32 protein-coding genes and 2 pseudogenes (1 of these 34 cut by a window edge) are annotated in these 44,554 nt (G+C 46.0%); 25 read left to right on the top strand and 9 right to left on the bottom strand.

The features are described from left to right. Window positions 1-174 (top strand): annotated as a pseudogene (locus tag G395_RS33235) (IS256 family transposase); the annotation flags it as partial. A gap of 223 nt (window positions 175-397) precedes the next feature. Here the strand turns inward: G395_RS33235 and G395_RS32735 are convergent. After that, window positions 398-931, bottom strand: coding sequence for a HigA family addiction module antitoxin (locus G395_RS32735; RefSeq protein WP_229204159.1), 534 nt, complete (start codon window positions 929-931; stop codon window positions 398-400). A 37-nt stretch (window positions 932-968) separates the two neighbouring features. Between G395_RS32735 and G395_RS0113260 the strand changes: the two genes are divergently transcribed. Genes G395_RS0113260 through G395_RS0113225 form a run of 8 tightly spaced genes read left to right on the top strand, consistent with a single transcriptional unit; the run spans window position 969 to window position 9,436 of the window. After that, a complete protein-coding gene (locus tag G395_RS0113260; protein ID WP_026630485.1) occupies window positions 969-1,430 on the top strand; it encodes a glycan-binding surface protein in 462 nt (153 codons plus the stop codon). A 17-nt stretch (window positions 1,431-1,447) separates the two neighbouring features. Then, window positions 1,448-2,014 (top strand): hypothetical protein, encoded by a 567-nt coding sequence (locus tag G395_RS0113255; RefSeq protein ID WP_026630484.1) that lies wholly within the window; start codon window positions 1,448-1,450, stop codon window positions 2,012-2,014. Window positions 2,015-2,029: 15 nt separating this feature from the next. Then, complete coding sequence (locus G395_RS0113250; RefSeq protein WP_026630483.1) at window positions 2,030-2,299, top strand: hypothetical protein; 270 nt, start codon at window positions 2,030-2,032, stop codon at window positions 2,297-2,299. A gap of 30 nt (window positions 2,300-2,329) precedes the next feature. Beyond that, window positions 2,330-3,640, top strand: a complete 1,311-nt coding sequence (locus tag G395_RS0113245) for a serine hydrolase domain-containing protein (protein ID WP_026630482.1) — start codon at window positions 2,330-2,332, stop codon at window positions 3,638-3,640. Between the two features lie 53 nt (window positions 3,641-3,693). Further along, window positions 3,694-6,435: a PQQ-dependent sugar dehydrogenase gene (locus G395_RS29375; protein ID WP_051350147.1), complete on the top strand. Its 2,742-nt coding sequence runs from the start codon at window positions 3,694-3,696 to the stop codon at window positions 6,433-6,435. Between the two features lie 27 nt (window positions 6,436-6,462). Next, on the top strand, window positions 6,463-8,661 hold the full coding sequence (locus G395_RS29370) for an alpha-galactosidase (protein ID WP_035361195.1): 2,199 nt from the start codon (window positions 6,463-6,465) through the stop codon (window positions 8,659-8,661). Window positions 8,662-8,703: 42 nt separating this feature from the next. Then, on the top strand, window positions 8,704-9,045 hold the full coding sequence (locus G395_RS0113230) for a hypothetical protein (protein ID WP_026630481.1): 342 nt from the start codon (window positions 8,704-8,706) through the stop codon (window positions 9,043-9,045). A gap of 34 nt (window positions 9,046-9,079) precedes the next feature. After that, window positions 9,080-9,436: an alpha/beta hydrolase family protein gene (locus G395_RS0113225; RefSeq protein WP_026630480.1), complete on the top strand. Its 357-nt coding sequence runs from the start codon at window positions 9,080-9,082 to the stop codon at window positions 9,434-9,436. 70 nt (window positions 9,437-9,506) lie between these two features. On the opposite strand, the gene G395_RS0113220 is transcribed toward G395_RS0113225, so the two are convergent. From G395_RS0113220 to G395_RS0113180, 7 genes are all read right to left on the bottom strand, one after another. Further along, complete coding sequence (locus G395_RS0113220; protein WP_026630479.1) at window positions 9,507-10,073, bottom strand: cupin domain-containing protein; 567 nt, start codon at window positions 10,071-10,073, stop codon at window positions 9,507-9,509. Between the two features lie 283 nt (window positions 10,074-10,356). After that, entirely contained in the window at window positions 10,357-10,617 is a 261-nt protein-coding gene (locus tag G395_RS0113215) for a type II toxin-antitoxin system Phd/YefM family antitoxin (protein ID WP_026630478.1), read from the bottom strand. 730 nt (window positions 10,618-11,347) lie between these two features. Further along, window positions 11,348-12,367, bottom strand: coding sequence for a PDDEXK nuclease domain-containing protein (locus G395_RS29365; protein ID WP_229204165.1), 1,020 nt, complete (start codon window positions 12,365-12,367; stop codon window positions 11,348-11,350). A 20-nt stretch (window positions 12,368-12,387) separates the two neighbouring features. Beyond that, on the bottom strand, window positions 12,388-12,819 hold the full coding sequence (locus tag G395_RS0113195; protein ID WP_026630476.1) for a helix-turn-helix domain-containing protein: 432 nt from the start codon (window positions 12,817-12,819) through the stop codon (window positions 12,388-12,390). Between the two features lie 1,572 nt (window positions 12,820-14,391). Then, on the bottom strand, window positions 14,392-15,429 hold the full coding sequence (locus G395_RS33255; RefSeq protein WP_051350145.1) for a hypothetical protein: 1,038 nt from the start codon (window positions 15,427-15,429) through the stop codon (window positions 14,392-14,394). A gap of 36 nt (window positions 15,430-15,465) precedes the next feature. Next, entirely contained in the window at window positions 15,466-16,971 is a 1,506-nt protein-coding gene (locus tag G395_RS0113185; protein ID WP_026630475.1) for a RagB/SusD family nutrient uptake outer membrane protein, read from the bottom strand. A gap of 20 nt (window positions 16,972-16,991) precedes the next feature. Then, window positions 16,992-20,078, bottom strand: a complete 3,087-nt coding sequence (locus G395_RS0113180) for a SusC/RagA family TonB-linked outer membrane protein (protein ID WP_229204158.1) — start codon at window positions 20,076-20,078, stop codon at window positions 16,992-16,994. A gap of 220 nt (window positions 20,079-20,298) precedes the next feature. Here G395_RS0113180 and G395_RS0113175 point away from each other — a divergent pair, with 220 nt between their 5' ends. From G395_RS0113175 to G395_RS0113115, 12 genes and pseudogenes are all read left to right on the top strand, one after another. Then, window positions 20,299-24,327, top strand: coding sequence for a hybrid sensor histidine kinase/response regulator transcription factor (locus tag G395_RS0113175; protein WP_026630473.1), 4,029 nt, complete (start codon window positions 20,299-20,301; stop codon window positions 24,325-24,327). Window positions 24,328-24,840: 513 nt separating this feature from the next. Then, window positions 24,841-25,146: an ArsR/SmtB family transcription factor gene (locus tag G395_RS0113165; protein WP_026630471.1), complete on the top strand. Its 306-nt coding sequence runs from the start codon at window positions 24,841-24,843 to the stop codon at window positions 25,144-25,146. A gap of 49 nt (window positions 25,147-25,195) precedes the next feature. Continuing rightward, window positions 25,196-26,164 (top strand): zinc-dependent alcohol dehydrogenase family protein, encoded by a 969-nt coding sequence (locus tag G395_RS0113160; RefSeq protein WP_026630470.1) that lies wholly within the window; start codon window positions 25,196-25,198, stop codon window positions 26,162-26,164. 290 nt (window positions 26,165-26,454) lie between these two features. Continuing rightward, window positions 26,455-26,853, top strand: a complete 399-nt coding sequence (locus G395_RS29355) for a CorA family divalent cation transporter (RefSeq protein ID WP_051350144.1) — start codon at window positions 26,455-26,457, stop codon at window positions 26,851-26,853. A 215-nt stretch (window positions 26,854-27,068) separates the two neighbouring features. Next, entirely contained in the window at window positions 27,069-27,338 is a 270-nt protein-coding gene (locus G395_RS0113150) for an ArsR/SmtB family transcription factor (protein ID WP_026630469.1), read from the top strand. A 285-nt stretch (window positions 27,339-27,623) separates the two neighbouring features. After that, a complete protein-coding gene (locus G395_RS29350; RefSeq protein ID WP_229204157.1) occupies window positions 27,624-28,748 on the top strand; it encodes an efflux RND transporter periplasmic adaptor subunit in 1,125 nt (374 codons plus the stop codon). Between the two features lie 26 nt (window positions 28,749-28,774). Continuing rightward, complete coding sequence (locus G395_RS0113140; protein ID WP_026630468.1) at window positions 28,775-31,969, top strand: efflux RND transporter permease subunit; 3,195 nt, start codon at window positions 28,775-28,777, stop codon at window positions 31,967-31,969. A gap of 3 nt (window positions 31,970-31,972) precedes the next feature. Continuing rightward, a complete protein-coding gene (locus G395_RS0113135; RefSeq protein ID WP_035361192.1) occupies window positions 31,973-33,403 on the top strand; it encodes a TolC family protein in 1,431 nt (476 codons plus the stop codon). A gap of 19 nt (window positions 33,404-33,422) precedes the next feature. Further along, window positions 33,423-34,475 carry an LLM class flavin-dependent oxidoreductase gene (locus tag G395_RS0113130; RefSeq protein ID WP_310588878.1) on the top strand — a complete coding sequence of 351 codons (1,053 nt, stop codon included), beginning with the start codon at window positions 33,423-33,425 and terminating at the stop codon, window positions 34,473-34,475. A gap of 43 nt (window positions 34,476-34,518) precedes the next feature. After that, a complete protein-coding gene (locus G395_RS0113125) occupies window positions 34,519-35,643 on the top strand; it encodes an NtaA/DmoA family FMN-dependent monooxygenase (protein WP_026630465.1) in 1,125 nt (374 codons plus the stop codon). A gap of 95 nt (window positions 35,644-35,738) precedes the next feature. Beyond that, window positions 35,739-36,494: pseudogene (locus tag G395_RS0113120) on the top strand (NADPH-dependent F420 reductase); the annotation flags it as partial. A gap of 187 nt (window positions 36,495-36,681) precedes the next feature. Further along, window positions 36,682-37,590, top strand: coding sequence for an NmrA family NAD(P)-binding protein (locus tag G395_RS0113115; RefSeq protein ID WP_026630463.1), 909 nt, complete (start codon window positions 36,682-36,684; stop codon window positions 37,588-37,590). 838 nt (window positions 37,591-38,428) lie between these two features. Here G395_RS0113115 and G395_RS0113110 read toward each other — a convergent pair. Beyond that, window positions 38,429-38,671, bottom strand: a complete 243-nt coding sequence (locus tag G395_RS0113110; protein WP_026630462.1) for a type IIL restriction-modification enzyme MmeI — start codon at window positions 38,669-38,671, stop codon at window positions 38,429-38,431. Window positions 38,672-39,007: 336 nt separating this feature from the next. Here G395_RS0113110 and G395_RS0113100 point away from each other — a divergent pair, with 336 nt between their 5' ends. The 4 genes from G395_RS0113100 to G395_RS0113080 form a co-directional block, all read left to right on the top strand. Further along, on the top strand, window positions 39,008-42,298 hold the full coding sequence (locus G395_RS0113100) for a histidine kinase dimerization/phosphoacceptor domain -containing protein (RefSeq protein WP_157486690.1): 3,291 nt from the start codon (window positions 39,008-39,010) through the stop codon (window positions 42,296-42,298). A 4-nt stretch (window positions 42,299-42,302) separates the two neighbouring features. Further along, the gene (locus tag G395_RS0113095; RefSeq protein ID WP_026630459.1) at window positions 42,303-43,043 is read left to right on the top strand and encodes a LytR/AlgR family response regulator transcription factor; all 741 of its coding nucleotides are present in this window, start codon (window positions 42,303-42,305) and stop codon (window positions 43,041-43,043) included. A 345-nt stretch (window positions 43,044-43,388) separates the two neighbouring features. Further along, a complete protein-coding gene (locus tag G395_RS0113085; RefSeq protein ID WP_026630457.1) occupies window positions 43,389-44,054 on the top strand; it encodes a peroxiredoxin in 666 nt (221 codons plus the stop codon). A gap of 5 nt (window positions 44,055-44,059) precedes the next feature. After that, window positions 44,060-44,554, top strand: the 5' portion of a protein-coding gene (locus G395_RS0113080; protein ID WP_026630456.1) for an NAD(P)/FAD-dependent oxidoreductase. It continues 648 nt past the right edge of the window; 495 of the gene's 1,143 nt are visible here — the first part of the coding sequence; the start codon lies at window positions 44,060-44,062; the stop codon falls past the right edge of the window.

Raw genomic sequence — 44,554 nt, 5'->3', positions numbered from 1 at the left:
AAAATAAGAAAGTACACCAAGAACAAACTGTCCTTTCCGACTGATGAAGCAGTAATGAAATCGGTATATTTGGCCCTAAGGGAGGCTTCAAAAAAATGGACCATGCCGATCCGAAACTGGGGCATGATCCTGAATCAATTTTTAACTATTTTTGAAAATAGGGTCAGGCTATAAGCTTTGCCCAGCCCCGATTGAAAAGTTTACACAGTTAATGAGATAGTCCCATTTATAGCTATCAAATATAAGTTCATATCGGTTGACATTGAACTGGCAATTAGCTGCCTTTACTTCCCCCGAGCAACTGCTACAACCGCCCCATCATCTCATCCTTCTCTTTCAAAATCTACTCATTTTATACTTAAAGAAATCAAGCAATAGCAAAATTCTCTCTGAGGTATCATCGCTTGCTATTTTTACGCAGGCTGCAACGCTTCGGATCCCATATCGCACGAATTTTAGATGCATCCACGCGCTTTCTAGCCTGTGCAAGATCATACTTTTTCTGTACGGATAACCAAAACTCGGCATCCGTGTTAGGAAATGCCGCGCCTAAACGGATTGCCATTTCAGGCGACACCGCAGATTTCCCATTGATAATCGCAGACAGCGTTTTACGAGTTGTCCCCAAAACTGCGGCAACCTGCTCAACTGTAAGTTTTTGCCATGTTTCCTCATAAATCCCGTCAAGGGTTTCTCGAATAAGTTCGCCCGCATGAGCTGGATCAAATAAAGCCATAATAGTACCTCCTTTTTTGTGATAATCTACATAGTCAACATCTGCGGCGTTCTCTCCGATAAAACGAAAGATAATACGCCAGTTTCCTGATACTCTGACCGAATAAAACCCTTTCAAATCCCCTTTCAGGGCATGCAAATGATACCCTACTTCGTTCATTTTCTCTCGTGCATTGGCCGTATCTAAACGGGTCAAATCAGTTTTATTCTAGGGATATGCTTTTGCTGTAACTTTGAACGGTCGCCCTTGGTCGCATAAAGCTCCAAGCCTTTATGTCGGTAACTGCGGCTGGCAATGGAAGGAAGTTGCGGGAGGACCACCCGACGCGATGGGGCCGATCAGCAAAAATATTCCGGACGAAGCGATCCTGAGACCGGCGGACTATAACCTGAAATTTGAGGTTAATACATTAAAACCCTACAATAATAACCTGTTGAAAATCAATGTGGGACTAGCAAAAGACTTTATAACCGACGCCTACCAGTGGGCACCGCCTTACGATACAAAGGGCGAATGGAGAACGGTTACGATTCCTTTTAACGAAATAGCAGCCAGCTATGAAAGTCTGGGCGTAAAAATGGCCGTCAATCCCAACGGTTACTACACCCGCCTGCTTTTCCATGGCGGGGGAGACCTGGATGCTGATATATCCATGGACAATTTCAGGGTAGTGCCAAAAATTCTCAAAAAGTAACATTCAAAGACATTCAGATGAAAAAAATATATAATCTGCGGATTTTGACCGTAGCAGGTTTTCTGATGCTTGCCGGGCTGATACTAGCCTGCAAAGAAGACGAAGTGGCCAAAAGCAGCGAAGTGCAATTGCTCAGTTTCGGGCCTTCGGGCGTCAGCCTGGGGGATACGATCAGTTTTATTGGTAAGAATCTGGATAAAGTAACTTCCATTGAATTGACAGGCGCGAGCGTTCCGGCGTCTGCATTTGTAAAACAAACACCCGATCGCATTGTGCTGACCGTCCCGAACGAAACTTCGGAAGGGCTTGTAACCCTGAAAACGACAGCCGGGGACATTGTTTCCAAAACCATACTAAGCCTGGAAGTGCCGGTGGAGATTACCAAAATCCCAGCGCAGGCCAAACCCGGTGGTAACATCACGATTTCGGGAAAATACCTGAATTGGGTGAAGGGAGTCACATTTGCGCAAGATACCACGGTCATTGAATTATCCATGACGGAGCTGGTCGTGACAGTTCCTTTCGGCGCGCAAACCGGCCCGGTCATTTTTTCAGCCGGAGGCACCGAACCACTTTCCATTTAATCCAAAACGGAGCTGGTGATCACACTGCCAGCATTAAAAAGCTTCACGCCCGCAATCGCCGAACGTGAAAAAAACCTTACCCTAATCGGCACCAATCTGGATTTGACAATGGGCGTACTGTTTACCGGTTTGACTGAACCTGTGACAGCGTTTGTTAGCAAAGCACCTGGTCAGTTGGTTGTGAAAATTCCGAAAGCAGCAGCGAAGGGGAAAATTAGTTTGATCGCCTATTCGGGCGTGCCGGTGGAATCGGCGGATACACTTAAGTTCGTTGGTGAGAAGTAAGCTTTGCTATTCCTAACCCTTTAAATTATTATGAAAAAAATCTATTTAAGCATTGCGCTTTTAGCTGCATTCACCAGCACAATTGCCCAGCAAAAATCCCCCGCGCCGCAAGAATTAAATTACAAAGCTGATCTCAAAGCGACCGGCACGAGCGAAGACAAAACAAAACGCATTGACTCGCTGCTGCAAAGTTTTATTGATCAGAAAAAGGCGAGTAGCATTGTAGGTTTTGTTGCCAAAGGTGGAAATGTCGTGTACAACAAAGCATTTGGCTACAAAGACGTGGAAAACAAGGTGCCGGCTGCTGTGGATGATTACTATATCCTGTTTTCTCAAACGAAAGCAGTGACAACCGTAGCTTTCATGACCCTGGTGGAAAAAGGGTTAGTTTCGGTCGATGACCCGGTTTCTAAATATTTCCCCGAGATTTCAGACAAAGTGGCGACAGCCATCAAAGAGGATGGAACATTTGAGACAAGGCCAGTCAAGACGCCGATGATATTTGCACATCTGATGTCGCACTCGTCCGGAATCAGCGCAGGACTGGTCGGAAAGGCTCGTCGCGCCGAAATGGAGAAAAAAAATGCGGCTGCGTCCTCAGGAGCCACGCCGCCGGCAGGCCCGGGACAGCGGACAGGTGGGGCTGGAACGGCGAAATATCTTAAAGATGAGATGATCGCGCTGGCAAAATACCCACTGGGTTTCGATCCCGGCAGCGAGTGGAGTTACCATATCAGCACAAATATGCTGGCTTACATGGTCGAGCTCATATCGGGCAAAACTCTGCGTGAATATGTCAAATCAACGGTTCTGGATCCTTTGCGGATGACCGAAACAGACTGGTATTATGAACCTTCGAAAATGAACCGGTTCGTAAAGGCTTACAGCGACATTGATGGCAAACTGGTGCCGGAATCCAATAAGTATAGCGAGACCACGATCAGCCCTGTGCAAACTTATGCGGAGGGCGCTATCGGATTAAACGGACCTATCGGCGACTATGCTAAGTTTTGCCAGATGCTACTTAATAAAGGCGAGTACAATGGCAAGCGCATTCTCAAACCCGAGACCATTGAGCTGATGACTAAAGTGAACCGCCTGCCTGAGGTCAATTCCGGTGGAAAAGGCTTTCAGTTCGGGCTTGGATTCGAGCTCTATAATGCAGAAAAGAAACCGGTTCCGGAAGTTTCCAACACCGCATTTGCCTGGGGTGGGTTATACGGCACAGATTACATTATCGATCCGGAAAACAATATGATCGTGCTGTTTTATCTGAATATGCCCAAGCACGAGCCGATGTATAAGCCATTTCTTAGTAAAGCCTATCAGCTCTTCAAGTAATATTGATAGCTATTCAGACTTATAGAATTGAAATTTATTTAAGCATTTTCCTAATGTCAAAATCAGACAATTTCAGCAATAGATATGCAGTGCTAAAACCTTCACTGCTCCTTTCCGCATTGTTAAGCTTGCTTTTGACTCCTGAAAGTTTATTTGCACAAACGACTAAAAAACCGGAAGCTAACCGTTTCACCAAAGTGGTTCTTGCGCAAAGGCTTGAAGAGCCCATGCAGTTTCAGATCCTGAAAGACGGCCGGGTCCTTTATGCAGAGCGGAAAGGTAAGTTGAAGGTGTATGATCCAAAGTCGCAAGCTATGGAAACGGTGGCAGAGTTTGCCGTGAGTACAAAATATGTAAATAAAGCAGGCGAAGTAACCGAAGGAGAAGATGGCATGCAAGGCGTGATCCTGGATCCGGATTATGAGAAAAACCACTGGATTTACATTTACTATTCGCTGGCTGGTGACGAGGCGAAAAACGTGCTCGTCCGTTATGAGTGGCATGGCAAGGAGTTGCTGGAAAGCTCGCGAAAAGTGGTTTTGGAAGTCCCGGTCCAGCGTGAAGAATGCTGCCATGTGGGCGGAGGAATGCTTTTCGACAAAGACAAAAACCTGTATCTGACTACGGGTGACAATACATTTTCCCGCGCTTCCGACGGTTTTGCTCCGCTTGATGAAAGACCAGGAGAATCACCCCGCGATTCCCAGAAGTCATCTCCGAACACCAACGATTTAAGGGGAAAAATTCTGCGTATCCATCCTGAACCGGATGGCTCGTATACAATCCCAAAAGGCAACCTTTTTCCTCCGGGAACGCCACAGACCAAACCTGAAATTTACACGATGGGCAACAGAAACCCGTGGCGGCCGACGATCGATTCAAAAACAGGATGGCTGTACTGGGGAGAAGTAGGCCCGGACGGTTCGCGCGATGATATCGAAAAACGCGGACCGCAGTCCTATGATGAATTCAACCGCGCCAAAGGACCCGGATTCTACGGCTGGCCGTATTTTGTTGCCAATAATAAGGCTTATGTGAAATATGACTTCGCCACCAAAGTTTCCGGAGCGCCTTTTGATCCTGCCCATCCCGTCAATAATTCTCCCAACAGCACCGGTTTAAAAGAGCTTCCGGCTGCACAGCCTGCATTTATCTGGTATTCAAAAGCACAAAGCCAGGAATTCCCGCTCATGGAAAGCGGCGGTAACAGCGCAGTGGGCGGGCCGGTGTTTAGAAAAGATGATTTCAAAGGTGCGTCACGATTATTTCCAGAATACTGCGAAGGAAAATGGTTTATCACCGACTGGGTTAGGGGCTGGATCAATGTAGTGGAAATGGATGAGAACGGCGAATACAAATCCATGGAGCGTTTTCTTCCAGACCTGAAACTGAAAGGGCCGATCGATATGAAATTCGGGCCTGACGGTGATCTGTATGTGCTGGAATATGGAAATGGCTATTTCAAAGATAACCCCGAGGCAGAACTGATCCGGATCGAGTACAACAGCGGCAACAGAAAACCATTAGTAGAAGCATCAGCCAGCAAAACGGCAGGCGCGCTTCCCATGCAAGTCACGCTGTCATCGGAAGGCACCAAAGATTTTGACGAAGATGATGCGCTGCAATATGAATGGGTTGTCAGCAAAAACAAAGCCGTTTTCAAAACGCTGAAAGAGGCGAATCCTTCGATTACTTTTACCACACCGGGCACTTATCAGGCGACCTTGACCGTAACGGATAAAGCAGGAGAAAAGAATACCAAATCGGTTGAAATTAAAGCAGGTAATGAACCTCCGGTGGTTGAATTTAAGATAACCAAAGGGAATTCCACCTTCTATTTTCCAGGAAAAAGCATTGATTATGAAGTGCGTGTGAGCGACAAGGAAGATGGCAGTCTTGCAAACAAGAAGATATTGCCTTCTCAAGTTTCTGTCAGTACGAACTATCTCTCAGAGGGTTTTAATCTCACCCGGATCGCACAAAAGCAAATGAGTGTGGATGCTTCGGCGCAATACGCAACGGCGATTTCGCTGATCAACAATGGCGATTGCAAGGCTTGTCATGCCATAAAAGAAAAGGTGCTGGGGCCTTCTTTTACAGCTATATCTGCCAAATACAAGGGTGATCCTACCGCCGTAGCAGGTTTGTCCAAGAAGATATTGAATGGTGGTTCGGGCGTTTGGGGAGATGCATTTATGCCCGCGCACCCGACCATGGCGGAAAGCGATGTGAAAGGGATTGTCCGCTACATTATGAGCTTGTCGGACGCGCCCAAACCGGCCAAAACATTACCTGTAAAAGGCACCTATACAACGGTTGTTCCCAAGGGCGATACGGAAGGCAGCTTCATATTCCGCGTCGCATATGCCGATAGGGGCACAAAAACAGCATCCTCGCAATCCTCGGAAGCAACGGTTGTCCTTCGAAATCCCGTGGTGCCGGTTACATTGGCCGACCAGGTTAAAGATATAAGTTTCAACAATGACAGTTCGATGGCATTTGTGAGAAATTCCGGCGCGTCTTTCAGGCTAAAAGGCACTGATCTGACAGGCATTAAACAAATTGAAATTTTCCGAGCTCCCGGGCGCAATGCACCGACACTACCTTCGGGAACGATCGAGGCCCATGCAGGCAGCGCAGATGGGATTCTTTTGGGGAAATTTTCCGGTGAATACAGTGATAAAATGACTCTAGATATCACTGCCGCTGCAGCTTCTGGTGTAAAAGATGTTTATTTTGTCTTTACCGGAGCGCCGATCAGAATCAAAGCTGTTCGGTTCGGCGCCGGTGATTAAATTCAATCCATATCAAATAGTATAGTTGTGTATAAGCATATTTTTAACGGCGTTTTTCTGGCGGTAACCGCAGCCAGCTCTTTTGCCCAGACTGCGCCAACCATCATCCCTATTGAAACCAGACAGAATGTGCTGGTCTTGCAAACAGACAAGGATAATCATCTTGAAATCACTTATTTCGGAAAGAAATTAAGTCAGCCCGCAGAGTACAAACTCATCCCATCACAGAGCCGCCAACGTGACGGTAATGCGGGGATTTACAACTCGGCTTATACTCCCTCCGGGACCTGGAATGTCTCCGAACCAGCGCTGCAATTGACGCATGGCGACGGGAATAAATCATTGGATCTTGTTTATGTGAGCCACAACACCGCAAAGGAAAACGACAATGTAAGTCTTACGAGCATTGTTTTGAAAGATCCGGTGTATGCAGTGGAAGTAACACTTTTTTACAAAACCTATTTTCAGGAAGATGTGGTGGAGCAATGGAGTGTGATCAAAAGTGAAGAGAAGAAACCCGTTACGCTTCAAAAATACGCTTCCGCCAATCTCTATTTCATTGCAAAAGACTATTATCTGACGCATTACAATGGCACCTGGGCCAAAGAAATGAACCCGGAAGAAGAGCAATTGACAGCCGGAATCCGGGTGCTGGATTCCAAACTCGGAACACGCGCCAATCTTTATCAGCCACCCACTTTTTCCTTATCTTTTGATAAACCGGCAACAGAAACGGAAGGGAAAGTCTTACTGGGAACACTGGCCTGGTCAGGCAATTTCAAGATGGAATTTGAGGTTGATTCGTATCATAATTTACGATTGATCGCAGGCATAAATCCTTATTCCTCCGAATATCCGCTTGCTTCAAAACAGGAATTTAAAACACCGTCTTTCATCTATACTTTCTCAGAAAACGGAAAAGGAGAAGCCAGCCGCAATCTGCATAATTGGGCCAGAAAATACCGGATCCTGGACGGGGAAGGCACCAGAATGACGCTTTTGAACAACTGGGAAGCCACTTATTTTGATTTTAACGAAAGCAAACTTTCCGAGCTTTTCAAAGATGGCAAGAAGCTGGGCGTTGATCTGTTTTTGTTGGACGACGGCTGGTTTGCCAATAAATATCCAAGAAATAGCGACGGAGCCGGCTTGGGAGATTGGCAGGAAAATGTAAAGAAACTGCCAAATGGAATCGGCTATCTGGTGAAGGAAGCGCAGAAAACAGGAATCAAATTCGGGATCTGGGTTGAGCCGGAAATGGTGAATCCAAAAAGCGAGTTGTATGAAAAACATCCGGATTGGGTTATCAAACAACCGCAGCGCCCGGAACATTACATGCGAAACCAGCTCCCGCTGGATTTGTCTAATCCGGAAGTTCAGGATTTTGTGTATGGTATTCTGGATAAACTTTTCACCGAAAATCCCGACATCGCCTACATTAAATGGGACTGCAACGCAACCACTTTTAATCCTTACTCAGCCTACCTTGAAAAAAGCAAGCAAGCACAGTCCAGGCTCTATGTAGATTACGTAAAAGGATTATATAAAGTTTTGGAAAAATTGCGCGCAAAATATCCAAAAGTCCCGATGATGCTTTGCTCCGGCGGTGGCGGTCGCGTCGATTATGAAGCGTTGAAATATTTCACAGAATTCTGGCCCAGCGATAATACGGATCCTTTGGAAAGGATTTTTATGCAATGGGAATATTCTTACTTCTTTCCGTCAATCGCACTTAGCGCACACGTAACAGATTGGGGAAAACAGCCTTTGAAATTCCGTACGGATGTGGCCATGATGGGCCGGTTGGGTTATGACATTGTGGTAAGTCATTTAAATGAAAAAGATCTGCAATTCAGTCAGCAGGCGGTTGCCAATTACAATGCTGTGAAAGATGTCATTTTCCAGGGTGATCTTTTCCGCTTGGTTGATCCAAAGAAAAATGATTACGCTGCGCTGATGTATGCGACAAAAAACAAATCCAAAGCCATTCTATTCTCCTATTTGGTTGGAAACAGAAACGGTGATGGCTCCGATACGCCGATTCGGCTGGAAGGTTTGGATGCAACAAAAAACTATAAAGTGAAGGAATTAAATCTTTATCCTGGGTCAAAATCTGCTATCAAGGAAGATCAGGTTTATTCCGGGGAATATTTGATGACGGCGGGTTTTAATCCCGTTGTGAATGCGCGAAGGACGAGCGTGGTGTTGGAGATTGAGGCGATGTAGGGTGCTAACTTTTGAAGAGTTTATGATCATAAAACTTGTGCTATGAACCTGAAATACATATCGATAACGCTTTTAACATTCGGTCTTTCACTTGTCCTGCGACTTACCGCTGATGCTCAAACATCCGAAGAAAAACCACTATGGCCATCGGGTATCACAGATAACCCCGTGAAATATACAGCTGGCGAAGAGGTGGTTAATTTCGATGTAAATCCACAGTCGCTTTCAAAAAAGAACCGCGTCTTTCGCAAAGTGTCCTTTCCGACTTACGTTCTTCATCTGCCGCCGCCCGGAAAAGAAACGGGGGTCGCCGTAGTGATATGTCCCGGAGGCGGTTTTGTGGATAATTGGTTCGATCGGGAGGGTACCGACCTTTCCCAATAAAATTGGCATAGCAGGGTTTTCGGCTGGCGGAACATTGGCGGTAGAACTCGCAGCAACCGACGAAATTAATGAGGGAACCGGCAAGGTTAGCTGGAAACCCAATTTCGCAGGTCTTTTTTATGCAGCCTTTCTAAAAAACTACACGGTTCGAAAGGAAAGTTGTCCCCCGGTTTTTCTCATCAATGCCCACGACGATAAGTTGACAACCGCCGCCAAATGTGTTGATTTTTATTCATCGTTATTGAAAGCAGAAATTCCAGCCGAAATGCATATCTACAACAGAGGCTCTCATGGATTTGCAATGGATTTTACAAAAGGAGAAACCCTGAAATACTGGCCTGAAAGTTTTTTAGGATGGTTAACGGACATTGGAATGGTTCAGAAAAAGTGAGTGTTTTTAACTGGATTTACTGCAATTGCAGATTAAAAGCAAAACCCAATTGTCCCTAGAAAGGCCACTGTTAATCCAGTTTCAATGGTGGGCCTACCACCTTCATCTCGTTTTGTTCGAACAATTGGGCGATTTCCTGTGGCGAAGGCTCGTGTGTCAGCGCTGCCATTTGCAAGAAAAAATCTTCCAATTTTCCAGCCGGCTGCAATGTCACCAGCATTTTACCTTTGGCCGATGCCTGCGTCCAGGCGTGTGGGATTGCCCGCGGCAGAAAGATACTCTCACCGACCGTCAGACTAAATCTTTCCTTATCGACAAGGAATTCGTACGCGCCTTCGAGCACATAAAAAACTTCGTCCTGGCCCGGGTGCACATGCAGCGGAGTTCCACGGCCCTGACTGAGTGAGGTTTGCTCAAAAATTGCAAAACCACCATCTGTATCGCTACCCGAAACCTTAACATCCAATACATTCGCATTGACGCCCTTTAATTGAATGTGACCATGCTTACGCCCTTCACCAGCCTTTGTTTTAAACACTTTTCCGATCATTCCCCTTAATGCCGCTGCCTTCGCAAATACAATGGCAGGAAGTGAACTAATGGCAGCCATACTGCCAATGAATGCGTTTCTTTTCATAGGATGATGAATGTTGAAAGTTGATTTGTTTAGGTTAAAGGCATTCAAGAAAAGGGAAATGTGCGCATTCCGCTAAATGGACTCGTAGCGTTTGCGTTGATTATTTAAGCTGATATTTTTGAGGAGAAGCCCAACTAATGTAAGGATGTCGGACGTGCGGAGTGTTACCTTTAAATAAGTTGGAAAGAGCGCAAAGCCATAAAGATTGTGCTGATTGAGGAGGGTTTGGTGTGGAGTTGATTAGCTAAACATGGAAGGTCTTTTTTTGCTCTGTCGGAGAAGGTTACAGAATATCTGCCCATATGTTTTTAAGATCGCGAATGGAAGTCACTCTTCCAGCCTTCACGTCTTCAATACCCTCTTTAATGGCATTCAATACTTGCGGGTCGGAAAAAAAGACATCAGTTTCAGTACTTTCATCAATTGGCGTGAGTAAAACTGACTTCTTATTCTTTCCCCGGTGAATGATCACTCGTTCTTTCTCTGCAAGATCGAGATAATCCTTCTGCTTCCCTCGAAATTCCCTTGATGATATGATTCTCATGGGTGTACGAATTTGTGTACACGAAGATAGGGCGATTTTATATTTTTTCAAAGGTTATCAGCATTGTAGACTGACAGCTTTGCATGATGATGGCATCAAGCACATTTGGGCAAGTGCCACTTTCACCAATTATCATCTTGTTAGGGTGAAGTTCAGAAGTTATTTGCAGGTTTTAGATGGATGGCTTATTGGATATACTAACTTTTTGTGATCCTTGGATCAGATTCAATCCATTGATGGGTTTGAATTTGTGATATACTTTGTGTTCAGGAAATACGTTGTGAATGATTTTTGTATCCTTATAAAGTAGCAGTCTGTAAGTATTTGTGATATTCTGAGGGTCTGTGTAAGACCCTATATAAAGGTCGAAACGATCGGGCCGCGTATTTCTAACTTTGTTTAAATTTGCCTGACAATATATCGCCTCACCAACTATCAAATAGTATAATATTGGTGTATGGGCAAAGCTAAACTTGGTGCTTTCGTGTATGCTACCACTTTCAGACCAAGTGGCACCCTTCATTATCGGATTGTGACGCTTGTAGATATGCTGGTACCCAGTATGTTCATTCCCATTAAACAAAATTAATTGCTTGCTTTGGGAAATTCGCATTATGTCGGTTTTTTTTGAATCCTGGGTGGAATAGATTCACTATTTGATATGACGGATCAGTAGCGTCATATAGAATGAAGCTAACTTCTTCAAAGGTTAGTAGTGAATTTTCTTCCATTATTTCAATTTTTCATTTCCTTTTAATTGCGTTGACAGAAGCCGCTTCTCCCGCTCAATCTCCGCAATTAACTCCTCCTCAGTTGGTAAATAAAGCATATACTTGGTAGCAAACAATTGCTTGCTATCATTCAAAATACTATACTTCACAACAGTTTCATCTTTTTCAGTACAAAGAATAATTCCAATTGTAGGATTGTCATCATCTTGTTTTTTCAGGTCGTCGAACATGCGAATATACATATCCATTTGGCCGGTATCCTGGTGTGTTAGCTTGCCTGTTTTTAAATCAAAAAGTACAAAGCATTTAAGAAGATAGTTGTAGAAAACAAGGTCAATATAGAAATGACTTGTTTCTGTGCTAATCCTGAATTGTCGTCCCACAAATGAAAAACCTTTTCCTAATTCGAGTAAGAAATGCTGCAAGTTTCCGATTAAGGCTTTTTCAATGTTTTGCTCTAATGCATTTAATGGTTCAGGGATATTTAGGAATTCAAAAACGTATGGGTCTTTAATGAAATCATTTGAGAGAGTTTTGTCAGAGCTTTGATTGTCAATCGATGTTTCTGGCCTGGTTTGAGAAGAGAGCAAACGCTGATAATAATGGGAATTGATATTACGCTCCAATGTCCGAGTAGTCCACATTTGATCGGCGCATTCATTCTCATAATATGTTCGTGCCGCAGGATCTTCGACTCTCATTATGAGCCGGTAATGTGTCCAGCTCAATTCCCTACGCACTGCGTAAGATTTTTGGTTATCGGAAAAAGTCAGATAGAATTTTCGGAAATTTTCAAGGTTGGCTACTGAAAATCCTTTACCGATTTCGCGGCTTAAATCCTTCGAAAGTTGCTTAATAATGCCTTCTCCATAGGCAGCTCGGATCTCCCCAAACTGTTCTTCTTCCACGATTCTTTTGCCGATCTGCCAATAAGCTTCAAGCATTGCTGTATTGACGGCCCTGTAAGCATTTTGTCTTGCAGATTGTAAAATGCGAACAACATCCTTTATTAAGGACATTTCCGGAGACGTGGATTCGATCATCGTGTTAGTAGTTTCTCCAACCGCCCCATCATCTCACCCTTCTCCTTCAACATCCGCTCATAAAGCTCCATTTTCTCATCATGCAACTTCCTGATCTCTTCAATCGGATTTACGTTGAATGTGGGAGTATTTCCATTATTGACGAATGCGCTATCCTTGAAGTCGTGGTAAGTATTCGTGATGATATTAATCGCTTGATTTTCATCAAAATTCCGAATCGCCTCCGCAGGTATCTTCAAAATCGCCGCCACTTGCTCCAAAATATCCGAATCGATCTTTTCTCTCTGTTCGAGTAGCGAAACTTTTTGCTGGTTCCAATCTTCGCCTAGTTCGAATGCGAGTGCGTCTTGTTTGATCGCGAGCATTTCCCGAAATCTTTTGAGATTGCGGCCTTCGTGGATCTTGGGATTGGAGGTAGTATGTGTCATCTGGAAAGGGTGTTTGGTTAAAAAGGCAATTTATGTAAATCTCCCGGGAAGTCTCCGGATAATTTACGGACTACGGCTTGTAAGTTACCGGGCTGTTAGGTCATTCCAATGTTACTTTCTGAATCCCGATGCCAGCAAGTGGTTTTTTATCCTGATCGGCGTGTGTTGGGATAATGGCGATTTGTAGTGTTTCAACATTCATTAAATCCACCTTTCCAGCTTTCGGTGTCGTGTCTAGCGAATAGGGTAGGAATCCTGGATAAGGGCGCGGCAGACTGATGAAATTTACCTTTTTAAGATCGTCCAGCCGCACAGTATACGTGCTGCTTTCCGGTTTTACATCCAATGTCGCGCCGTATACGGAACCATCCTTGCCGATAAGTGCAAGCTGAATGGTGCAAGGTTTTTGATCGAGCGAGTGGCCGTGAAAAACCAACTTCTTCTTCGACGATAAAGCCGAAGTACGGCCTGCTACATTGTTTTTAAAATTATACCGCATTGCATATTCTTCCGCTTTTTCCGGGCTTATATTCAGCTCAGAAGTTCCGCTTTCCGGTAAGGGTGTCAAGCGTGAAGTTTTCAGATATGGTCTTAATAATTGCTCGTGATCCAGCGCGGCGTTAAAAATGGTAACCGGTGACGATCTTGGCAGAATGCGTGTTTCAAAAGGATTTTCCTGGTCGGATGGATACAGGTTTTCTAGTCCGTTTTCTCTGACTGCAATGCTGTATTTCAATTCATTGCCTTTCAAGGTTTCAGCCGGGATAAGTGCCCAGTAATGATAGCCGCCCGCGTGTGCTAACGCTAAGTCCACAGGCTTTTCACCTTCGTTAAAAACTCTGATATGCGCGGTTTCGGGTTTTTTTAAAGAAACAATCTGCACCTTGACTGAAAGGCTTTCGCCTGCTGAAACCTGCTTCACTGGCGTGTGAAGCACGTGGGTTTTTTTTAGCGTTGTTGCCGGTGCTACGAATTCGTTTAATGTGATATTCTTCCATTTGCTGGTCGCACTCAACTTGCTGGAAGCCCCTTTTTTAACGAGCATATAAGTGCCGGGAGTAATGTCGAATGTCTGATTTTTGGTCATGACACTTTTAACAGTGTTTCCCTGGTTTAATGGTCTGATCTCAAAATCATTGCCCAAATCCGCCAGTTGGACCGACATTGGCCATTGGCGCCAGTTGATAACAGCAAGGACTTTCTCCAAACTATTGTAGCCAAAAGGGTCCTGCACCCAGATCGCGTCAGGCAAAACTTCCAATCGCCACACGCCATTTTCAAGCTTATCCAAGAAATACGCGCCCGTTCCTTCGTATTTTACAACCGCCGAGTTGCCCGAGCCGCTGATATGTTCCAATGCTGCGGTGCTTGGAGGAATGGTGGCCGTATGGTTGGTATAGAGAAATTTTTCCTTCGTGACCATCTCCGCCAGATCCTGCCCATAGCTTACCCTGAAATCGCCAAAAGACGTATCTACCGGAAATCTGCCGAAATCTTTATAAAGCGGAACATGGTGAAAAACCTCCGACGCTATTTTCAAGCTTAATGCTTTCTGCGGCGTGTAGATCAGGTTCATGTAATGCGTGTCATACTCCGTATTGGCATAAGCAAAGAAAGTTGGGTCATACGCAAAGTGCGTGGCAAGCTGCATTCCGGCTGTACGGAAACTGCGCGCCATCGCGGGATAAATGTAAGAGCGACCAACATCCGCAGCATCGAATTCATAGACGATCTTCGCCATTTGTTTAAACCTCGGATTGGCTGCGAAAGGAATTTTGTAGTCGTCCACATTTGGCAGCAAATTTCCCATAATCTCATGCTTGGCTTGCAAACCTGTGGGATACCATTGAAATGTACCACCTTGAATATCAGCATCAAATAACCCTGCGCGAGGTGAATGCTGTGGCTAATGTTATAAAAGACCGGTTTTTTACAGCCGGTCTTTCGCATTGAACTCGTCATTCCATTGATAAATGCAGTCACATCGCTGGCTTTTCCGCCATGCTGAGGCTCGTTACTGATCTCAAAGGCGATCAGATCCGGTTCGTTTTTGTAAGCTACGCCGGTGTAAGGATTGACATGATTGAGAAACTGATACAAATAATTTTGTTGCGCCTTGATCGCATCGGGATTGGTCAGACAAGCTGCTTTGCCATATTTCCGGGAAAATCCCGGTGTTTTTTCATCCTTTTCCGGCCAGCCGTTTCCCCAGTAGGCAATGGGTGTGAGCACGAACTTAATGCCGCGGTCTTTCATTTTTTTCAATGCATAATCCAGCAGTTTTAAATGCTCGTTTTCCAGCAGATTCCCCAGCGTATCGCTGATCTCGGTATCCCAGACGTGAACGCGGTAAAGATCAAAACCCAGCCGTGAAAAGTGGTATACATCATCGTCAATGGCTTGTTCGGGCGAAACCCCAAGTTGTTTGGCCACCCGGTAAGCGTATGCAAAAGGAACCGTGTAATTTACCCCAAACCCTTTCACTTCCTCTTTCGTCATTCCCCAGCGCATCACGCCATCTTTGTCCACGTACACATCCCGGGACTTTTGCGAAAAGGCGATCGGACAAGCAAAAAAGATGAGAAGCAAAAGGGTAAGGGTAATCTTCATTTTATGAAAAGGTTAATGTGTTAGTTGTTTTTTATATCAATATCCGGGTGTCTGCTCAATTTTTCCCTCACCAACATTGATCACATATTGCGGTAAAGGAAATAATTCAGACGGCCCGTGGTTCACTTTTCCAGCTGCTTCCAGCGCGGTTGCCCATTTTCCATGACGAACCAGGTCAATCTTGCGAACGCCTTCAAAATAGAACTCAAAGCCTCTTTCCCGAAGAATAGCGTCATTGAATGCAGCTTTGGAAGCCGTAGCTGTTGCAGGTAAGGCAGCAACCCCGCCGTGTTTCGTCCTTACTTCGTTGACCAAAGCAATGGCCTCAGCCGTCGGCCCGGATAACTGGTTAATAGATTCAGCCAGCATTAGTAACACATCGGCATACCTTAAAACGGGCATGTCATTTCCCTGAACGTCAGCACCCGGTGAGGATTCGTCAGGATATTTTCTCAAAACAGGACCCCGCATGTTGGTGCGGTTCCGTACTTTTCCGGCTTTGTCGGTGTAGGTGGGAATGAGCAGGTTTCTGCGTTTATCGGCCGGATCAAAAGTGTCGTAAAATGCCCAGGTAGGGCAGAACACGCCGCTCGGATTGGCCCAGCCGCCTCCGAGTTTGATGCTTTTGAAATCGTTTGGAAGACAATAAAGTGCCATTGCATTAAAATTGCCGCCACCTTCACCATTGGTAGGCGCAACCGGGTCACAATTCACAGCCCAAATGGTTTCAGTATTCACTTCCGTCGATTCCCGGAACAAGCCGGCATAATCCGAAACCAGGCTGTATTTGCCCAATGCAATCGTTGCCCGCGCTGCTTTTTCGGCCTCCGCCCAGTTTTTTTCATTGAGATACAACCGCGTCAACATGCCCAGTGCCAATCCTTTGTTGAACCTGCCATATTCCGAAGGACTTAATTCCAGATTCTCAGCCGCAAAATTGAGATCAGCTGCAATCATCGATACATAATTTTCTCGCGACGGGCGGGTGAGGTCACTTTCGGCATTGGTATTGATTTTGGCGGCGTCGAGGATCACGGGAACCGGGCCGTACATGTGCAGCAAATAATACATGGTCCACGCGCGTCCCATCCTGGCTTCGGCGATGAACTTGTTTTTGGCGGCATCGCTGATAGTTGCTTTTTCTATATCAGCAATAACCTGCGTCATCCGGGTAACATAACGCACTTTTTCAAAATGGCTTTGCTTGCCCTGCGTTCTGAGGAACGTAAAATCTCCTTTGCTGAAAAATTCCCAGAAACCACCCCATTCGGTGAACACATTCATCTGATCCGTGGGCAGGTCAAACATTGCTAAATGTCCATATTCGGGGCTAAAAAACATGTTTTGGTATTCCACATCGCTGTAACCCCATTTGGAGCCAAAGGGCTTATAAGCCTGCAATGTGTAAAGTTTAAAGTCTGCTTCCGTTTTTGGGAAGTTGGCAGGGGAGAGTACACCGGTGAGCACCGGGTCAAAATTTTTCTCGCAGCTGGTGACGGTTAAGCTGGCTGCCAGTATACCGGCAATGATGATCTTTTTCATGTGATTTTGGATGTCGAATGTTAAAAATTAGCCCGCAGACCAAGAGATACGGTTCTCACCATCGGGTAAGGAGCTGGTCCGCCTTTGATAGAGCTCGCCTGAATCTCCGGATCGACGCCTTTGAAACCTGTCAGAATGAACGCGTTTTGCACATCCGCGAAAACCCGCAGGCTCTTCACATATTTGGTCAAACCACCTGAATTGATGGTGTAGCCCAATGTAATGTTCCGGCAGCGAAGAAAATCCCTTTTTACAAGCCGTGTATCAAGCCCGGCATCCAATGCGATCGCCCCTTCATTATAGGCTGCGCCAGGCAGCGTTCCGTCTGGATTGGACGTGCTCCAAGCATCTTTGATCCGCTCTGTTCCACTTTGGTTGCTGGATAGCAAGCTGACCGGGTCACCCCATAGCGTAGTGAAGTCATTGCCCCACGCACCATATTGTCCGTAGAAAAACACGCTTAGGTCAAACTTGCCGTAAGTGAAGTTGTTACCAAATCCGACGATCGCTTTGGGGATGCCCGAGTAGCTTTTTACATCATTGAAATCCAGCTTTCCGTCTCCGTTGTTATCGACAAAAATGGGGTTGCCAGGCTTACTTGCCGATGCGGGCTGCCAGGCAGGCACTTCCTGCCCAGCCTGCAAAATGCCATTCGTTTGATACACATAAATAATATCGCCGCCCACCGGATCATTCACACGGCCATACTGCGCCGGAGGATCATTCGGAAAACGCTCTACCCAGCGGTTTGTAAAATGCGTCACATTCAATGTGGTGTTCCAACTGAAATTCTTGGTCTTTAAATTCTCCGAATTAATGCTGAATTCAAAACCTTTGCGCCGCTGATGTCCTCCATTGATGGGAGAAGTTGAAATGATGGACAATTGCTGGGTTGTGGCACTGCTTAACAGACGGGTGCGGTTTTCTGTAAAAACATCTACCGAACCAGTGATACGCTCCTTGAACAAACCAAAATCCAGACCTGCATTAAACGTCTTGGTGATCGGCCAGCGCAGGTTGGGGTTATCAAATGCTGTGAGGCGATATGGGAAATAAACCGCCGAGCCATTGTTGAATGTAACCGCATTAGGATCAGCGCCATAAGCACCGTAAGCAACGCTGCCCGGGCGTTCGCCGGTCATACCATAGCTCGCGCGGAGCTTTAATGTGCTGATCGTCGGAATACCTTGCATAAATGCCTCATTATTGATCTTCCAGCCCGCAGAAACAGAAGGAAAATACTGGTATTTATTGTCCGGGAAAAACTTATCCGCACCATCGCGGCGAACGGTAAGCGAAAGCAGGTAACGATCCAGAAAATCGAAATTGCTGCGGATAAAGAATGAGCGAAGCTTATTGACTCCCCGGTAAGAACCAATGACTTTCGGACCCGTAGCAGAGGCCAGGTTGTCGGTATTGATCGCATCCTGCATATCCGATGTTTCTACACTGAAACCTGAGAAATCTTCCAGGTATTGACCCACGCCCGTCACAACATCCAGATTAAGCCAGTCGCCAAATGATTTTTTGTAAGAAACGGTTGCTTCCATCGTCTGATTCTGCCTGCGCGTTTGGGCTAGCGAAGCCCGTGCTTTGTAGAGTTGCCCCCAGAAAACCGTGACGGGAATGTAAAAATCACGAATCGAATTTTCGCTGTTATTACCATACAGCAATTTGGCGGTCAGTGTGTTTGGGATAATGTCAATGTCAAGCGATGTATTGGCCAGCAAGCCCTGTGCTTTGGTTTTATCCTTGATATCGAGCAGCGAAACCGGATTGCCGGTGATTGCAAATTGGCTGTATGTGCCGTCTGCATTATAAACCGGAACAGAGGAAGGGTATGCCAATGCAGCCTGTAATGCGTTAAAGCCCTGCGTTCCAGAGCCGCCCGTTTGCCAGCCCGCCTGTGGATTGGAATACGCATTGCGGTTTGCATTTACATTCACATTCAGCCTGAATATCTTGCTTAATACAAAATTCACATTCAGCCTGCCCGAGAAACGCGTCAGATCCGACTTCTTCATGGACCCAACCTGGTTGAAATAGTTGCCGGAAAAAAAGTAAGTAGCCTTCTCGGTGCCACCATTGACGCTTACATTGTGGTTGTCAATGCTTCCCGGCCGCAAAACCTCTCCAAGCCAGTCCGTTCCTTCTCCCGCGTTGCGTATTTGTTCATCGGTGAATTTATCTGTGTAGCCGCTCAAATCCGCAGGCACATTTCCGAACGGCGCCATATTGCGGTCTGCCTGGTATTTGTCTTTGCTCAACTGATTGAAATAGAGCATATAATCCGATGCACTCAACGGTTTCAGATACGGCATATTCCTTGAAAAAGAGCGATTGCCGTCATAGCTCACACTCATACGGCCCGCTTTCCCTTTTTTGGTGGTAATGATCATTACACCATTTGCCGCAGATACGCCGTAAATGGCCGCACTTGCATCTTTCAAAAATTCGATTGACTCAATGTCGTTAGGGTTCAAGCCAGCTAATCCGCCGCGGTTAACGCCCTGCATTTCAACGGAACCGTTGCCTGGCTCCATGCTATTTCCCGGATACACCACGCCGTCAATAACCAGCAAGGGGTTGCCTTTCCCACGAATCGATACCGAAATGTTGCCGCCAGGCTGCGAACTTTGTTGTGTAATTTGCAAACCCGCCGCACGACCAAAAAGCAGCTCGGATACATTGTTGTTGGCCGATGTTGGAATTTTCGTAGGATCAACTTTCGAGATAGCCGTAGTCAGGTTTTTCTTGGCGGTCGTTCCATATCCGACAACGACAACCTCATCCAGGTTTTGCGTGTCTACCAGCAATTTTACATCGATCACAGTCCGGTTCGCGATTGCGATTTCCTGTTTGATATACCCTATAAAAGAAAAAACAAGCGTTTGCTCCCCGGTCGCGCCGTTTGGAAGAGCCAGCGAATAATCGCCATTCTGGTCGGTGGATGTTCCGCTCGTGTTTCCTTTCAAAACCACGTTCACGCCGGGGAGGCCGCCTCCCATGTTGTCAGTCACTTTTCCTTTGATAACCGTCTGCTGCGCCAAGAGCACTGTGCAGGAAGTCATTAGGAAAATCTGCAAAAGCAGTAATATTTTCTTCATGGAATTGATGGATTAAGTTTATATTTTACATTATAATTCATGGTTGCAAGGTAGATTCACCGCCCAACTTCGATTAGAAATAATCTGACGGAAAGCGATAATTTTCTGATATTTGTCTGGTATTTATTATATTTTTTGTTCAAAAAGTCAGTTTTCACGCGAAAAGAGAATGTGTCGGGTCGGTAGGATAAACAGAACGTGGGGGATTGTATTCTTTTTAATGCTGGCGTACCTTTCTTCGCATGGGCAGGAGAAATTTTTCAGTACACTTTCTGTTAGCGAGGGCTTACCCACCAACCTGATCAATGCGGTTGCACAAGACCGCAATCACTTCATCTGGATCGCCACTGGCGACGGCCTGGCCCGGTACGACGGCTATCATTTCAGGATTTTCAAGAAAGACGGCACACCAAACTCCATTCCCAGCAACGGCGTCCAGAGTGTTTACGCGGATGGCGACGATCTTTGGATCGGGAGCGTGAATGGGTTGAGCAAAATCAATACGATCACATTTAAAATTACCCGCATCCCCACCGGAACGCATACCAACATACGTTGCTTTTCGAAAGATAAAAATGGCAACCTCTGGATCGGGACCATGACCGGGCTGATCAAATACAACCCGAATAATGGAACATTCACAACATTAACCACGCAAAACAGCAAGCTCAGCCACAACACGATCCGCACGATATATCAAGACAAAAACGGCATATTATGGATCGGCACTTACGACCAGCTTAACAGACTCGATCCCAAAACAACCACATTTGAAGCCTTTAATCTGAAAAGAAAAGGTGCTCCCAATGTTCAGAACAACCTCATTTGTGACATTAAACCAGTCGCAGGAAATGATTCGCTGATCTGGGTGGGCACGGAAACCGGCCTTTGCCGCTTCAATATCGTCACCGGAGCGCATGAAAATCTGAATGAGCAAACGAAACTGAGTAATCAGGTTGTCAAGGCCATTTATACGGGCAATGACAATAAAATCTGGCTCGGCACCGATTTTGGTTTGAACATATATAACCCCGTCAACAACACCACTGAGCGCTATTTTCACAATCCGCAATCGCCTTACTCGATTGCCAACAATGTGATCTGGCAGATATTTGAAGATCGGGCGGGTGTGGTTTGGTTTGTAACGTCCAACGGGATCAGTAAGGTAAACCAAATGGATAATCTGTACGAATACCATCATGTGATGCAGCAGGTTGGCGGGCAGACGATTGGAAGTCAGGTGAAGTCTTTTCTGGTTAGCAAGAAAGGAATTTACTGGATCGGCACACTGCACGGCGTTATTCGTTTTGATCCCAAGACCGATCAAAGCCGAAAATTTAGCATTGAGTCGCCCGGGCCAGGCCGTCTGATGATCAATAATGTGACCGTCTTGCATGAAGATCGGGATGAACGCATCTGGATCGGAACTGTTGCGGGCATCCACGTTTGGGATGATGCGAAGCAGAGAATGGAAACGATTACCGCCGGTCAAAATAATGGACTGGCTTCCAATTACATCAACAATTTTGTAGAGACTCCCGACGGAACATTGCTCGTGGGAACCTGGGAGGGCGGCATTTTCAAATCGACGAAAAGTTTGGAGAATGTTAAAGACCTGCATTTCCAGCTGGTGTCAAAAGCTGAGACCGATCAGTTTCTGTCAGACAAAGAATCGCTCTGGCTGATTGAGTTTGACGAGCTTTTTCGGCTGGATCTGGTAAACGGTGTAAAGAAAAAAATCCTTCCTTTTGCGCAAGTAGCGGATCGCAAAACGGTGAGCAGCTTTTTTAAATCCAAAAGCGGAAGCATCTGGGCTGCCACGGAGAATGGACTGGTTGAATATGTCCCTTCCACAAACAAAGCAACTTTTCACGCCATCCCGAACCATAACATGGCCAGGGCGACCATCACGGAAGATCAAAAGGGCAACATTTGGGTTGCGACCAATACGGCACTGGAAAAGTTTACACCTGCAAGCGGTAGAGTAGAATTTTACCCGCTCAATAAAAATCTCCCCATTAAGAGTTTCTACGCGGGTTGCGTGGGAAGATCGGCTTCCGGTGAGTTGTTTTTTGGCGGAGACAATGGCTATATCTCATTCTCCCCAGAAAAGGCGATTCCAAATGGTTATCAGCCCAGGGTAGTTTTGACCGATTTATTGCTCAATAACAAGAAAGTGGAAATCGGTGAAAAAGTAGGTGACCGCGTGATTCTGGATCGGGATATTTCCTATAAGTCTAAAATAGAGCTCGATTATGGACAGCGCTCGCTGGAATTGAAATTTGCCGCACTGCATTTCTGGCAACCGGAAATGAACACGTATTCCTACAAGCTGGAAGGTGCCGACGAAAACTGGACGACAACATCAGGCAATAAAAACTTCGCAGTATACTCGAACCTCTCGCCCGGAACGTACACTTTTAAGGTGAGGGGCACCAATAATAATGGGATTTGGAGCAACGAAATAAGCGCGACGAAAATCACCATTAATCCGCCATTGCTGTTGAGCAAAGGGTTTTTGGCTTTGTACGTAATGTTGATTGCTGCGGGCGTTTACGTTGCATTGAAGATCTATTCGGGCAGGATTAAGCTCGAAAACGAACTGAAAATTAGTAAGCTGGAAATTGCCCACGCCGAGGAAATAGAGCAAACCAAAGAGCAGTTTTTTACAAATATTTCCCACGAGCTGCGCACCCCGATCAGCCTGATACTGCCTCCCATTCACCAGATCATGCGGAATGGAAAGCTGGATGCTGACAATTTCAAGCTGATCTCGCTGGCCGAAAAGAATTCGCATCGCTTGCTGCGTGTTGTGAACCAGGTGCTGGACTTCAAGAAGATGCAGGAAGATAAATTGTATCTCAATACGTCTAAGATTGAGATCATTGGCTTGCTGCGGGAGCTCTACTCGCATTTTGCCGACAAAGCAGCCAGGCACGAGGTCGACTACACATTCACCAGCGACACACCTGAATTTGCGCTATTTGCCGACGCTGAAAAGATTGAAACGATCGTGTTGAATCTCCTCTCAAATGCATTCAAGTTCACGCCAAAAGGTGGTCATGTCGCTTTCGACGTTCAGATTATAAGCGACGAAAATCCCGGTGGTTTCGCATTACAAATTGGCATTTCCGACACGGGCGTAGGCATTTCAGCCGAAGATCAAAAACGCATTTTTGAACGCTTTTACCAGACTGCCGAATCCAGAAAGCGCGAGATGGGGTCGGGGATCGGGCTGGCACTCACGCTGGAATATGTGAAAATGCACGGCGGGGAGATACGGCTCGAAAGTGAGCCGGGGAAAGGCAGTATTTTCACAATTTTGCTTCCAAAAGGAAATGCCGAGCAGCTGGCCGTGGAACGTGTTGGGCCGGATTCATATCCGATGTTCGAGGGGAAATCTCAAAATACAGAAGTGTACGAAACGGTGCATTCCGATGCTGATAAATCACTTGTGATGATCGTGGAAGACAACCCGGATATGGTCGATTTCATCCGCCTTACGCTCCAAGATAAATATCGTTTTGTGGTCGCAGGCGATGGAGAGGAAGGTCTGCGGAAGGCCATCCAGTTCCTGCCGGACGTGATTATTTCAGACGTAATGATGCCGGTTATGGACGGTCTGACATTCTGTAAAATGCTTAAAAGCAATCCCAAGACCAGCCGCACGGCAGTGATACTGCTCACCGCCCGGAGTTTGACCTCACAGAAAATCGAAGGAATCAGGATCGGCGCCGACGCTTACATTACCAAACCATTTGACATAGAACTCCTCGATGCGCAGATCAGCAATCTTTTGCAGCGTAAGGAAGAAATGAGCACCTATGTCCGTCAAAACCTGATCATAACCCCGGGAGCGGAAGATGGCAGGGAAAATGTGGATGAGAAGTTTGTCAAAAAAGTGATGAGTATCGTTGAAGTGCACATCTCCGATCCCGACTTCAATGTTGAAGTGTTGGCATCGGAAATGGGCATGAGCTCAGCGCATTTGTCCCGCAAACTGAAAACTTTAACCCAATTTTCTGCCAACGAGATCATTAAGAAATACCGCATTAAAAAGGCTTCTCTTCTCCTGGAAAATAATGAAGGCAATGTGTCCGAAGTGATGTACGATGTAGGCTTCTCGAATCTCTCATACTTCTCCAAATGCTTCCGTGAGGAGTTCGGGGTTACGCCAAAGGAATATGGCAAGAAGGCTTCCGGCAAATATAGGGCAGATTCGCTGGATAGTTCGGTTTGGTCAACCTAACCGGAGTCGAACCGTCAATCACCCAAATAGGCGCATTTAAATGTAAAACTAGAACTAGGCCTGTTCTGAAAAGTGCCGCCTGCTTGTTCCTGCCACCTGCATCGCGCATTGCACCCGTTAATTATAATCCGCTGCAATAGGTCGTCGATGATAACAGTACCAAAGCCACCAGCCGCCCCGGTAATCATCACATTCTTCAACTTGTTCATTTTCTTATTTTCAAGATTATGATACAAATGTACCCTGCAAATAATTGTCAGGCTTTGTTTAAAAGTCCTGAATTACTTTGTTCAAACAGCTGATAACAATTGCTTGCCTGGGTTGTCTCGGCTATTGGGCCTCTCTCTTAATTCAGCAAAAACAGCATGTACAGGGCTTGTAATCTTCCATATCAGATGTGGTTTGGATTTCAGAAGCATCTCTGATCAAGCATAAATTGCAAATCGAAAGTTATTTTTATAAAAAAGGTCGAAAAGGCTTGTAGGTATTTAGGTAATTACCTAACTTTACATTATGATACTATTAGAAGTTATTAAGTCATTATCAAATCAGACCCGGTTAAACATTCTGGAATGGTTAAAAGAGCCTTTTGCGCACTTTCCTGCCGAGGAGCTAGCCGACTATTCGCCGGACTTAGGTGTATGTGTTTCTGACATTGCAAAAAAAGCAGGGATGTCTGTTCCTACCGTATCTGTTTATTTAAAAGCAATGTCTGGCGCCGGTATTTTGATCGCCACAAGAAAGGATCAGTGGACATATTATAAAAGGAATGAGCAATCAATCCAGAATTTAGCACAGCACATTAAAGATAAATTATAATTTTTTTGAATATCAAATTAGGTGTTTGCCTAATTAACTAAAAACAAAAATGAAAGCAGCAATCTTAAATCAGTTCGGCCCTGTCGACAATTTTGAAATCGTGGACGTGCCGACGCCAAAACCAGGCTTCGGGGAAGTTTTGGTCAGAGTTTTTGCAACATCTGTTAACCCTTTGGACTACCAGGTGCGTCGTGGGGATTATAAAAATGAACTGACCTTACCTGTCATCACAGGTCACGATGTTTCGGGTGAAATAGTGGAAGTCGGTCATGGTGTAGAACATTTCAAGGTCGGTGACCAGGTTTACTACACGCCTGAAATCTTTAAGGGGCAGGGAAGTTATGCCCAGTATCACAGCGTCCATGAGTCTATCATTGCTTTGAAACCTAAAAACATTAGCCATCTCGAAGCGGCAACGCTTCCTTTGGCAGCTGGTACGGCTTGGGAAATGCTGGTTACCAGGGCACAATTAAAGGTGAATCAGACTGTCCTGATCCATGGAGGTGCCGGTGGCGTGGGAATGCTAACCATTCAGATTGCCAAAGCAATGGGAGCAGTCGTTTTCACTACAGCTAGGAAAGTCCATCATCAAGTTCTTCTTGAATTAGGAGCTGATCATGTGATCGACTATGCAAATGAAAACTACATCGACGCTATTCAGCAACTTACGGGCGGTAAAGGAGTCGATGTCGTCATTGACACCATTGGAGGCAATACACTTTCTGATAGCGGGTTGATCCTCAGTCAACTAGGGCAGGTAGTTACCATAGTCGACATTGAAAAACCGCAAAACCTGATTCATGCCTGGGGAAAAAATGCGACCTACCATTTTGTATTTACCCGACAAAACAGAAATAAACTGGATGAGATAACGAAACTCGTGGAAACGAATAAGTTGAAACCAGTTCTGAATAAGGTCTTTTCGTTGTCGGAAATCAGTAAAGCGCACAGTTTGCTGGAGAACAAAACCGGCGACAAAAATTTCTATGGCAAGATCGGCATAGAGATGGACAAATAAAACATGGCACCCTTAACGAATTAATCTTCGCGTATAGATGATACCGTTAAGTTAAACGTTACTATTCCCTATTGGCATGTACACGACAAAGATTATATCCAGGAAAAAGAATTCATAGTTGAGCTTGGTCAGATAATATTTCAAAAAAAAGGTGAGTCAAAAAGGAGCTTCTATTGTGACATTTGGAAATTTAAAAATGGAATGATCAGTCAAGTGCGGTCATTTGTGATTTGAGAAAGCTTGTAAGCAAAAATGCATAATGAGCCGGTATGTGATTTTTCAAATTCAAAATGATTCAAACTATTGCAAAAAAGCCTGAATATCCTTTTGCATGGGTGAATGTCACCGACCCGGCTAAGGAGGAACTGCGTGGGATTGCCAACAAATATGAGCTGCACGACTCCTCCGTTGCAGATTGTTTGCAGCCCGACCATCTTGCCAAACATGAAAATGTTGGGTCTTACACTTTCGTTATTCTCCGTGTCTATAGTGATCAGGTAGCGGCACAGGCAGATACCGTACAAGAGCTGACCGATAAAGTTGCCATTTTCTTAAAGGATGATCTAATTATCACAATTCATCGAAAGCCTTTCGAGCAGTTTGCAGATATTGACACATATTTTCTCAAAAGTGGTCTGTGTGAATCGGCGCTCCATGTTTTAAATGAGATTCCAGGCTTTTCACTATAATTCCGGTGCTATCTTTTACTGATGCTAAATTTTTAGTGCCTATTTATCTAGTTCTTGTCTGTTACTAAAAGGGAGGTAAAATTCTGCACTAATCTTCTAAAAACGGGCGTCATCCCCAATCGTCACAGAAAAATATCACGTAACAAGAACCATCCAGTAACCAGATTGGTTAAGACATCAATGAATGCGCATGTATTCAATAAAAATTTAATAGAATGGATAGTAAATCACTTGTTAAACTGGCCAAATCGCTCAGCGACCCTACCAGGCTGGCATTATTACAGGAAATAGCAAAGGGTACCAATAAGGGGTGTGCTGATTTGTTTGAATTTGTACCGATTAGTCAACCTTCTATGTCCCAGCATTTGAAGGCATTATCAGAAGCCGGTCTGGTAGAATCCCGCAAGGAGGGGCGTAACATGAAAGTTGCTATTATTGAAGAGAAAGTGCAAGAACTGGAAGCCTTCTTGCGCTCTTTACGTTAAGTCAAACCGTGTTTTCCCAAAGGCCACCACAGTGGCATTTTTTTTTGCCACATGCATTAACGATTGCTTATGTGTTTAACTGTCCTTTTAGGTTTGGGCCAGTAATTAATAATTACCATTAACAGCTTGCAATCATCACAAATTTTTTGTCTTCATATATCAATTTATAATTATCTATTAATGTTTTCTTTCGCTCCTGTGTCTATTCATTTTTCCCGGCGTCGCCATCGCCTTGGCCTTAAAAGCTACCCTGCGGGGCATTCACTATTAAAAATAGGATCCTTTTTGAGCTTTTGCCTGCTTCTTTCGGGATGCGGCCAAAAGACTGATTCAAAACAAACTATTGAGGCAGCATCCCTACCTGTGGGGGTAGTGCAAGCAGGCAGCCAAACAACTTACCAGGATTATCCTGCTTCCATTGAAGGGTTGACCAATGTCGAAATCCGCCCTCAAATCAGCGGGATACTTGACCGGGTCCTGGTCGATGAAGGGGTAGCTGTTAAAGCAGGCCAGCCATTATTTAAAATCAACGAAGCGCCTTACCGCGAGCGGTTGAATAATGCCCTTGCTTTGCAGCATGCTGCGGAAGGTGCGCTGGCGGGGGCCCAATTGGAGGCAAACAAATATGCCCCTTTGGTTGAACACAAAGTGGTTTCCGATATACAGCTGAAAACTGCCCAGGCTGCCTTGACGGTAGCAGAAGCTAACCTGCAACGCGCAAAAACAGAGGTGAGCAGCGCACGTCTTAACCTGGGTTATACGCTTATAAAAGCACCTGTCAGCGGTTATGTAGGCCGTTTGCACATTAAACAAGGCAGTCTGGTTGGTCCCAGCGACACCCAGGCATTGACACAGATCTCTGATGTGCACCAGGTGCACGTCTACTTTTCATTAGGTGAAGATGATTTCCATGTTTTCCGTAAACAATATGCCGGAAATACGCTGGAAGAAAAGATCGCAAAGCTGCCACCGGTAACGCTTTTGCTTTCTGATCAAAGTACCTATCCGGTAGGTGGGAAGGTGGATATGGTCGACGGGCAGTTTGACAAAACAACAGGCGCTATCACACTAAGGGCTACCTTTCCAAATACCAGTGGCCAGCTGCGCTCGGGCAATACAGGCAAGGTCCAGCTTCCGCTAAATCATCCAAACCTGATGCTGGTACCAACTGCTGCCACCATTGATATGCAGGATAAAGTATTTGTCTATGCAGTCGGAGATAGCAACCGTGTCAGCCGCAAAAAGTTAACCATCCTGGGAAAAAGCGGACAGAACTACCTGGTCAGTGAAGGTGTCAGAAATGGCGACCGGATAGTACTCCAAGGACTTGACCATTTACAGGAAGGACAGGTGATCAAGCCTACTGAGCCAGTCATTGGCAGCACTGCCGCAGGCCAGGCAGCCCTCTAACATCAATCTATTTAATCTTTGATATAATGCTTAAGAAATTTATCGAACGCCCTGTGCTGTCGACGGTCATCTCTATTCTATTGGTGATTGTAGGGGCGATAGCCATGTGGAAGCTTCCGCTCCAACAGTTTCCAGATATAGCACCCCCGGCAGTACAGGTCACCGCCCTTTATCCCGGTGCCAATGCTGAAACACTGCTCCGCTCGGTAGCGCCTTCGTTAGAGGAAGCCATTAATGGGGTAGAGCAGATGGTATACCTGAGCTCGACAGCCAGTAATGACGGTACGCTGGTAATCACCGTTAGCTTCCGGTTGGGGACTGACCCCGACCAGGCCGCGGTGAATGTACAAAACCGGGTCTCACAGGCAACCAGCCAGCTGCCGGCAGAAGTCGTACAGCAAGGGGTTACCGTTGCCAAGCAGCAAAACAGCATGGTGATGATTTTGAATTTGGTCTCTGAGGACACCAGTAAATACGACCAAACCTTTCTGGACAACTATGCCCAGATAAACCTGATACCGGAAATCAAACGCATACCGGGCGTTGGCTCGGCAATCGTTTTTGGTGGGAACCGTGCTTACGCGATGCGTATCTGGCTGGACCCGGCTCAGCTGGCCAGCTACCAGCTGACGCCTGCCGAAGTGATCGCAGCCATTCAGGACAACAATCTGGAAGCTGCCCCGGGCAGGCTTGGTGAAAGCAGTCAGGAATCTTTTGAGTATGTTATCAAGTACAAAGGCAAACGAAATAAGCCAGGCGATTACGAAAATATGATCATCCGTGCCAATGCGGATGGCTCCATGCTGCGGCTCAAAGATGTGGCACGCGTGGAATTTGGCTCTACAACCTATAATAGCAGTGTGCGGATTGCAGGCAAATCAGGCATCAACATTGCCATCTTCCAAACCGCTGGCTCAAATGCCAATGAATTGCAGATACAGGTAGCCAAGTCAATGAAAAAGCTTGGTAAAAACTTGCCTGAGGGTATCCGCCAGCAGACACTTTTAAGCACCAAAGAAGCGCTGGACGCCTCTGTTGAGCAGGTGCAGCATACCTTGGTAGAAGCGTTTATACTGGTTTTCATTGTCGTATTCATCTTTTTACAAGATTTCCGCTCGACACTGATCCCGGCCATTGCAGTTCCAGTGGCCATTGTAGGGACATTCTTTTTCATGCAGCTTTTTGGCTTTTCGATCAATCTACTCACACTCTTTGCCCTGGTTTTGGCCATCGGGATTGTGGTCGACGACGCGATCGTGGTAGTAGAAGCTGTGCACAGCAAGCTGGAAAACGGGGCCACCTCGGTGCGCAAGGCAACGACTGAGGCAATGAGCGAGATTACGGGCGCTATCATTTCAATTACCCTGGTAATGGCCGCCGTGTTTTTGCCCGTCGGTTTTCTGGAAGGTTCGACGGGAGTATTTTACCGGCAATTTGCGTTTACAATGGCTATCGCCATTCTTATTTCAGCGGTAAATGCGTTGACTTTAAGCCCGGCCCTTGCGGCGCTCTTTCTAAAAAGCACGCATCATGACACTCCTGGCGGCGCACCATCCAATTTTAAAACCCGCTTTTTCAAAGGGTTCAACCGCAGCTTTAACAGTTTGACCAACCGTTATGTGGGCAGCATCACATTCCTGATACGACATAAATGGGTTGGCCTAAGTGGTCTGGCAGTTATTTTGGTGCTTACCGTATGGATGGCCAAGCGAACACCATCGGGTTTTATTCCAGGAGAAGACCAAAGCTTTGTTGCGGTTGCAATGACCCTGCCGGCAAGTGCTTCCCTGGACCGCACCCAGCAGATCGCTGTGCAAATTGAGGATTTGCTGCTTGAAATGCCTGCCATTGAAACCATGAACCTGATGGCAGGTTTTAATATCCTGTCGTCGTCGGCCAGCCCATCTTCGCTCACGCTGTTTGCAAGGCTTAGGCCACTGGCAGACCGTGGAGATGTGAAGGATATTGAAGGCATCATGGCGATCATGCGTCAGAAAGCAACAACTATCAAGGGGGCGGATTCCTTTGTGTTTACAACGCCTACCGTGCCTGGGTTTAGCAATGTGGAAGGGATGGAGCTTGTTTTGCAAGATCGCAGTGGCGGTGAGCTGGTCAAGCTGGGAGAAGTCGGTCAGGGTTTTATCGCTGAAATGATGAAACAGCCTGCCATTGGCGTAGCCTTTACCTCGTTCCGGGCTGATTACCCGCAGCTGGAAGTAGAAGTGGATGAAGTAAAAGCTGCTCAACTGGGCGTGAGCCCTAAAAGCATTCTGCAAACCATGCAGGCATACTTTGGCAGCGCGCAGGCATCGGATTTTAACCGGTTCGGAAAATATTACCGTGTGCTGGTGCAGGCAGGCAAGGCCAGCCGCACCGATTTAACCGCCTTAAATGGCGTGTTTGTTAAAAATAACCAGGGCCAGATGGTGCCCGTGCGTACGCTGGTACGCCTCAAACGGGTTTACGGACCTGAAACGGCATCGCGCTACAACCTTTTTAATTCCCTGACGATCAATGCAGTCCCAAAGGCAGGTTATAGCACAGGTGATGCCATTAAGGCCGTTGAGACTGTTGCTGAGAAACACCTTCCAGCTGGTTATACCTACGAGTTTTCGGGTCTTACCCGTGAAGAGATTTCTTCCGGTGGACAGTCCACTGTCGTATTTTTAATGTGCCTGGTTTTTGTCTATTTTCTTCTGGCAGCCCAGTACGAAAGCTACATCCTTCCGCTGGCAGTGCTGCTTTCACTTCCAACAGGGATCTTTGGCGTATTTGCCGCAATTGGTTTGACTGGCATCACCAATAATATTTATGTGCAGGTGGCCCTGGTGATGCTGATTGGGTTACTAGCCAAAAATGCGATCCTGATCGTTGAGTTTGCCTTACAGCGCCGTCGCAGCGGCGAGCCGTTGGTCAGGGCAGCGCTTGATGCTTCAGCTTCCCGCTTGCGCCCAATCATCATGACCTCACTGGCTTTTGTTGTCGGCATGGTTCCAATGATGTTTGCCACAGGGCCGTCCGCCCAAGGCAACCATTCGATCAGTATCGGCGCAGCTGGTGGCATGCTTACCGGCGTCGTACTTGGGTTATTTCTGATTCCGGTCCTGTTTATCATTTTCCAGCGGCTCCAAGAACGCATCAGTGGTACAGCCGGCCAGAAACTACCAGACACAGATAGTGTCAAGGAGCATCAGGCACATTCACCGCTAACAGTTAGCTAATTCATGAATTATTCCCGAAAAATATTCCGGCTCAACTCCTTTGTAATAGGGGCAGCCACACTAGTCATTACCGTCTCATGCAACGTGTCAAAGAATGTGCCGCTGCCCGAGATGCAGCTACCATCTGCATACCGAACTGCCGAAAACCCTGATACGGCTTCGATAGCGGGTTTGCCCTGGAAAAGTTTCTTTAATGAGCCGGCTTTGCAGCAACTGCTCGACAGTGCCATCGCTCGAAACAACGATTTGCAGCTGGCCCTCCAAAACATTGAAGCTGCACAGGCAAGTTTTAAACAGGCCAGGTGGGGAAATGTTCCAGCTGTCACTATTCAGGCAGGCGCAAACACCAACAGCCCATCAACCAATAGTCTTAATGGTATTTCCCTGAGCCAGTTTTTGGGCAGGAGCCACATTGAGGATTATAACCTGGCGGCAGTAGTGAGCTGGGAAGCCGACATATGGGGTAAAATAAAAAGCCGCAAGGCAGAAGCGCTGGCCGCTTACCTTCAAAGCCAGGAGGCTCGCAAGGCTGTGCAAACCCGGATTGTGGCCCAGGTTGCAGAAGGCTATTATAACCTGTTAATGCTTGATACACAGCTGGAAGTAGCCCGGCGCAATGTGGCACTAACCGACAGCACGCTAGAAATCACACGGTTACAATACACCGCAGGCCTGGCAAACTCACTGGCCGTCCAGCAGGTTGAAGCACAGCGGCTCACAGCGGCTGGCCTTATTCCAGAATTTGAGCAAGCCCTTACAGTGCAGGAGAATGCATTAAGCATCCTTGCCGGACGCTTGCCAGGCGATATCCGCCGTGAAGGCAACCTGATGCAGGTGAATGTGTCGGTTGTAACGGCTGCGGGCGTGCCTTCACAGCTGCTTGGCAGCCGGCCTGACGTCCGGAGTGCAGAATTGGCGCTCGACAGGGCCAATGCAGCAGTTGGCTATACCAAAGCTCAGCTTTACCCAACCCTGGCTATTACTGCCCAGGGTGGTATAAATTCTTTTAAGGCGAGCAATTGGTTTAGTATCCCTGCCTCCTTGTTCGGTCTGGCTACTGGCGGGCTGACCCAACCATTATTGCAGCGCCGCGCCCTGCGTACCCAGTACGAAATCAGTCAGATTGACCGGGAAAGGGTTGTAATCCAGTTCAGACAGCAGGTACTCGTAGCTGTAGGGGAAGTCTCTAACGCGCTTGGTCAAATCACTAAAATGCAGGTCCAGCAAGACATTGCCGCAGACCGCGTTCGAGCCCTGCGAGAAGCGACAGCAAACGCCAATATGTTATTTGGAAGTGGCCTGGCCAATTACCTGGAAGTAATCACCGCGCAAAGCAGCGTGCTTCAAAGCGAGCTTGAACTTGCCTCTTTAAAACGCAATCAGTTGCGGGCGAATGTAGAATTATACCGCGCCGTAGGTGGCGGCTGGCAATGATAAAATTTAAAAGATATAAATGATGACAAACCAGCATATTGCCTATTCCATACTGGAACTTGCCCTTGTGGCAGAAGGTGGCACGATAAAAGAAACATTAAATAACTCCCTGTCATTGGCCAGGGAAGCTGAATCACTAAACTATAAACGGTTCTGGTTCGCTGAACATCATAGTGCCGATCACATTGGTAGCTGTGCCCCTTCAGTATTAATAGGATACGTAGCTGAAAACACCAGGACCCTTCGGGTAGGCTCTGGCGGGATCATGCTTCCGAATCACTCGCCGTTGATTGTTGCTGAACAGTTTGGTACTTTGGCCCATTTATATCCAGGCCGGATTGATCTGGGCCTTGGAAGGGCGCCTGGTACTGATCAGCAGACAGCACATGCAATCCGTCCGGATTTTATACAGGCCGCACGTTCATTTTCTGGGGAAATAGATAAAATCCGGGATTACTTTTCCCTGGAAAACAAATCTTCCAAAGTCAGGGCCACCATTGCAGAAGGAACCGATGTGCCACTTTACATACTGGGGTCCAGTACCGACAGTGCGCATCTGGCGGCAAGGAAAGGATTACCCTACGCCTTTGCCAGCCACTTTGCTTCCACTCATTTAATAGATGCTTTAAAGATCTATAAGGCCGAGTTTCAGCCGTCTTCATTTTTGGACCAGCCCTATACAATAGCTGGTATAAATGTCTTTGTTGCCGACACGGACCAGCAGGCAGAAAGATTATTTACCACCCTGATTAGAATGTTCATGGGGGTGCTGACCGGGGCAAAGGATGCTTTGCAACCACCAACTGAGATGAGTAGTGGGCTAATCGAGTACTTACAGCATCCTTCATTACAGCAAATGCTAAAATATTCCTTTGTAGGTAGCAAAGAAACTGTAAAAGCGCAGATAGAGCATTTTTTAGAACAGACCCAGGTGAATGAGCTGATAGCAGTATCAACAACTTATGATTTTGAAGACCGGGTCAAGTCTGTGAAATTATTTGCAGAAATCATGATGGAGGTAAATGAAGGTAAAGCGGCAGCGCCGGGTCGTACGCTGGAAAAACAGGGTTAGATTATGTCATTGGATTCTTGCAGGTCCAAAGCGAATACGATAAATGGAGAATAGAAAAAAATTGAAATTAGCGGCCAATTTGGATGGGCTGGGCTGGAACCACGTAGGCTGGCAGCATCCGGATATGCCCTCTGATGCCAGCGAAAATATAGACCACTATATCCGGCAGGCTAAAATGGCAGAAGCGGCCAAGTTTGACACGCTCTTTCTGGTAGATGTAAGCCATGTAGGCCCGGGAAATATCCCGCATTATTTGAGCATGTTTGAAGGTGTATCGCTCATGTCTGCCCTTGCCATGCATACAAATACGATCGGGCTATCTGTCACCATTTCCACTTCTTATGCTGATCCTTACAGTGCTGCGCGTCAGATCCTGTCACTGGACAAATTAAGTAAGGGCCGTGCTTCTTTAAACGCCATTACCTCAAACCCTGGTGGCATGGTCAACTTCAGTCGTGGCCATCTGGGTAAGTCAGACCAGTACCCCATGAACAAAGAGTTTATGGAAATCGTCCTGGGCTTATGGGACACCTATGAAGATGATGCTTTTATCCGCGATAAAGAAAGCGGCTATTTTTTGAACCCGCGAAAAATGCACAAGGTGAATTACCGGGGGAAATATTTTTCGGTTGAAGGGCCTTTGAACCTGAGCCGTTCCATTCAAGGCCGGCCCGTATTATACACAGCAGGCATGTCGAAGACCTTTATGGATCATGCGACAAGTTATACCGACGGAGTTTTCACTTTTGGAAGTACTCTGGAAGAAACCCGATCAATTGCCCGCGAACTAAGACATCAACTCGTTGCCAAAGGCAGAAGGCCCCAGGATTTTATTGTCTCTGTTTCGCAAAACCCGATCGTTGGCAGCACAGACCAGGAAGCCCGCGAAAAGTACAGGGAACTCTTGCAGTTTATTCCTAACAACAGCCTGCCCCTGCCACAATTTTTTGGTTCGGCCGAAAGGGTTGCCGATCAGGTGCAGCAGTGGTATGAAACAGGGGCCATGGATATGCTGATCCTGCGCCAGGACCATCCCTATGGATTGCAGGATTTCATTGAACTGGTCGTACCGATTTTGCAGGAGCGCGGCATATTCCGTACCGAGTATGAATCGGCTACACTGCGCGGCAACCTGGAATTGCCCATGCCGGCATTTAGAAAAATATAGGGTCCAGTAACCCGCTACATTACTTACAATTTTATGCAAAATCCCACATATAACATCCCGAATCGCAGGTTTAAAATAAAAATTATAAACAACTAAATTTTAAAAACATGAAAATAGGAATCGTAGGAACAGGTGCCATTGGCAGCATTTTAGCCAAAAAGTTTTCTCAGGCAGGACATTATGTAAAAGTTACCAATACCAGGGCAATGCCTGAATTGGAAAAAATAGCTGCCGGTTTGGGCGCAACTGCGGCAACTTTAAGGGGTGTGGTCAAAGACGTAGATGCCATCATCTTCTCTATGCCCTTCAATGCTTACAGAGATTTGCCTAAGGACTTATTGCAAGAGGTTCCTGATGATGTGGTCGTAATGGATACTTCAAACTATTATCCGTTCAGGGACGGTGAGATTGCCGAATTGGAACAAATATCTGAAAGCGAATATATCTCCGGTATACTGAACCGCCCGCTTGTGAAGGTGTTTAATAATATTTTGGAAGGCACCTTGAAACACAAAGGCAAAATAGCCGGTGCGGAAGCAAGAGTAGCAATTTCGATAGCAGGAGATAATCAGGAACATAAAAAAGTAGCCACTCAACTGGTTGATCTTACCGGTTTTGATACCGTTGATGGCGGAAGTCTGGCCGAATCCTGGCGACAGCAGCCCGGCACGCCAGCCTACTGTACTGAATTAAGTGAAGCCGAATTAGAACAGGCACTTGCTAATGCTGAAAAAGGGAAAGCCCCTGCAATCCGCGATTTCATCATGGACAACCTAAGGAAAATGGATTCCTGGCCTTCATACGAAGAAATCTTAGCCGGTAACCGTTTACTTCAGATAGGGAAAAAGTAGAATAAATAACTGGCCTGAATGAAGGCCCCCCTGGGAGCATACAAGCTTTTTCCCATTACACACTAGTTAAATACAATGCAGCAGTGGCATGGTTTGGGCACTGCTACCAATTTTTCAAATGCGACGCCTTAGCTTACAGTCCTACCAACCGAATCATTTTATAAAATATTATTCAATACAAACTCAAATGGAAAACAATCAACAACCAACGGTCCTTGTCCTGGGTGCCAGTGGAACGATCGGCAGTCAGGTTGTAAAAGATCTGGAAGGCCAAGGGGTGAAAGTACGGATTACCTCGCGCAAACAGGATGTCGTAGAGCAGCTCATCAGCGAAGGAAAGGACTGTAAATACCTGGATCTTGATGACCCAAGGACATTTGCGCTTGCCCTTGCGGGTGTTGATCGTGTCTTTCTGCTAACCGGCTACACGGTTGCCATGCTCACACAGAGCAAAACATTGGTAGATGCTGCAAAGAAAGCAGGTGTCAGCCATATTGTGCATGTGGGCGTTTTCGCTGAGTGGGATACCACCGATGCGCATTTTGCCTGGCATCAGATGATCGAAAAATACATTGAAGCCAGCGGTATTGCCTGGACGCATCTGCATCCAAATATGTTTATGGAAGTATTCACAGGGCTTTATATACCTAAGAATCACACTTACACAAGCTACTGGGATGACCGAAGAGTCGGCTACATTGCCTCAAGTGATATAGCTGCGGTTGCAGCAAAAGCACTCCTTGAAGGGCCGCAACGCCATGGTGGGCAACATTATTGGTTGAGCGTAGAAAGCTTTAACGGACAAGAAATTGCTGAACTTTTAAGCGAGGTTACCGGAGTTGAAATCAAGCACGAAAACAAAGGTCTTGAAGGTTTTGTCGAATTGGTTGAAACGCTGACGTCCCAGGGGGCAGAGAGCTGGTATACGAGAGCCAACATCGATTTTGTCACACAGATGCTCGATGGGAGAATGTCATATATGTCTATGGTCCAAAATGATATTCCCTACGTCCTTGGAAGACCAGCCAAGACACTTCAGGAATTTTTAACAGAGCATAAAGATGCGATTCTTGATTCAGCTACCAGTAAATTGTAGGTTAATTATTGCGAATGAAGATAAACAAAATGTCTACTTTTTAAGGTTAGACATTTGTTTATCAACTGCTTTTCTAAAAAACAATCCGTGAAATAAAATCTTTAAGTAAAGAACCCGGAGGATCTTAGATTTTGTGGCTTACAAAGTCAGCTCGATACTTTGTTCCCTTTAATAAGTACAAGAGGGACCGTTTGCTGGTCTGCACAAACGGTAGTATATCTGAACTAAACAAGAAAGGTTACTTTTTTATTATAAGTAGTCCTCACTTACAAAAAGTTATGTTGACGGTATTACCAAAATAAAATCCGTTTTACGGAGTGGTGCAAAGGATTAGTTATCGCTGCTTTCCGAGCGGGTAGCATTTGAGGAAAGCCAGGATCAGACTATTACCATTGTTTGCTGGCGTCTGTTCAAGTTGCTTTAACCAATTTCAGGTAATAAAAAAATTATATATTATTCGCCCAATAAAGACGAAGTTACAAACCGGCACATTGAACTTGTTGAAACAAATGCAGCTGAAGTATTATTGTTCTTCTGATATTCTACGAATTTAAACAACCAACAGCAGTGCTAGCGTGATGCATTAATACTTTTAAAATGTTGGGCACCGAAGTGTAGTGCATTCCTAAGGCACTACGTTCTTCATCATCAGCAACTGCCTGGATCATCGAGCCAAAAATATCCGGATTGATTTTTTTTCCAGTCCAGGTTGCCGCCGTGCAGCAGATGGGAACGAGCTATTTTGTTGAACTTGGGAACCTCAACTGATCCAGAAAACAGTTGCCCGTTCACATAGGGAAACTTTGCTGTCCAGTTCCTAATATGTTTCTCCGAGCGCTCATGTTAAACGTAAAAGCGTCTCCATTTCCTGGCCTACGTCACAAACAGCGATATGGATGTTATTTTGCTGCAAGACGCCGCCTTCAACATCTGACTTGTTGCTGTTACCAGATTTGAGACGTTTAATGGTCGTTTCTTTGTTACCGAAAACCTCTAGAAAAGCATAGGGAAATTGTGCAAAATCAAAAGGTTGCTCTGCAAGGGATGAAATGGCTTCTTCTATCTCAATAGCATCCCACACTTTAATTTATTTTGGATGAGTTGTCTAGTATCCTAGGAGTTCACTTTAATCTCAAAGAAAGACATTGGCATGATCAAATAACTATTGACCACCCTTCTGACCCCCCGAATAAGTAGAGAGCCTTATAATCAATCGATTACCACGCTTTTCGTACCCGCAACGGAACAAATGTCGGACCAAATGCTAGCTGGTTAGAGAAAATAGCTTTTTTATCCATATCATAAATAAACAATAGTGTAACTGGTATGCGATCTAGAAGCGCCCATTCACCCTGACCGTTATTCCAATGCGGTTTAAGCGGATTTTCCGGGCTGCCAGCTTTTATTGAAAACACATTTGCTCAAATCGAAAAAAGAGTATGATGAAAGCCGCTCACACTTTTACTTTGACTTTTACAAATACTCCTACGTTCCTGAAATGCCCAAAACAGCTTCCATATCAAGGCAAAAGCGTTTGCGATCCCTCCTTTTCAGCCTTTGGGTTTTGGTGTCGATTTTTAATGTGCATGTTCTGCATGCGCAAAGTAATTCTGCTCAAGACAACTCAGAATTTTCCGTTACCAAACGGCTGCTATCCATTGAAGATGGGCTGGCGTCGCATGAAGTTTTCTGCGGAATTCAGGACAATGCAGGGTTTCTTTGGTTTGGAACGCGCAACGGGTTAAATCGCTATGACGGCCGAAATTCCTTACTATTTACCCGGCAGCGTGATAAGTTGCAGGAGAATAAGGTGGTTCAGCTAGCGAAGGATAACGCCAATCGCCTTTTTGTCCAATACGGCAGCACTGGTTTTCAGCTGATGACTAATGGAAAAGTGGATGTGATCGATGCGACGACGCGAGAGGTGAAAACATTGACAGCTGCATTTCCTGACCTGCCTTTCAAAGAGCGTGACGTGTATTGGGTGGCGAACGATGGCACGGGGGAGGTTTGCTTTCTGACCGCTTTTCCTTTTCGTTACTGGCTCTATTCAGCCAAAAAGGGGTTCCGGCTTCGCTTCAAAATGAAGGATTGGGACAAAAAGGCTCCAATTGACTATCGGACAACCGGGCCCTTCTGCGCGTTCATGGAAGGGAAAGTCTTGTTGAAATTGAACAATCAGGAAAAGCAGTTCCTAATCACCCCTGACACGGTGATTACATTTCAACAGCATGATGTGTTGCGCTCATTGCCCATTGGTTTTGCAAATAATAATGAGCTTTTGATCACCTATAACACAGCCAGCAACACCGATCAATTCGCTGTGGGCAAGCTGGACCCGAATGGAAAACTTACATTGGTTAAGGACCCTGCCAGATACAACCTTGAACCGGTGAAGAATCGTTATTGGTTCCAGGTTTGTGCGGCCACCGGCAGTGGCGGGGCTGCATTCTACATTCCTACCGATGCGCTTTATTTATGGAACAAAAGCGCCTTCTTGAAAGTCATTGATCATTCGGAGCTAAAAGGTTTTGAAAACCTGTTTATCTACCAGCTCTTTCCCGATGCATTGGGTAACCTCTGGCTTTGCACTTCACTAGGCGTTTTTCAGCTGACGCTCAAAAAGAACCGGTTCCAGCCTTACTTTTCAACCAGCCAGCAATCCATTGAGCCCAACAGCCAGGCCCGCGGCATCTATGCAGACCGGAACGGGAAGGTCGCCGCCAACATTTGGGCGCATACTTTTTCGCAAAATGGAGGAAAAATGCAAGCTGTCAGGAATCAGTTCATTAACTATGCACTCATCAAACACCAGTCAGCATTGTACAGTGGGGGTTATGCGCTTTCGCGATATGATGATGCCAAAAATAAGACCGTCACTTATACCAAAAGCTTAGGATCCGAGATCTGGTCGATGCATTCGCTGAATGACAGTCTTTTGCTGTTAGGCAGGACGAATGGTTTTTCGGTTTTTAACTCAAGAACCAACCAGTTTGATTCCATACCGATTACAAAAACAGGTGCCGAGGCAAAATTCGTTTACAGGTTTTTTGCCGACAAAACGCGGATTTTATGGGCCGTTGCGGAGAATGGGTTATATAAACTGATTTATGCTCCTGGGGATACCAAAAAAGGTTCCTATAACTTGTCAATGGAGAAACGGCAATCGGGCTTTTTAAACGGGCTAAGCCTCTTGGACGCCTATCAGGACCCCGACGGCATTTTCTGGCTTGCTACGAATGGCGAGGGGCTTTATCGTTGGAATCCTAAGACCAATCACTCAAAACAGTTCAACATTACCGCCGGTTTTCCTTCCGATGTTTTGTACAGAATCGAGCCGGATGCGTTCGAAAACCTTTGGATCAGTTCTGATTATGGGTTAATCCGTTTCAATCGGAAAAACTTTTCGGTCAACACTTACACAACTATCGACGGCATTTCTCACAACGAATTTAACCGCACATCCTCATTTAAGTCCAGCGACGGCTGGCTGTTTTTTGGTGGGTTAAACGGCGTGAATGCGTTTGATCCGCGTGAATTCCGTACGGACAGTTCCGGTCTGGAAGTTCCTTTGCAGATCATTGTATTCAATCAGTTTATAGGGTCGCAAAGTGAGCTGGTCAATAAAACCAATGTCTTGCTGAGCGAACGAAAAATTGTATTAAAACCCGACGATAAGTTTTTTACGCTGGACTTCCAATTGTTGGATTTTACAAAAAACGAAAGTCACCGGTATGCCTATAAAATTGAAGGATTGGACACTGACTGGAATTATATTAATGAAAACTCGGTGCGGATAAGTGGGTTGCCTTATGGGGACTTTGCGCTGCGCATAAGAGCCCAGAATAGGGAAGGGGCATGGAATAAGCGTGAGCTGAACATTCCGATCACGGTCCTGAAGCCTGTTTATTTCCAATGGTGGTTCATACTGCTCGCATTGACGCTGTTTACGCTTGGCGTTTACTGGACTATCCGTCTCAGATTAAAGCAATTAGCCTACGAAAAGAGGCGTTTGGAGCAAATTGTTAACGAGCGGACGGCACAATTGAAGCAGTCGCTTTCGGAGCAATCGGCTTTACTATCGGAGAAGGATGTGCTTATGAAAGAGATCCATCACCGCGTAAAAAATAATTTGCAGGTTATCTCGGGATTACTCGAACTGCAAAGCAAAACTTTAACAGATGAAACGGCCCGAGAGGCTTTGCAGGAGGGCCGCAATCGCGTCCGCAGCATCGCATTGATTCACCAAAACCTTTACCAGTTTGAAGACCTGAGCACCATTGACCTGAAAAGGTTTATTGAGGACTTGTGCAAGCAAGTGCAAAGCGTTTTTCAGTATCAAAAAAAGGTTAATGTTACCATTAACATACCTGAGGTTCACCTGGATATTGACTCTGCCGTTCCGCTTGGTTTGATATTGAACGAATTGCTGACCAACTCATTCAAGTATGCGTTTGCTAAGGTGCAACCAGGGAGTATTGAATTGAAAATCAGTCAGATGGGAGAAGGTAAATATCAGCTGGATTACATGGATAATGGTCCCGGTCTGCCGGAAAATCTGAACTTTAATAAAGCATCAACGCTTGGGTTACAGCTGATCAATGATCTTAGCAGGCAGATCGGAGGCAGAGTTCAGTATGTAACCGATGGTGGTGCTAAATTTACTATTAATTTTACGACTCGCGACGTTCGAAAAAATCAAGATTAAAACCATGAGTGTTCTGAAAATAGGCGTGGTAGAAGACGAGCTTGTCATCGCCCGCACGATCGTTAATATGCTTGAAGAGCTGGGCTATGCACATTGTGGCCCGTCAATCAATTACACCGAAGCTATTAATATGCTTGAAGATGAAAAACCTGATCTGGTGCTGCTTGATATTCAGCTGGCAGGCCGGAAAGACGGTTTCGATGTCGCCGAAAAGCTTAACGAAACCCATAAGCTTCCTTTTATTTTCCTGACTGCAAACAGTGACGTCGAGACGATTGAGCGCGCCAAAAAGGTCAAACCGCATGCATACATTGTTAAGCCATTTGCAAAAGAAGAGCTTTTTGCTGCCATTGAAATTGCCTTTAACAATTTTACCGGAAACCTTGCCGAAGTGAAACCGGTCAGGACCGCCTCCAATCCACTCAAAAATTACATGTTTGTGAAGGATGGCTATGTTTTCAGAAAGGTTTTTTTTGATGAATTGCTTTACCTGGAAAGCGAAGGCAATTATGTGCTTTTGCATTTGACCTCGCAAAAAAAGATTATGGTGCGCTCAACGATCAACGATTTTGTCCACCAGCTCGACCCGACGGCATTCGCCCGAATCCACCGGCGCTTTTCAGTCAATGTGAACCTGATTGAGGATATTTTTCCAAACGAAATTTCAATGCAAGGCATCAAACTGCCCATTGGAAAATCTTACAGGGACGAGCTTTTCAGTTCGCTAGGCATCAAACACGCCTGAACCCGTTTCCCAAACTTGCCGCATTCTATCCCGAACCTGCCGCGTTCGTCCCTTTTTTTTGACCGAATAATCAGCCAGAGCCACCTTTGGTAATGCTATGGGGCTGATAGATCTGGACAAAATTATTGTAAAAAAGACCATCCTGGGAATTCGCTGTTTGGCGTGCGGTGGGAATCTGGTCATTGCTCCAAAAAAATCAATCGCCAGCAGGCTTGCCAGGCTCCTTTCTTTGGGCACTGTCAAAGCCGAGAGTTACCAATGCGAAACGTGCAAGAAGCGCTACATGCTTTTGTAAGTGATCAACAACAATTAATTATATCTATCCACAAATTTAACTACAATGCTATGAGCCTCCGATTGAATGATATTGCTCCTGATTTTCATGCTGACACAACACAGGGCCCGATTCAATTTCACGAATGGTTGGGAGAGAGCTGGGGGATTCTTTTTTCTCATCCCAAAGATTTTACGCCTGTCTGCACCACCGAACTTGGATATATGGCCAAGCTTGCTCCCGAGTTTGCGCGGCGCAATTGCAAGGTGATCGGATTAAGCGTGGATCCGGTGGAAAGTCATTTCAAATGGGAAAAAGACATTGAGGAAACGCAGGGTTATGCAGTTAATTATCCAATGATCGGTGATCCCGATCTAACAGTTGCCAAACTTTACGATATGCTGCCGGCGGAAGAACCCGGCACTTCGGAAGGCCGCACTGCAATGACCAACCAAGCTGTGCGCTCCGTTTTCATCATCGGACCAGACAAAAGAATTAAGCTAAATATGACCTATCCGATGACCACGGGCCGGAATTTCAACGAAATACTGCGCGTGCTAGACTCTATGCAGCTGACTGCCCGGCACAGGGTTGCCACTCCTGTAAACTGGAACAATGGCGATGAAGTGATCATCGTTCCGGCAGTCTCGGACGCAGAAGCAAAAGAGAAATATCCGGAAGGCTGGAAAACGGTCAAACCTTACCTGCGATTGATTCCTCAACCTGGTAACAACTAAGCGACATGGCTGCGAAACTACGTGTAGTCGTGCTGGGGGCCGGTTTTGGCGGACTGGAACTTACGACCATCCTTTCTGAAAAATTAGGAGATAAGCTGGACCTGACGCTGATCGATAAAAGCGATTCGTTCTTTTTCGGCTTTTCCAAGTTTGATGTCATGTTTGGCCATAAAACGGCTGAGCAAGTTAGGGTTTACTACAAAAACATCGTAAAACCGGGTGTCAACTTTGTCCGCGACACGATTACTTCCATTGATCCTGTTACTAAGATAGCTGTGACAGAAAGCGGCAATGCTTATGAAGCAGATATTCTGGTGATTGCGCTCGGTGCAGACTACGACGTTGCTGCGACTCCCGGCCTTGCAGAAGGTGGAAATGAGTTCTACTCGTTCGCTGGCGCTGAGAGATTAAGGGAAGTGCTCCCACGTTTTTCAAAAGGCAATGTGATCGTCGGCGTATGCTCGGCTCCGTTCAAATGTCCGCCAGCACCGAGCGAAGCT

It is taken from the genome of Dyadobacter alkalitolerans DSM 23607 (assembly GCF_000428845.1).
GTDB lineage: Bacteria > Bacteroidota > Bacteroidia > Cytophagales > Spirosomataceae > Dyadobacter > Dyadobacter alkalitolerans.
Note: the sequence above shows the minus strand (reverse complement) of the source record. Positions and strands in the feature narration are given on the sequence as shown.

Excerpts from the sequence above, each read along its gene's own strand:
- G395_RS0113255 (WP_026630484.1), top strand. The coding sequence starts at position 1,448 with ATGAAAAAAATATATAATCTGCGGATTTTGACCGTAGCAGGTTTTCTG.
- G395_RS0113245 (WP_026630482.1), top strand. The coding sequence starts at position 2,330 with ATGAAAAAAATCTATTTAAGCATTGCGCTTTTAGCTGCATTCACCAGC.
- G395_RS29375 (WP_051350147.1), top strand. The coding sequence starts at position 3,694 with ATGTCAAAATCAGACAATTTCAGCAATAGATATGCAGTGCTAAAACCT.
- G395_RS0113230 (WP_026630481.1), top strand. The coding sequence starts at position 8,704 with ATGAACCTGAAATACATATCGATAACGCTTTTAACATTCGGTCTTTCA.
- G395_RS0113220 (WP_026630479.1), bottom strand. The coding sequence starts at position 10,073 with ATGAAAAGAAACGCATTCATTGGCAGTATGGCTGCCATTAGTTCACTT.
- G395_RS0113215 (WP_026630478.1), bottom strand. The coding sequence starts at position 10,617 with ATGAGAATCATATCATCAAGGGAATTTCGAGGGAAGCAGAAGGATTAT.
- G395_RS29365 (WP_229204165.1), bottom strand. The coding sequence starts at position 12,367 with ATGTCCTTAATAAAGGATGTTGTTCGCATTTTACAATCTGCAAGACAA.
- G395_RS0113195 (WP_026630476.1), bottom strand. The coding sequence starts at position 12,819 with ATGACACATACTACCTCCAATCCCAAGATCCACGAAGGCCGCAATCTC.
- G395_RS33255 (WP_051350145.1), bottom strand. The coding sequence starts at position 15,429 with ATGAAGATTACCCTTACCCTTTTGCTTCTCATCTTTTTTGCTTGTCCG.
- G395_RS0113185 (WP_026630475.1), bottom strand. The coding sequence starts at position 16,971 with ATGAAAAAGATCATCATTGCCGGTATACTGGCAGCCAGCTTAACCGTC.
- G395_RS0113180 (WP_229204158.1), bottom strand. The coding sequence starts at position 20,078 with ATGAAGAAAATATTACTGCTTTTGCAGATTTTCCTAATGACTTCCTGC.
- G395_RS0113175 (WP_026630473.1), top strand. The coding sequence starts at position 20,299 with ATGCTGGCGTACCTTTCTTCGCATGGGCAGGAGAAATTTTTCAGTACA.
- G395_RS0113165 (WP_026630471.1), top strand. The coding sequence starts at position 24,841 with ATGATACTATTAGAAGTTATTAAGTCATTATCAAATCAGACCCGGTTA.
- G395_RS0113160 (WP_026630470.1), top strand. The coding sequence starts at position 25,196 with ATGAAAGCAGCAATCTTAAATCAGTTCGGCCCTGTCGACAATTTTGAA.
- G395_RS29355 (WP_051350144.1), top strand. The coding sequence starts at position 26,455 with ATGATTCAAACTATTGCAAAAAAGCCTGAATATCCTTTTGCATGGGTG.
- G395_RS0113150 (WP_026630469.1), top strand. The coding sequence starts at position 27,069 with ATGGATAGTAAATCACTTGTTAAACTGGCCAAATCGCTCAGCGACCCT.
- G395_RS0113140 (WP_026630468.1), top strand. The coding sequence starts at position 28,775 with ATGCTTAAGAAATTTATCGAACGCCCTGTGCTGTCGACGGTCATCTCT.
- G395_RS0113135 (WP_035361192.1), top strand. The coding sequence starts at position 31,973 with ATGAATTATTCCCGAAAAATATTCCGGCTCAACTCCTTTGTAATAGGG.
- G395_RS0113130 (WP_310588878.1), top strand. The coding sequence starts at position 33,423 with ATGATGACAAACCAGCATATTGCCTATTCCATACTGGAACTTGCCCTT.
- G395_RS0113125 (WP_026630465.1), top strand. The coding sequence starts at position 34,519 with ATGGAGAATAGAAAAAAATTGAAATTAGCGGCCAATTTGGATGGGCTG.
- G395_RS0113115 (WP_026630463.1), top strand. The coding sequence starts at position 36,682 with ATGGAAAACAATCAACAACCAACGGTCCTTGTCCTGGGTGCCAGTGGA.
- G395_RS0113095 (WP_026630459.1), top strand. The coding sequence starts at position 42,303 with ATGAGTGTTCTGAAAATAGGCGTGGTAGAAGACGAGCTTGTCATCGCC.
- G395_RS0113085 (WP_026630457.1), top strand. The coding sequence starts at position 43,389 with ATGAGCCTCCGATTGAATGATATTGCTCCTGATTTTCATGCTGACACA.